General features: G+C 36.0%; 49 protein-coding genes and 1 riboswitch (1 of these 50 cut by a window edge). Of the genes, 15 read left to right on the top strand and 34 right to left on the bottom strand.

The features are described 5' to 3' along the window. Positions 1–215 precede the first annotated feature (215 nt). The 12 genes from TY11_RS07160 to TY11_RS07110 all read right to left on the bottom strand — a co-directional run bounded on the left by TY11_RS07160 (position 216) and on the right by TY11_RS07110 (position 8,867). Positions 216–776, bottom strand: a complete 561-nt coding sequence (locus TY11_RS07160) for a GNAT family N-acetyltransferase (RefSeq protein ID WP_042144498.1) — start codon at positions 774–776, stop codon at positions 216–218. Between the two features lie 485 nt (positions 777–1,261). Continuing rightward, positions 1,262–1,408: a hypothetical protein gene (locus TY11_RS20400; protein ID WP_155982681.1), complete on the bottom strand. Its 147-nt coding sequence runs from the start codon at positions 1,406–1,408 to the stop codon at positions 1,262–1,264. A gap of 57 nt (positions 1,409–1,465) precedes the next feature. Then, on the bottom strand, positions 1,466–2,170 hold the full coding sequence (locus tag TY11_RS07155; protein WP_042144496.1) for a hypothetical protein: 705 nt from the start codon (positions 2,168–2,170) through the stop codon (positions 1,466–1,468). Between the two features lie 2 nt (positions 2,171–2,172). Further along, a complete protein-coding gene (locus tag TY11_RS07150) occupies positions 2,173–2,916 on the bottom strand; it encodes a hypothetical protein (RefSeq protein ID WP_042144493.1) in 744 nt (247 codons plus the stop codon). Next, on the bottom strand, positions 2,888–3,790 hold the full coding sequence (locus TY11_RS07145) for an ATP-binding cassette domain-containing protein (protein ID WP_042144492.1): 903 nt from the start codon (positions 3,788–3,790) through the stop codon (positions 2,888–2,890). Before TY11_RS07145 ends, TY11_RS07150 begins: the two co-directional genes overlap by 29 nt. Before the next feature lie 2 nt (positions 3,791–3,792). Continuing rightward, complete coding sequence (locus TY11_RS07140) at positions 3,793–4,173, bottom strand: GntR family transcriptional regulator (protein WP_042144491.1); 381 nt, start codon at positions 4,171–4,173, stop codon at positions 3,793–3,795. A 132-nt stretch (positions 4,174–4,305) separates the two neighbouring features. Further along, positions 4,306–5,112 carry a GNAT family N-acetyltransferase gene (locus tag TY11_RS07135; RefSeq protein ID WP_042144490.1) on the bottom strand — a complete coding sequence of 269 codons (807 nt, stop codon included), beginning with the start codon at positions 5,110–5,112 and terminating at the stop codon, positions 4,306–4,308. A gap of 17 nt (positions 5,113–5,129) precedes the next feature. Further along, positions 5,130–5,636, bottom strand: coding sequence for a GNAT family N-acetyltransferase (locus TY11_RS07130; protein ID WP_042144489.1), 507 nt, complete (start codon positions 5,634–5,636; stop codon positions 5,130–5,132). A 19-nt stretch (positions 5,637–5,655) separates the two neighbouring features. Then, the gene (locus TY11_RS07125; RefSeq protein WP_042144488.1) at positions 5,656–6,156 is read right to left on the bottom strand and encodes a GNAT family N-acetyltransferase; all 501 of its coding nucleotides are present in this window, start codon (positions 6,154–6,156) and stop codon (positions 5,656–5,658) included. 79 nt (positions 6,157–6,235) lie between these two features. Then, the gene (locus tag TY11_RS07120) at positions 6,236–7,240 is read right to left on the bottom strand and encodes an HAAS signaling domain-containing protein (protein WP_042144487.1); all 1,005 of its coding nucleotides are present in this window, start codon (positions 7,238–7,240) and stop codon (positions 6,236–6,238) included. After that, positions 7,227–7,556 carry a PadR family transcriptional regulator gene (locus TY11_RS07115; RefSeq protein WP_042144517.1) on the bottom strand — a complete coding sequence of 110 codons (330 nt, stop codon included), beginning with the start codon at positions 7,554–7,556 and terminating at the stop codon, positions 7,227–7,229. Before TY11_RS07115 ends, TY11_RS07120 begins: the two co-directional genes overlap by 14 nt. Before the next feature lie 141 nt (positions 7,557–7,697). After that, positions 7,698–8,867 (bottom strand): hypothetical protein, encoded by a 1,170-nt coding sequence (locus tag TY11_RS07110; protein WP_042144486.1) that lies wholly within the window; start codon positions 8,865–8,867, stop codon positions 7,698–7,700. Positions 8,868–9,017: 150 nt separating this feature from the next. Between TY11_RS07110 and TY11_RS07105 the strand changes: the two genes are divergently transcribed. Continuing rightward, the gene (locus TY11_RS07105) at positions 9,018–9,485 is read left to right on the top strand and encodes a YaiI/YqxD family protein (protein WP_042144485.1); all 468 of its coding nucleotides are present in this window, start codon (positions 9,018–9,020) and stop codon (positions 9,483–9,485) included. Positions 9,486–9,897: 412 nt separating this feature from the next. Here the strand turns inward: TY11_RS07105 and cypC are convergent, their stop codons facing one another. After that, positions 9,898–11,157 carry a CYP152 family fatty-acid peroxygenase CypC gene (gene cypC / locus TY11_RS07100; RefSeq protein WP_042144484.1) on the bottom strand — a complete coding sequence of 420 codons (1,260 nt, stop codon included), beginning with the start codon at positions 11,155–11,157 and terminating at the stop codon, positions 9,898–9,900. Between the two features lie 125 nt (positions 11,158–11,282). On the opposite strand from cypC, the gene TY11_RS07095 reads away from it, so the two are divergent. The 4 genes from TY11_RS07095 to TY11_RS07080 all read left to right on the top strand — a co-directional run bounded on the left by TY11_RS07095 (position 11,283) and on the right by TY11_RS07080 (position 15,868). Beyond that, the gene (locus tag TY11_RS07095; RefSeq protein WP_042144481.1) at positions 11,283–11,852 is read left to right on the top strand and encodes a TetR/AcrR family transcriptional regulator; all 570 of its coding nucleotides are present in this window, start codon (positions 11,283–11,285) and stop codon (positions 11,850–11,852) included. Between the two features lie 108 nt (positions 11,853–11,960). After that, positions 11,961–14,066, top strand: a complete 2,106-nt coding sequence (locus TY11_RS07090) for an MMPL family transporter (protein ID WP_042144480.1) — start codon at positions 11,961–11,963, stop codon at positions 14,064–14,066. Between the two features lie 157 nt (positions 14,067–14,223). Beyond that, complete coding sequence (locus TY11_RS07085; RefSeq protein ID WP_042144478.1) at positions 14,224–15,354, top strand: conserved virulence factor C family protein; 1,131 nt, start codon at positions 14,224–14,226, stop codon at positions 15,352–15,354. A 10-nt stretch (positions 15,355–15,364) separates the two neighbouring features. Further along, positions 15,365–15,868 (top strand): GNAT family N-acetyltransferase, encoded by a 504-nt coding sequence (locus TY11_RS07080; protein WP_042144476.1) that lies wholly within the window; start codon positions 15,365–15,367, stop codon positions 15,866–15,868. A gap of 90 nt (positions 15,869–15,958) precedes the next feature. On the opposite strand, the gene TY11_RS07075 is transcribed toward TY11_RS07080, so the two are convergent. Together TY11_RS07075 and TY11_RS07070 are read right to left on the bottom strand one after the other, a co-directional pair. After that, positions 15,959–16,531: a biotin transporter BioY gene (locus tag TY11_RS07075; RefSeq protein ID WP_042144474.1), complete on the bottom strand. Its 573-nt coding sequence runs from the start codon at positions 16,529–16,531 to the stop codon at positions 15,959–15,961. 185 nt (positions 16,532–16,716) lie between these two features. Next, a complete protein-coding gene (locus TY11_RS07070; protein ID WP_042144472.1) occupies positions 16,717–17,106 on the bottom strand; it encodes a VOC family protein in 390 nt (129 codons plus the stop codon). A gap of 44 nt (positions 17,107–17,150) precedes the next feature. Between TY11_RS07070 and TY11_RS07065 the strand changes: the two genes are divergently transcribed. Further along, positions 17,151–17,492, top strand: a complete 342-nt coding sequence (locus tag TY11_RS07065) for a YqzG/YhdC family protein (RefSeq protein ID WP_369797399.1) — start codon at positions 17,151–17,153, stop codon at positions 17,490–17,492. Positions 17,493–17,765: 273 nt separating this feature from the next. Here TY11_RS07065 and uppS read toward each other — a convergent pair whose 3' ends face one another. The 7 genes from uppS to TY11_RS07030 all read right to left on the bottom strand — a co-directional run bounded on the left by uppS (position 17,766) and on the right by TY11_RS07030 (position 24,301). After that, positions 17,766–18,473: a polyprenyl diphosphate synthase gene (uppS, locus tag TY11_RS07060; RefSeq protein WP_052345770.1), complete on the bottom strand. Its 708-nt coding sequence runs from the start codon at positions 18,471–18,473 to the stop codon at positions 17,766–17,768. 13 nt (positions 18,474–18,486) lie between these two features. Continuing rightward, positions 18,487–19,950, bottom strand: a complete 1,464-nt coding sequence (locus TY11_RS07055; RefSeq protein ID WP_042144467.1) for a DUF4153 domain-containing protein — start codon at positions 19,948–19,950, stop codon at positions 18,487–18,489. A 103-nt stretch (positions 19,951–20,053) separates the two neighbouring features. Beyond that, complete coding sequence (locus tag TY11_RS07050; RefSeq protein WP_042144465.1) at positions 20,054–20,686, bottom strand: DUF1700 domain-containing protein; 633 nt, start codon at positions 20,684–20,686, stop codon at positions 20,054–20,056. Further along, complete coding sequence (locus tag TY11_RS07045) at positions 20,683–21,015, bottom strand: PadR family transcriptional regulator (protein ID WP_042144464.1); 333 nt, start codon at positions 21,013–21,015, stop codon at positions 20,683–20,685. The genes TY11_RS07050 and TY11_RS07045 overlap by 4 nt, the downstream gene beginning before the upstream one ends. A gap of 80 nt (positions 21,016–21,095) precedes the next feature. After that, positions 21,096–21,662, bottom strand: coding sequence for a GNAT family N-acetyltransferase (locus tag TY11_RS07040; RefSeq protein ID WP_042144462.1), 567 nt, complete (start codon positions 21,660–21,662; stop codon positions 21,096–21,098). Between the two features lie 11 nt (positions 21,663–21,673). After that, the gene (locus TY11_RS07035) at positions 21,674–22,519 is read right to left on the bottom strand and encodes a DUF2785 domain-containing protein (RefSeq protein WP_042144460.1); all 846 of its coding nucleotides are present in this window, start codon (positions 22,517–22,519) and stop codon (positions 21,674–21,676) included. 303 nt (positions 22,520–22,822) lie between these two features. After that, positions 22,823–24,301, bottom strand: a complete 1,479-nt coding sequence (locus TY11_RS07030) for a SulP family inorganic anion transporter (protein WP_042144458.1) — start codon at positions 24,299–24,301, stop codon at positions 22,823–22,825. A 328-nt stretch (positions 24,302–24,629) separates the two neighbouring features. On the opposite strand from TY11_RS07030, the gene TY11_RS07025 reads away from it, so the two are divergent. After that, the gene (locus tag TY11_RS07025) at positions 24,630–25,046 is read left to right on the top strand and encodes a universal stress protein (RefSeq protein ID WP_042144455.1); all 417 of its coding nucleotides are present in this window, start codon (positions 24,630–24,632) and stop codon (positions 25,044–25,046) included. A gap of 466 nt (positions 25,047–25,512) precedes the next feature. Here the strand turns inward: TY11_RS07025 and TY11_RS07020 are convergent, their stop codons facing one another. The 4 genes from TY11_RS07020 to TY11_RS07005 are packed head-to-tail and all read right to left on the bottom strand — an operon-like array spanning position 25,513 to position 29,362. Beyond that, positions 25,513–26,631 carry an ABC transporter permease gene (locus TY11_RS07020; RefSeq protein WP_042144454.1) on the bottom strand — a complete coding sequence of 373 codons (1,119 nt, stop codon included), beginning with the start codon at positions 26,629–26,631 and terminating at the stop codon, positions 25,513–25,515. Next, the gene (locus TY11_RS07015) at positions 26,628–27,512 is read right to left on the bottom strand and encodes an ABC transporter ATP-binding protein (protein ID WP_052345769.1); all 885 of its coding nucleotides are present in this window, start codon (positions 27,510–27,512) and stop codon (positions 26,628–26,630) included. Before TY11_RS07015 ends, TY11_RS07020 begins: the two co-directional genes overlap by 4 nt. Positions 27,513–27,529: 17 nt before the next feature. Next, the gene (locus TY11_RS07010) at positions 27,530–28,810 is read right to left on the bottom strand and encodes an ABC transporter permease (RefSeq protein WP_042144452.1); all 1,281 of its coding nucleotides are present in this window, start codon (positions 28,808–28,810) and stop codon (positions 27,530–27,532) included. A gap of 24 nt (positions 28,811–28,834) precedes the next feature. Continuing rightward, positions 28,835–29,362, bottom strand: coding sequence for a hypothetical protein (locus tag TY11_RS07005; RefSeq protein WP_042144450.1), 528 nt, complete (start codon positions 29,360–29,362; stop codon positions 28,835–28,837). Positions 29,363–29,550: 188 nt separating this feature from the next. Between TY11_RS07005 and TY11_RS07000 the strand changes: the two genes are divergently transcribed. From TY11_RS07000 to TY11_RS06980, 5 genes are all read left to right on the top strand, one after another. Continuing rightward, positions 29,551–30,273 carry an ABC transporter ATP-binding protein gene (locus TY11_RS07000; RefSeq protein ID WP_042144447.1) on the top strand — a complete coding sequence of 241 codons (723 nt, stop codon included), beginning with the start codon at positions 29,551–29,553 and terminating at the stop codon, positions 30,271–30,273. Continuing rightward, positions 30,270–31,025, top strand: coding sequence for an ABC transporter permease (locus TY11_RS06995; protein ID WP_042144445.1), 756 nt, complete (start codon positions 30,270–30,272; stop codon positions 31,023–31,025). Before TY11_RS07000 ends, TY11_RS06995 begins: the two co-directional genes overlap by 4 nt. 101 nt (positions 31,026–31,126) lie before the next feature. Continuing rightward, on the top strand, positions 31,127–32,059 hold the full coding sequence (locus TY11_RS06990) for an aldo/keto reductase (RefSeq protein WP_155982680.1): 933 nt from the start codon (positions 31,127–31,129) through the stop codon (positions 32,057–32,059). A gap of 158 nt (positions 32,060–32,217) precedes the next feature. Then, on the top strand, positions 32,218–32,661 hold the full coding sequence (locus TY11_RS06985) for a MarR family winged helix-turn-helix transcriptional regulator (protein WP_042144441.1): 444 nt from the start codon (positions 32,218–32,220) through the stop codon (positions 32,659–32,661). A 99-nt stretch (positions 32,662–32,760) separates the two neighbouring features. Beyond that, positions 32,761–33,363, top strand: a complete 603-nt coding sequence (locus TY11_RS06980; protein WP_042144439.1) for an alpha/beta hydrolase — start codon at positions 32,761–32,763, stop codon at positions 33,361–33,363. Positions 33,364–33,739: 376 nt separating this feature from the next. On the opposite strand, the gene TY11_RS06975 is transcribed toward TY11_RS06980, so the two are convergent. Next, the gene (locus TY11_RS06975) at positions 33,740–34,603 is read right to left on the bottom strand and encodes a VOC family protein (protein WP_042144438.1); all 864 of its coding nucleotides are present in this window, start codon (positions 34,601–34,603) and stop codon (positions 33,740–33,742) included. Between the two features lie 220 nt (positions 34,604–34,823). Continuing rightward, positions 34,824–34,868, top strand: a riboswitch (PreQ1 riboswitch). Between the two features lie 7 nt (positions 34,869–34,875). Here TY11_RS06975 and TY11_RS06970 point away from each other — a divergent pair. Further along, entirely contained in the window at positions 34,876–35,361 is a 486-nt protein-coding gene (locus TY11_RS06970) for a QueT transporter family protein (protein ID WP_042144434.1), read from the top strand. Positions 35,362–35,402: 41 nt separating this feature from the next. On the opposite strand, the gene TY11_RS06965 is transcribed toward TY11_RS06970, so the two are convergent. Further along, positions 35,403–35,990 carry a lysophospholipid acyltransferase family protein gene (locus TY11_RS06965; RefSeq protein ID WP_042144433.1) on the bottom strand — a complete coding sequence of 196 codons (588 nt, stop codon included), beginning with the start codon at positions 35,988–35,990 and terminating at the stop codon, positions 35,403–35,405. A gap of 109 nt (positions 35,991–36,099) precedes the next feature. Beyond that, on the bottom strand, positions 36,100–36,540 hold the full coding sequence (gene aac(6'), locus TY11_RS06960; protein ID WP_052345768.1) for an aminoglycoside 6'-N-acetyltransferase: 441 nt from the start codon (positions 36,538–36,540) through the stop codon (positions 36,100–36,102). A gap of 171 nt (positions 36,541–36,711) precedes the next feature. On the opposite strand from aac(6'), the gene TY11_RS06955 reads away from it, so the two are divergent. Beyond that, a complete protein-coding gene (locus tag TY11_RS06955) occupies positions 36,712–38,334 on the top strand; it encodes a catalase (protein ID WP_042144431.1) in 1,623 nt (540 codons plus the stop codon). A 183-nt stretch (positions 38,335–38,517) separates the two neighbouring features. On the opposite strand, the gene TY11_RS06950 is transcribed toward TY11_RS06955, so the two are convergent. Next, complete coding sequence (locus tag TY11_RS06950; RefSeq protein ID WP_042144428.1) at positions 38,518–38,814, bottom strand: heme biosynthesis protein HemY; 297 nt, start codon at positions 38,812–38,814, stop codon at positions 38,518–38,520. A gap of 151 nt (positions 38,815–38,965) precedes the next feature. On the opposite strand from TY11_RS06950, the gene TY11_RS06945 reads away from it, so the two are divergent. Continuing rightward, on the top strand, positions 38,966–39,634 hold the full coding sequence (locus TY11_RS06945) for a GntR family transcriptional regulator (RefSeq protein WP_042144425.1): 669 nt from the start codon (positions 38,966–38,968) through the stop codon (positions 39,632–39,634). 40 nt (positions 39,635–39,674) lie between these two features. Here the strand turns inward: TY11_RS06945 and brnQ are convergent, their stop codons facing one another. From brnQ to TY11_RS06925, 4 genes are all read right to left on the bottom strand, one after another. Continuing rightward, complete coding sequence (brnQ, locus tag TY11_RS06940) at positions 39,675–41,033, bottom strand: branched-chain amino acid transport system II carrier protein (protein ID WP_042144421.1); 1,359 nt, start codon at positions 41,031–41,033, stop codon at positions 39,675–39,677. Positions 41,034–41,396: 363 nt separating this feature from the next. Beyond that, complete coding sequence (locus tag TY11_RS06935; RefSeq protein WP_042144419.1) at positions 41,397–42,122, bottom strand: EcsC family protein; 726 nt, start codon at positions 42,120–42,122, stop codon at positions 41,397–41,399. Between the two features lie 451 nt (positions 42,123–42,573). Further along, positions 42,574–43,698: a radical SAM/CxCxxxxC motif protein YfkAB gene (yfkAB, locus tag TY11_RS06930; protein ID WP_042144418.1), complete on the bottom strand. Its 1,125-nt coding sequence runs from the start codon at positions 43,696–43,698 to the stop codon at positions 42,574–42,576. Positions 43,699–43,924: 226 nt separating this feature from the next. Next, a protein-coding gene (locus tag TY11_RS06925) for an ABC transporter ATP-binding protein (RefSeq protein WP_042144416.1) crosses the window boundary here: on the bottom strand, positions 43,925–45,420 show its 3' portion. Its footprint extends 238 nt past the window's final position; the window shows 1,496 of its 1,734 coding nt (coding positions 239–1,734); its start codon lies beyond the right edge, outside the window — the gene reads right to left on this strand; it ends in the stop codon at positions 43,925–43,927.

Here is a 45,420-nt window from a genome sequence, read left to right as displayed (position 1 = left end):
GGCAAAATTAAAAGGCAAAAGTCCGGTCCACTACCGAACTTTTGCCCAACAAGCAGCTTAAAAATATATGTCCAACTTTTTGGGGTCACTTCAAAATAAGAATTCTATCCAAGCGTTTTGCATTATCTGATATTTGACTGTTTAACTATGCCCCCGTTACTTTAAGCGAAAACCCTTACAAACCAACATTAAATATACTTTTGCGTCTAACTATTTTAAAATTTATCAAAGTCTTGCTTCAACAACGAATACATATATAAATCATCAAATTTACCACATGTAAACTCATAATTCCTCAATAATCCTTCCCTGATAAAACCCAACTTTTCTACTAATTTTTGTGATGATTGATTAGGTGGTTCTATTAATGCCTCTATCCGTTGAAAATTCATGTGTTCATATCCGTAACTTATTATAGCTTCAACTGCCTCAAAGGCAATACCTTTTCCCCACTGTTCTTTACTCAATTCAAAACCAATTTCAGTACGGAAATGCTGAGAAATATTGTTATGAAAACCGCAACTGCCAATAACAATTCCTTGCTCTTTTAAAGTAATTCCCCATCTAATACCCGTTTTGTTATTTTGTATTGATTGATACCATGAAATCTCATCCAAGGCATCGTCTATTGATTTAAAAGGTTCTAATCCATAATACTTCATTACTTCTTCATCAGACAGATAATTCAACATGCTGTTCGCATCCGCTTTTGTAACTTTTCTTAGTATTAATCTTTTAGTCTCAAGTACGGGAAATATATCAGTGTCTAGGGTCACAGTAATCTCTCCTCATTTTATATTACTATTTAAGTATCCTACCATTTAATTTAAGTAAAAGGTCTCACAAAGTCTTATATTCATTATATCATGTTTTTATTTTGCCCTAAAATATGCCAAATTTAGGCTTAATCCCATTTACTAATTTACATCCTATTTAGCAATAGAAATAACATACCAATTAGGAACCTACTATGACCTAATAGTAATATGTTAATTTGTATGTTATTTTAAATGCTAAAAAAAAGACAATTTATAAGAAAACATTGATACATCAAAGAAAAATAGCATACCAATTAATCTACGATTTACTATGTTATTTTTCTTGCTAATTTAGATTTTCTCCATCAAAAGTGAACTACTTAGCTTTAGAAGGAATATCTCCTTCTAAAGCCAGCCTTTATTGAAGTATGTTATAAGAAGGGGTTCGTTGTCGATTCACGATTAGACTAACAATGCTTTTATGATGACTCCTTACCGTATACTTACTCTTTACGTAAAACCAATATAGATAACATTCCTAATCCAAAGCCAATTGCGCCCCCCGCCTCCACATTATGAAACAACAGTCCTATCCCAAATCCTGTAATTAAAAAACCAAAAAAAGCTAGACCACTCCGTACATAGTTCATGTCTAGAACCCCCAAATTCATGATATCTTTATAGTATATTCGAGGGGGGTTTTTTGGTTAATTATTTACGTAGTCCACATATAGATATTCCGAGAACTCTATTTGAAGGTCTTGTGGCACCCTTATATAGAAAAAGCGGGATCCCGAAGAACTATAGCCATGTCCAAATTGGCTTTCACCAATCATTTGCTTCATCGGAAATGCAAGTTCACTAAAAGCTAACTCAATGATTAGCTCTTCTTCAGGACTAACAACCATGAGTGTATCAGATGTCATTTCAACATCCATATCGGGTGTATATTCACTGACATCCATGGATACAGAATTCACACCAAGAGCCTGCCAATCTTTAATAAAGTATACCTCTATTTTCCCTTTTAGCTCATTTGTTCTTTCTATTAATATTCCCTCATCATAATAATCAGACGACAACGTTAAGGAATCCCCAGTATAAGGGAACTCCCAGCTCTGAGAAATCCGTTGTTGATCAATTGAAGAAAATCCTCCTTGTTGCGCCTTCATGAATAAATTGTCTGTCATGTCTTCCCTAAGCGTTAAGTTTTTTATCAATTTTGCTTCAGAGCTTGGGAGAAATAGAGAAAATACTGTTGCAATAAGCAAAAAAGAAATATACCCAACAAAAATTAGCTTGGATTGTCGTAATGTTAGTGACTTTCGTGTTAAACGCTTATTCACGGCCACTAACCATAAAATAATGATCATGATGAAAATTAAAGGAAGTATCGATAAGAATGCTGCCATAATCATCTAACCTCCAATCGATTAGATAGTAATATAGCCAATCCACTACCAATTAAGATGGTGACAATGGCCTTTAGTAAAAATACCGTAAACGAGTACTCCATAAAGTAAAACTTTAGTATATTAACAAAACCAGGATTTGCATTACTTTGTACAACATAGTTCAAACCAACCAAAATGACTGGCAATAAAATAATTAGCCTTTTATTAAATTGTGTCATCATGCCAACCAAGTATCCGGCTGTAGCAGCTAATAAAATATATAATAAAGTAGCTAATGCCCCTGCGAAATAATCCCCTATTGCGACTTGATAAGTTAAGGTAAGGAATATATCGACATCATGTATGAGATAAAATAATATTCTAATTACCCCTGTTGATAATAAGGCTGTAGCTGCACCAATTATACATGCAGTTAGAAGGAATACCATGTTAGACAAATTATACGATAATCGATTGGAAACAAACGTGAAATCATCTTCACGATACGACTTTGTTGTCATTAATATCGCATTCATGAAAGCCCATATCATGGTTAGTACTATAACTAGACTTGATGAGGATACCGTAACATCAAGCGTATACACATTATTGGAAAATGAGCCGCTTCCACCACCTGCAATTGAAAGGAGAATTCCAATTACCTGAACAACCATTAACGCCATAAAAACTCCAGTATAGGCCTTTAGTTTATACCGATATTGTTTAAGTACGACATTAGACAGACTTACTTTGGTTAAAGACATCATCAATTCCCCCTTTCGCTTGATTGGTTAGGTATACACAAAGATCACTAGGAGTTACAGGTGAAACATTTATTCCTAGACGTTTTACACTCTCGTGTGAAAAGTTATTACGAACAACCACGGAACAACTATCAAGATCAATATTTCTTTTATATATTACATCTTTATCTTCTAGAATTTGCATAACAATAGCTGTTTTTCCGCTTAATGTCACGGCATATTCTTTAAATTCATCCACTGGTAGCTGAAGGACTTTCTTCCCTTCATCGACCAATAAAATGTCCTCTAATATATCCTCCATTTCATCTAAATGATGGCTAGATATAATAATAGTCCGTGGGCTAAATAGATAATCTTTTAGTAACGCACGATAGAAATCCTTTCTTACAGCAGCATCCATACCAGTTGTCGGCTCATCAAATATGGTTAGGGGACATTTAGCTGCGAGACCAACAATCATGTTAAACGTACTTCTTTTTCCTTTAGAAAGACTTTGATGTACTAATCTTGGATTAAAGTTAAAGTACTCTAGCAATCCTTCTGCTAATTTCGCATCCCAGTTTGGATAGAAAGCTTGAGCTTCAGTTAAAACCTCTTTTAAATTTAACGTATACGTAAAACTCATCATGTCATCTACAAAAATAGAGTTCATGGAAACTTCCAAATTATTAAAGGGACTTCTTTCGAAAACCTTTACTCTCCCTTCAGTTTCTCTCCAGAACCCTGCAATCACTTTAAGAAGTGTTGTCTTTCCTGCACCATTTCGACCAATTAATCCCGTTATGGTATTTTCCTCAATCGAAAATGTAATGCGATCTAGAGCATTGATGCTACCATACGTTTTCACTAGTCCCTCGCATTCTATTACCTTCACAGCTACTCCCCCTTGCTTTCTTTCATAATTTCTTTAAGCATTTCTAATAGATCTTCATTTGTTACACTAAGACGTACAGCTTCTTGTACAGCCTCCTCCAAAAGACCTTTCAACTTCTGATTTTTCCGTTTCTCTAAAATGATGTCCAATGCCTCGGATGAAACAAACTTTCCCAGTCCACGCTTGTTATAAAGAATCTTCTCTTCATAAAGAAGATTAAGCCCTTTCGCAGCAGTCGCCGGATTTATCGTAAATAAATCTGCAAGCTTGTATTGAGAATAAACCTTTTCATCAACCTTCAAATTGCCGTTCAGTATTTCGTTCTCAAGCCATTCCGCAATTTGAACATAAATTGGAATCGTACTATCCATATTTAGAACCATATTAGGTCCCCCTTAACCAACATAGTGCATTAGTGTTGTAATGTAGTATATACAAAAATGTATTCGATTGCAAGGCAAATTTGGAAGGTTCCTAAAATAATAAAAAAAAATAGAAGATACCCATTGTATCTCCTAATTTCTAACCCAAATTGATTTTGTATAGGCAACTCTTAATCCCAGTTTTTCCATGTTATTCGAACTGACACTGGCATATTTGGCTTGTCCGACAACTAATTCAGCACCTTTGATGTGAGCATCCTTTATTCTTTCTTTTAATAAAGCTCGATGTACGCCTTGTTTTCTGTGTTCCGGGACAGTTGCAGATGCAGCAAGCGTCGCAACCCCATTTTGATAAAACATAACTCCTATGCCTGCTGGCTCACCATTATTTGTTGCAAGGTAAAACTCCCACTCCTTGAGAGGGTATAGAACTTGATTATTTTGAGCGATTCCCGGTTTTATAAATTCTGGTAAGCCAAATCCCCTTAGATAAATCTCAGCAAAAAGGTCAAACTCATCCTCTTTTAATTTCTGTATAGAAATCGATGAATTCACATTTTCATATATCCCCATTTGACCGCCATATAGCACACTATGGAAGTTACTTTGATAGACACCTTTACTAGCTAGTAACTTTAATAGCTCTGAATTAATACAGGCAGGTGTAATTTCTATTTGAATTGGAATATCCTTTTCATTATAAAAATCAAGTATTTTATCAACTTCACTTGTATCATCCGAGGTCAGGCCTCTTACCGTGTTAAATGCTGGTCCAGGTATCCCTTTAACTGAGAAAGCTGTTGCCTGTCCAAACTTTGCTACCTCAACTCCCACTGGGTTTCCGGGAATGTTCTGAATTGCAGTAAGTCTAGAATTCAGCATCTCTATTTCGGAAACCTCAATCCTTCTTGCAATTTCACCTGTCAATACTGGAACCATCCTTATACTCTCCTCTCTTAATCAGTACCCACTATAGAACTTCTCCGTTCTAAGAACACAACATCTCTCCAAACACCATGAAGTTTTCCAACCCGTTTTCTAGTTCCTACAATATCAAACCCTAGACGTGTATGTAGTTTAATACTCGCAGTATTTTCAGGAAAAATTAATGACTGTAAAGTCCAAAAACCCTGTACCTCACTAGCTCGAATAAGTTCTTCTAATAATAATGTACCAACTCCTAAACCGGAGCAAGCACTTGAAACATAAATACTATCCTCGGCAACACCACGATATGCTTGCTTTTGTATAGATTGACTTAAAGCAGCCCATCCTACTACTTCCCCATCTATGCAGGCAACTATTCGACATGCTTTTACGTGCCCTTTATCCCATTCTTCCCATGATGGAGGCTCCGTATCGAATGTTGCATTACCAGTTTGAATCCCTTCTATATATATGTTGCGTACCGATTCCCAATCGGCTTCTGTCATTTGTTTAATTTTCACGTGTTGTTTTTCCATCTAATCACACCTAGTTGTCCTATAAATTTATCCAAAATCGTCTTTTTACAATTCCATTTGAATCCTGCTCAGAATGATCTTCTATACCACCATTATGGATAATAACTTTGGCTGAACCAATATTATCGTCATCACAAGTAATTAACACTTTGTCCATCCCCAATTCCCTACATTTATGGAGTGCTTCCGACAAGATGAACGTAGCAAAACCCTTCTTCCTTTCAGAAGGACGTACACTATAACCAATATGTCCTCCAATTCGATAAAGGAAGTCATTTAGTTCATGACGTATATCTAGCAAGCCTAGTATTCTATTTTCCGCACTAACTAAAAAATAGTTAGAACAAGGTAACCATTCTCCATACCCTTTTTCTCTTTTCAATAATTCTTGTAGATATTCTTCATAGCTACTAGTTCCCTCTAGATTGAAACTACTTGGTATAATTCTAGTCGGTCCCCATTCCACTAAATATGATCGATGCTCGTTTTCCCACTTCATAGATGGCCTTACTAAACGCATGCTTATCCCCCTTTACGCAACTAACAACGAATTAATTATTCTTATCATAATCAATTCGTTGTTAGTTGAAAAGAACTATTTACTTTTTTCTGGCTTTAATAAAGCCTTCGATTGTATCCCACACTAAACCAACTAATAGAAGGATAACAATAATTCTAGTGCTATTTTTCCAAATGGTTTCCCCAATCTGGTACCCTTCTGAACCTTCCGTGACTATCCCCGATTTAACCAGGTCACTCATAAACTCTGGATTCCAGAAGGCATCTCCAGTAATGAGGAAGGAAACAACCATCATTCCTAATAGATTAATAATAACGGTATAACCTACTAATTTCATGGTCCACTTTCCTGAAATCAGTTTTAAACATTCCTTTACAATGAAAATTGCTAGTAACAATAATACTAATGGCATATATTGTGAAAAAGCTGCCTCATTTAAGAAAGGAACTACCTCTCTGAATCCACCATCATTAAACACATAAACTCCAAAGAAATTACTCGAGAAAGCAAAAAATACCATAACAATAACGTAAAAAATTATCCCAACAATTGGCTCTGATCGTTTTATTCGTCTTCTTGGATCTGGAATTGCCGACAGCATGGATGGATGCCAAGTTTTATCTAATCCTAGATCCTTTGTCTGAACTCCTCCGTAATAATCTACCAGAGCAAAAACAAGCGTTACCCACCCTACGACTTGTGGTATTGCCGTAACTAATGTAACAATAAGTCCAACAAAGTGATCTAATATCTCAACAGGGTCGATTATTATTTGAATTACGAAAACAATCCCAAGACCGGCAAACATAGATATTAATACAATTTTTAAAACGATGAGAAACGAATCATATAGCTCTGGACCAATTAAATACCTTTTCGTACCCCGATATTTGATTGCCATCTCTCTCGGACTGCCTAATTCTATTAATACTTCTTCGACATCTTTCTTTTTTACTTCACCATCACCAACACGTTCCTCAATCATATCCTCAATTAATCCGCGAAGTTCAATTCCGATATCCTCACGCTGAGATTGCGGAAGTTTTTGTGTGACCGCATAAATATACCTTTCAATCATTTCCATCTTCTTCATCCTTCCTTGTATGAATTAAATGATCCAAACTTGCTACCATACCTTCCCATTCCTTACATAATTGTTCATATACCTCGTTGCCCATTTTACTTAATTTATAATACTTCCTTGGCCTTGCCTCATTTGTATCCCAAAGGCTCTCAAGTAAACCTTGCTTCTCCAGCCTTCTAAGTAGTGGATACAGCGTCCCAGGTTCCACTTGGACACCTTTTTCATTCAGTAATGTCACAAGTGAATATCCATACTGTGGGACTGATAGCTGACTAAGTACACCAATGGTGATGGTACCCCGTCGTAATTCAAGCATTAATTTATCGATATGTTCTTGTTCGTTCAAGGTTATCAACTCCTAACTTCATTATAGTGTATGACGCACACTATTGTAAAGTGCATATTATTAAAAAATAAAAAACATGATTGGATGCACTCCAAATCATGTTTTTTCAATTTACGCCTGGTGGTTCATGGCGAGTTTCGTTTCCTCATGGTATATAGCGGGCCATTCAGACCTTACCATTAACACGGTAATGAAGTGAGGTATAAAAGATGCAAGATGGAAGCCAATGTTTATAGAAGAAATTTCCTGTAATACTACTTCAGCATCCAGGTTATCAAAAATATTATCGACTAGAAGGAATGCCAACACCATAGTGACTTGAGAATACAACCAATGCAACATACTCTTCCAATATTTCGCCCTCTCCAGACGATAAACATAAAGAATATAGGAAATTAGAATAAAGATATAGGGAATGACATTAGTAAGAATTAGGGATTTTTCGTTCATTTTCTCATTCGCCGCAAAGCTGAAAATAACCAGATATACGACAAATTGCACCGCGAATAGCAGCCAAACTGGATAACAAAAGTAATGGATTCCCTGTCTTTCTAAATTCTCTTTATACAATGGTCCCATTTCTGGTTTCGGTTTCTCAGAAGTGAATCCACTAAACTCCTCATACTCAAATATACTTCCATTAATAGGAAATGATCTAGTTTTCACGTTAGAATCTAGAATCTCCAACAACTTCTCTTCCGGAACAAGGTATAGTTGTCTTTCTGTATACTCAATTAAAATATGTATATTAGATAAGGAGCTTAGTAAATAATTCATAGCATCCTTCGTATAATGTTCATGTTGTAACATGAAGTGATTAATTTTCTGATGATCCTCATAGATTAAGTGAATAACAGGATACACTAAAAACCTTTCCTTATAGTGGGGTTTTCGTACTTCAACAATTTTTCTTGAAATGACACATCTTTTTATTTTGGAAAAGTCTATATAGCCTTCCATGTATTGATCATCAGAAATGTGGTGCTTATAAAAGAAACCCTCCTTCGATATTTTATAGTTATTCAATTTATTATTCGTTTTCAGCATGGAAACATAATAATTCACCATCATAAATACAAGGAATATGACAAGCGGCGCTAATGTAATATAGAACGCCATAAAAAAGGTTTCATGGGTATTATCAAAAAAATAAAATGGAGCGACAAAGTAAAAAATACCGCCCGCAACCATTGCAATTACAATTATTGTTGTTATTGTCCATATATAAATATTATTTTTATTTCGGTATTCATAAACTGTGTTATTACTACTATTATTCACCTATGATTTCCCTCCTCTAACTAATAATATAACGCAATAGGAAGTGAAGGGGTTTCAAAGAAAATGAATAAAGCAAACTTTTATTGTCATTGACAAATCATGTATAATTAGCTTTCATGGAAGTAGACAGAACATAACAGGAGAATATTAATGAAAATTTATGTAGATGCAGATGCTAGCCCTGCTAAAGATATCGTTATTTCAGTAGCAAAGGCATTTTCTATTCCAGTTGTTCTTGTAAAAAGTATTAGCCACTTTTCACATGATGAAGAAATAGAAGGTGTCGAGACGGTTTATGTCGATACCGGTGCAGATGCAGCTGATTACCGAATTATGCAGCTTGCTGAAAAAAGGGATTTAATTATTACACAGGATTACGGTCTTGCTTCTCTCGGATTAGGGAAGGGTTGTCTAGTTCTACATCACAAAGGTTTTGCCTATACCAATAAAAATATCGATCAACTTCTCCAAACTCGTCATCTTAGTGCGAAGGCAAGAAGAAGTGGTCAAAAGACAAAAGGACCTAAGCCATATACCGAAGAGGATCGGAAGAATTTTAGGGATTTACTAGAAAGAACCGTTCAAGAAAACGTGCAAAAGGGGAGCAACGATAGTTAATTGCTCCCCTTTTGCATTTATAGCTTTCGAATTGTAAAGTTAGCTTGAAGCACTGGCCAATTTTATGGGAATGGATTACCTAATACCCAATATCTAACTCATCTTAAGCCATATTCCTTAACCGTTTCATATTTAACTCGCACACTCCTCGCATCCTCAAACCAGCCCTCATGTTCCTGACCACTTGTATCCGTATACCAGTAAAATGGAGATTGATACCAATATATCTCTCACCTTATTATTTGGAGCAATCGCCCAAATGGAAATTTTTTTATTTATTTGAAACCAATTAGTATACATATTCGACTAATCAATGTGGGGAGAAATTTCAATGAAAAATGGCGATATCAAACGGACTCCTGTTTTACCACTTAAATTAGAGGAATAAAAAAACGCTCAAAACGAGCGTTTTTTAAATCACTTTTACATCACTAATTACAAATCTACTCCGTGGCAAACTAGGAAATCTTATCATGCTATATTGTAAATCTTGCTGAGGTACCACATATTCCACTTTGTTTACCAGAAAATGTAGGACCACTTTCATTACTTCAATTGTTAACCATTCCCCGGGACAGCGGTGCCCTCGGTAATAATCGCCACCCCCTTGTGGGATAAAGTCATAAAAGTTTTCTTCTCGATCGATAAATCGTTCTGGATTAAACGTGTATGGCTTTTCCCATATATCAGGATGATGGTTTGTACCGTATATATCGAGGAGAACTAAGTTTCCTTTTTTGAAATCATGTCCATTCCACAGAAAGTCTTCTCTAACTCTTGCTGTTAATAACGGGAAAAATGGATAATACCTTCTAACCTCTTGTATAAAATGTTCTGTATACTCCTCATCATGATTTCGTAGCTTTTCCATTTCTCCTGGATGCTCATGTAAGGCCAAAGCTTCAAATGTAATGTACACCGAAACCGCAACAATTGGCCTTAAAATATTAAGCAGTTCAACAGCAACAATCTGCTCATTTAATAATTCTCCATTTATATCTTGGTACCAAGACATTTTATATAAAGCTGAATCTTTAGGTATGCAAAGTTCCCCATTACGAACCTGTCCAACAAGCCCTCGTAGCCAAGTTTCAGCAAGATTTCTTGAGGATCGCCCCTTCCAATATCTTGGACCCATAGCTCCAGCACCATCAATTAATGCTTCTAATTGATTAGCCCTTTTATTAACTTCTCTCTCGTTTAATGGTATACCAGACCATTCACATGCTACCCTAGTAAGAATTTGAACCACTTCATTGTAAACTACCACTTTTTGTTGCATTGTCCATTTGGTCACTGCATTCTCCATGTGGTTTTCAAGTAACTTACTTAAATCCTGTAATCTTTCTTTGGACATTAGAGACATAAATAGTTCTTTACGATGTCGATGATTGGCTCCGTCAATGGTTTGAATCGCATGTTCTCCAAAAAGAGTCTGTCTCAATCGCTTCGGTGCAGCACCATCTCGAATAAGTTTATCTTCATCATAAAAAGTCTTAACCGCTTCTTCCCCAGCGATACAAATAGCCTTTTGCCCGCCAAGAACTCGAGTTTCAAAAATATCTCTGCCAAATTTATTTCTTCGATTTGTTATGTAGTTGTATCCTTCTAATAATAACTTTGGGGTATTATCAATTCCTTTATCGATTGGAATCTGTTCACGATATGGCAATTTAGTCACTCACTTCTGTATTTTACTATCTATAGTCTGTTATAGAGTTGTAACCTTTATGCATAGGGCCTAAACTTTTACTCTTTATGCAAAGTTCATTTATAATGTAGGCGAGGTGAATGAACATGGCACGTGAACGGAAATTTTCAAGGGAAGAACTTTATCGATCAACTAAAGAATTACTTTTGCAGTATGGTTATGAAGGCTACACCTTCACACTACTCGCTAATCAATTGAATGTTTCCAGGGCAGCAATTTATAAATACTACGAAAATAAAGAAGAACTACTGAGTGAATATATGCTGTATGAATTAACATCATTTTTATATCTATTGAAAAAGGTAACTAGAGAAAAAACATTCACCGATCAGTTCCATGCTTTATTTGACGTCATCTTTGCTGATATGAGTCTTTATCAATTACGAGAAATAGGTATACAAATACCTAAGGTAAATAAGAAAGTAGCGGCGAACAAACAAAATATAAGTGAAATTGTTACTGAATTGTATACATCACTCCAACATTTCATAGACTTAGGTAGAAGTGAAAAAAAATTGAGGGATGATATTCCCAGTAATTTAATCATAGGAATGATATTTCAAACTGTTAATATTCCAAACACTGAAGGAGTTCCACATCAAGATTGGGTGAAAAAAATAAAAGAAGTAATCTGTCACGGAGTTTTCACCGAATAATAATTGACACTTGTGTAACTTTCAAGTGATAATGAGATAGCGGTATTATGCCGTTATTTTTCCACCAAAAGTTACACACGTGTAACCTTAAGAGAGGATTTTTCTAAAATGAAAAATTTACTAAAGAAAATTACCGATTGTGTTTCCACCAAAAAAGGAATGTGGATTACGTTAGCTTCATGGTTACTTATTATGGTCATCCTTACCATTACTGTTCCAAGTGTAAGAGACTATCAGGTAACATCAATTGATACATTACCAGAAGAAATGCATTCAGTAGTTGCAAACGAAAAAATTGAAACCTATTTTGGTGGTAGTGAAGTATTACCAGCTATATTAGTACTTCAATCGGAGAATCAAATCGAGTTGCAGGATTTGATTACCATAACCGATACGATATTGGCAGAAGATATTGATGGATTGAAGGAAATTATCCCAATGGGGAAACTGCCTGAACCAGCTACAAATTCCTTTTTCTCAGAGGACCGGTCTACTGCTATTATCCCTACCAATTTAGATGCTAATTTAGATACCCCAGAGGTAAAAGAAGTACTGGAACAAATTACATCAATCATTTCGGAACATACAGATTTGACGGTATCAGTAACTGGTCCTGCAGGAATTGCAGTTGATACTACCGACTTATTTTCAAGAGCTGACCTTGTCTTAATTATGTCCACAGTTGGAATTATCCTTGTACTATTAATTTTGATTTATCGTTCGCCATTAATTGCTTTAATTCCATTATTAGCCGCCGTTTTTGTCTATCAAATCGTCACGCAGCTACTTGGACTATTTGGAAAAGCTGGATTACTTATGAGTTCCCAGTCCGTATCGATTATGTCAGTATTGCTATTTGCAGCAGTAATTGATTATTCCTTATTCGTATTCTCTCGATTTAGGGAAGAATTAAAGCAACATGAAAATAGACACACTGCTATGAAAGTAGCGATGAGAGGAACTGGTTTACCTGTCTTCTACTCAGGCGGTACAGTATTCCTTGCGATGATTATCCTAATATTTGCAGATTTAGGTGATTATCGTAACTTTGCACTTATCTTCGGTACGGCTTTAGCAGTTATTATGGTAGCATCCGTTACACTCGTACCAGCGTTATTTACCATCTTTGGCAGAAAATCATTTTGGCCAATCATTCCGAAAGTTGGTGATACTACTGTAAAGCCAAGTTCTATCTGGAGTAAAGTTGGAAAATTTGTAACGAAAAAACCGATAGTTGCGATAAGCGTTGTTGGGGTATTTATTGTTTTAAGTTCAACTTATAACCTAAATCTTAAATATGAATTTGATCTAATAAAATCCTTCCCAGATGATATGCCATCTAGAGTTGGCTACGAAATATTAGAGGAAAAATTTGCACCAGGGGATCTTGCCCCTACTACTGTTCTAGTGGAATCAGATAAAGAAATTTCAGAAGAGAATCGCCAAGCTTTATTAGAGGTACTTTCAGAAGAGGATCATGTAAATACAATAAGGATTGATAATCAAACCGACGATCAAAAAGTAGTGTCTTACAGCCTCACATTTGATGAAAGTCCATATGCAATTGAGTCCATTAATGCATTGGAAGATATTCAGGAAAGGTCAGATAATATTCTTGATGCTAGCAATATAAATGGTGAATTGTACTTTGCTGGTGAAACATCAGCATCTCTTGATGATAAAAATACAAATAACCGAGACCTTGTAGTCATTGTATTATTAGAAACACTACTCATCTTTATCATGTTAATCTTCCTAACCAAGTCATTCAAAATGCCATTGTATATGATGGGTACAATTATTGTATCCTTCTTTGCAGCATTAGGATTAGGGATGTTCCTAACGAATTTATTCTTTGATATCGATACAATTAGTAACCGTGTACCAGTTTACGCGTTCATATTCTTAGTAGCTCTGGGAATAGATTATAATATCATTTTAGTTTCCAGGTTCATGGAAGAACGAGAGAAGCATTCCATTAAAGAAGCTACTCGAATTGCAGTAGCAAATACGGGTGGAGTAATTTCCTCAGCAGGTATTATATTGGCTGCTACATTTGCAGTATTGATGACACAACCAATCCAACTATTATTTGTATTCGGATTTATTGTTGCGGTTGGTATTTTGATTGATACTTTCTTGATAAGAGGAGTATTGTTGCCGAGTTTAATTGTGATGCTCGAAAAAGATAAGCATAGAAAAGAAGGGAAGTAAAAAACAATCTGAAGGATGATTCCTTCAGGTTATTTCATTTGTATCCTATCACGTCTCGGGTTCATCCTCCAAACTTAAAAATAGCTTAATAGATGGATTGACCTCTTCCCCTTTGATAGAATTAACCTAATAAGCAAAACACGAAAGGGAGATTCATATGAATGTAATATCAATCGAACCTACACCAAGCCCATATTCCATGAAAATTAATGTAGACGAGACTATGCCAGATGGAAAAACAGAAAACTATAAACTTGGCGATGACCTGGGAGACGCCCCTTCTTATATACAAGATCTTTTTTCAATTAAAGGGGTAAAAGGAATCTATCGTGTAATTGATTTTATTGCATTGGAACGTGATGCACGGACTCCTTGGGAAGATATTTTACCAGAAGTTCAACGTAAACTGGGTTCTGCTGAAGAAAAGCAAACCAACGAAACTTCAGTTGAACCATCAACGGATGACCATTTTGGAGAGATAAAAGTGTTCGTTCAAATGTTCCGCTTCATTCCAACTCAAGTTAAGCTTGAGGAAGGAGATACGGAGCATCGAATTGGCCTCCCGGATCGTTTCATGAACGCGGCCATTGAGGCATCATCTACATCAGACAATATGCTATCGGAACGTAAATGGGTAGAACAAGGTCCACGCTATGGTGGAGTAGAGGAAATTGGCAAAGAGGTAGCGGAAGAAATATCAGCTACATATGATAATGAGCGTTTGAGAGAATTAGTCCAGTATGCATTGGATAATAAAACTGCTCCATCACGCTGGATTAAAGTCACATTAGAAATGCTCGATCATCCTGACTGGAGAGAACGCTATGCAGCACTTGATAAGATGGATCCAACCCTAGATGACTTACCTGTTTTGGATAAAGCACTAGATGATGAAAAAGCATCGATTCGCAGACTAGCTACTGCATACCTAGGAATGTTAGACGATAAGAAGGTACTACCATACTTATTTAAAGCATTGAAAGATAAAGCAGTAAATGTAAGAAGAACCGCTGGAGATTGTTTATCAGACTTAAGTTTTACAGAAGCAATTCCGGAAATGATAGAAACATTAAAAGACAAAAGCAGGCTTGTGCGTTGGCGTGCGGCAATGTTTTTATATGAAATAGGCGATGAATCTGCCATTCCAGCACTGCAAGAATCACTTGAAGATCCCGAATTTGAAGTACGGATGCAGGCGAAAATGGCACTAGCACGTATCCAAGGTGGAGAAGAAGGAAAAGGTTCCATCTGGCATCAGATGTCACAATTGATTAATAAAGATAAATAGGGGGATCCAAATGAGAGTTAGAGAAGCTAAACCAACCGATGCAGTTAACTTGGCTGGACTTATTCAACATGTAGAAAACACCTCAAACTATATGCTATGGGAGCCAGGGGAAAGAAAAGTCCAGCCTGAAAACCAGCAAAAGATGATTGAAAGAATCCAAGGTGAAGATAATTCAACTATTCTTGTGGCTGAACAAGATGAACGTTTAATTGGTTATCTGTTTGCTATTGGCGGAAATCCAAATAGAGCTAAACACACCACATACCTTGTAGTAGGAATTCATCAGGATTATAGGGGGAAAGGTGTCGGATCCTTGCTATTTAATAAGCTAGATCAGTGGGCAGCTAATCACAATATTCATCGATTAGAATTAACAGTGGTCTCCAGAAACGAATCAGGGTTAGCCCTTTATAAAAAAATGGGATTTGAGATTGAAGGAACCAAAAGAGATTCATTATTCATCAAAGGCGAATATGTGGATGAATACTATATGTCAAAAATAATAATCCAATAGGTTAACTTTTAAATTTTTAAAGAATATTATTATAGATCTTATTAACAAGTAAGAGTAAGGCAATACTCTTTGCCTTACTCTCTAGCATTACTATGCAATACCTTTATGAGGACCTACCTTAAGTAGATTTGCTTGTATTAATCTACTCCTTACCGTTATTCCAATCCAACTTGCCAAGAAGGCTTTAATAAAACCAACAACAAGGAATGGATAGACACCTGCTACAAGAGCTGCACTCCATTCTAAATCTAACACATACTTTAATTGAATCGTACCAAATGTTAACGTAATAAACATCCCGATACTATTTGCAATAAATGCCATCGGGATAGTGAACTTGGTCTTTTCTAAAATAAGACCAGTTATAAAAGCAGCGGCAATAAATCCAAATACATATCCTCCGGAAGGACCGACTAACACTTGTATTCCCGCGCCAAACCCAGCAAATACAGGCACACCAACAGCACCAATAGCCATATAACATATCATCGCTAGTGTACCTTGTCGACTACCAAGTACAACTGCAGCAATACCAACTGCAAGTGTTTGTCCGCTAATTGGAATTAGTGGTAGTGGAATTTCTATTTGTGCTAAAATCCCCGTAATGGCCGCAAATATCGCAACATTCATCATAACTCTTAACTTTCTACTTTGTTGATTCATATGTACAACCCCTTTAAATGAAAAATCCCTCCGACTTAACTAACTTCCAAAATTATATTATGGCGAACGTTATATTGTCAACCAAAAAATAAACGGGTTAACATTTAGGTTTTTTTATGAGGTTTTTATCCAAATATGTTTACCAATAAAAAAAGCGCATCACTGCGCAAATATCAATTAATCAATTATTTCTGTAGTAATGCACTTATCCTATTAGCCTCTTCTTCTTTATCCAAATACTCAAATAAACCAATTCTATTTCCCCAAGGGTCCGAAAACGTACACCATTTTACAGGTACTTCCGCTCTTGAAAAAATTTCAAAACCTTCTAGACCCAGTTCATTCATAAGCCTACCTCTAATCTCTTCTATGTTTTGCACACCTAATCTTATAGGCCCACTTCCTTCAGTAGGAATACCCTCAGCCAACTGAAGCCAGCTCCCTGGGATAAGCTCCCATTCCGCAAAGCCCGCGTGTGGTATAAAGTCAGGCTCTTTATCTAATAATAATTGATACCACTGAAGTCCTTTTTCAAAATCAGTTACACGAATTTGGATTGTCATTTCAAATATCATTTAACTCACTCCATTCTAAAAATGTATTAAGCGAGGTTCCTATCATGATGAAACAAACATTTATCAAATTTATCTGTTGCTCTTTTCTATTCTTTGGAGTGTTCACCATCAGTCAACCAATAGAAAGTGTGTCAGCCCAAGAAGAAGAGCCACCATATGCAAAATGGGGCCGTTTAGCCATGCAAAAGGTAAAAGAAAAATATCCTAACGCTAACATTGTTGATTATTTACATGTCGGTCGAAAAAAAGGGATTGAAACTTCTACGGAAACCTTTAAGTTGTGGCTCGAAGCACCCGATAAAGAATTTGGTGTATTTATTGATATCACGTTTGACAATAACACAGATGAAATAGTGGATATTAAGTATCGAGAAGTGTCTAGTTAATTGAATGATACCACAACCAGTTGAATTAAGGCATCTAAAAATAATCAAACTAATTGCAATATGGATAGAAAACCAATTAACATCCAAAATTGAAACGGCCCACCCTCAATAGGTAATGGGCCATTTATTATTCTCATATATCTTTCGTAGTTATCATGAATGTACCAAGATAACCATTGTGAGCTAACTCAACAAATTGTTTCTATTGTAAGAAAAAAGCATGGTGGATACTTTGAAAATTCGCTTAGCACTATGCCACTCTAAGTTAAAACTTTAACCTGCACACTCTTCCCAAGATATTGCATCGTCTGCCTCATCTTTAATTGCTTTTATAAATAAATCCTTCGAAAAGTCCGGGAATAACTCATCCACAAAACATAGCCTTGACTCCGAAGATTGCCACATTAAAAAGTTACTCACCCGTTTCTCTCCACCAGTTCTAATAACGATATCTGGATCTGGTAGACCACTTGTATACAGATACTTTTCAAAGGTTGACTCATCTAAGTCATCAATGGAAATCTCATTTTCCTTAGCGTCTTTAAGGACACGGTAAATTGCTTGAAGAATTTCACTCCTACTACTATAATTCAAGGCGAAATTTACGATTAATCCAGTGTTATTCTTCGTCTTCCCCATTGCCTTCTCAACAGCATTCCTTGTTCGCTTAGGAAGTCCTTCGATATCACCGGAAATAAGGATTTTTATATTTCGCCTCATAAATTCAGGAAGCTTTTGATTAAAGAATTTAATTGGCAAGCTCATCAGATAATTTACTTCATCTTTTGGTCGCTTCCAGTTCTCTGTTGAAAAAGCATATAATGTTAGAATTTTTATGCCCTGTTCCATACTTGCATCGATAATCTCTTCCATCGCCTTCGTACCGGCGTAATGTCCTTCACTCCGGGTGAGCCCTCTCTTTTTTCCCCAACGACCATTTCCATCCATAATAAGAGCTACATGTGTCGGGACCGTATTCATCGAACTCCTCCTTTTAATTTAATTCCAATTCTTGAAGTCTTTCCACAACCTGCTGTTTTTTAAAATTAAATGACTGCCAATTATCTAGCTCCAGATCCCCTATCATTTCTTTTCTGCTTTGAAGTATCTCTTTCAACTCTGGATAATTGGGATTATCCTCATATAAGGTTATCAGTCCATCAATACCGGAATAAGACAAGTAATTTAAATAATAAATATCAATCTTCCCCGTTTCTTCATAACGTTCTAAGTTATTTTCAACGATTATTTCTTCCAAATTAATAGCATTCAACCCTGTGTAAAAAATTAACCCAGCAATAAAATAGAAATGAAGTAAGGATATTCTTTCTAGCCAAACACGAATAAAGGTATAGGCAAAAATTACAATCAAAAATAGCATGAATGTATGTGCTAAAATTCTTTCTAGGGTAAAGCCATATGCTGTCTCATACATACTTAAGCGCAAGTATGCAGATGTAAGCATAATGCTACTTACTACAATAAGTAGGGAATATAGAATCTTTAAAAAATAACCCATTGTTTCTTTTTTGGCTGTAACAAATTTTAAGCAACCTAATAATATTGACCAGTTAATCAATGTTACTAATAACAGTTCAAAGAAACCTTTTCTTGCGTATTCTGCATATGTTAAATTGTCCTGAAGTGTATCTCCAAAAAAGTATTTAAATTGAACCGCGACAAACAATAAATATATACTATTTAATAAAACTAGGATTGTCGCAAGTGTTATGCCGTCCCATTGTGTTTCCTTTTTATCGAATGTTGGTCTAACAATTGGTGGCACATATCTTTTATATAGTATTTGGAATGCACCAAAGAACAGTAAGGTTAATAGAAGCACTGCAATAAATCGGAAGACACCTTCAAAGAAATTCAATTTTAGAATAAACTCCGGTACCTTCATCACCATATTTCCAAAATTCACATCTGCTAACATTAGGAGAAATGTAATGAAAAACAATAACGGTCCACCGATTAAAAGTCCCATTACAATCCGCTTAATCGTTTGTGCAGTCTCATTTTTCATTTGTTTAAACAATACTCGTTTAAAGAAGACTTTTACCAACCGTTTTCCATAGCCGAATGTTTGCGAAAACTTCTGTATAACGCGATGAAAGAATGGAACCGAGATCCAGTCCACATGATTTGGAGCTGTGATTAATACAATATGAATGAACACTAGCACAGGTATTACTAAGATATTCAACATATAAAAATATTCATTATCAAAGAACAGGTATGATGCTGATAGTATCCAAATCACCACCATTAACAGTAAGCCAATTCTACGGTGATTGAACTTAAATCCAAAACGGTAATAAAGCACAGCATAAAATGCTGCAATGAAAATAGGATAGGATACCCCTATGATTCCATGGAAGAAACTTATCTCCGCTAATACTCCGAGACCTAGACAAATAAATAAAAACAATAAACTTTTTTGTCGATCTTTCATCTTATTTCACCACCTATGTAGTTAATCTATATACATAGCAATTCTATGTATATAAGCCAAAAAACTGCTGATTTTACGTGATACCGTGGGCAAGGTGACCTTTCTAAACAGATGCTTTCCTTCCCCAACGATATCCAATCCAACTTATCGGATATAATATAATTGTTAATAAGATACAGGCCAGAATAAACGGACCATTTAAAAATGGCTGAAACCATTCGTGTGGAATGAGTTTAAATACAATTAGATACATCAATACGAGATTCGGTATAACGGCGTATGTAAATGTTCTACGAAGTATTTTTAAACCACCACTACCAAATTCTTTTCCTATTTCATAGCCAAGTAGTCCCCAAAACACCATATAAACCATAATGATAATCGAAGGTACTGCCGTCAACCTTTTCCACAAAGCTTCAATCCATTCAAAGTGGTAGACATTATAGGCAATCGTAAGTGCAATACCACCAAGAAAAATCAAAATGTTTAGTAGTACAAATAGGATTTGCATCTTTTTTGGTGTAACCTTGGCATCTTCTATCCAAATTTCTGCGATTTCATCTGGAGTTCCTAGTTGCATCGTTATTGCTTCATAGATATCTGAATCTGGGATCTTAACTTCTTGGAGAAATTCATATACATGAGACCGGTACTCTGCAATAATTTGCTCCTTTTCAGGGTGTTTTCCAAGAACTTGATTAAGCTCCTGGAAAAACTTTTCTTCCCCTGCACTCACGTTTCACTTCTCCCAATTAGGTTGTTCATCACCTGAACATAACGATGCCATTCACTTGTTTTAGCCTCAAGCATTTCCTTACCTTCAGCAGTAATTCGGTAATACTTCCTAGCAGGACCTTTTTCTTGATTTTGCCAATAACATTCAATATACTCTTGCTTTTCAAGCTTATGAAGTGCTGGATACAATGTTCCTTCTTTCAGTTGAAAGTTATGGTCACTGCGCTGATCCATTTCCTTTACTAGCTCATAGCCGTACATATCACGTTCGTTTAATAGCTGTAGGACAAGTAGTGATGTACTTCCCTTCACTAACTCTCGATCAAACATATTCTCACCTACCTAGAATTATTAGGTAACTTTACTATATAGAATTTCGAGGTATATGTAAAGCCCCTTTTTAGAATACTTTAGGATTCTCTTACCTTTGCATAAAGACAAGTATCCCGAAGTCCTTTCCCATAGGCATCCAAGCTGTCCTTACGTAAAATACCCTCTAACTCAAACTCTAATCGCTCAGCAATAGCACGACTCTTTACATTCTTTGTATCACATCGTATCTCTAATCGATTTGCTTTTAATTCGTTATAGGCAAAATCCTCAATCCCTTTAACCGCCTCCGTCATATAGCCTTTTCCACTATAGCGCGTATCAATCCAGTAGCCGATTTCAAATTTACGTAATTCCCAATCAATACGGTGTAGACCTGAGTTTGCGACTAGCATGCCTGTATCTTTATGGAAAACTAGCAGCCTTAAATCTTCTCTAGTTAGGAATTTTACATGAGCCTCGCGTATATTAACTTCTGCATCTTCTTCACTTTCATCCCGGTGCGCCCATGGCATCCAAGGTTTAAGTTCATTAATGGACGCTTTCTTCGATTCGTATACTACCTTTCCATCACCTGGTTTAGGCATACGAATAAGTAGTCTCTCTGTTTCAAATTCACTTGGGAAATCGATTAGTATTGGGTTCATAGTTGTTCCTCCTAGGTATTGTAGTATGATTGATTGATAGATATAAGTGCTTGTTTAAGATGAGTACGCAACTCTTCCTGTTTGTTGATTACTTCAAGGTGTAAAAGTAGACTCCTTAAAAATTGCTTAAAATTTAATCTCTGCATGAAATGCCCTATGTTGCCATTTACAAAATTTTGCTTGAGCTCGCCTGTTAAAGCATCTATCTTTTCATAAATCAACTGTTGATCAATTCCCCGTTGTAGTATTGAGATCAATGTCGTTACCATTCTCTCATCCTCTTCGAATAAGAAATATCCTTTATCAAAATACATCTTATCAAGTATAGTGAGTGTAATTTCTTTCAATCTAGCATTCGAAAGTTGTGGTTGTTTTACGAGTTCATCAAGTGCATCCGCAATATGTGCAATGCTATGTGCCCATCCTTTTTCTTCCACAAACCCACGCACATCTTCTTCTTGCTTAACATAGTCCACCAATCTAACCGCAATTTCATCTATCTCATCATTAGCTAGAAATGTATTCTGCCTATTAATGTGGAGCAATGCAGCGATAATTAATGAAGAGAATGCCCTAGTAAAAACAGAATCCTTATCCGATTCATTTATCTTATAAAATAAATGCTCATCATCTAAACAAACATTCATTATTCGGTTGAGTTCTGGTCGAGAATAGTAGTTGTTAATCATTAAATTAAGAAAGCTCGGATAAATAAGATGGTCTCTTAGTTCTGGGTCGGTACTTCCAATATGATATAGCATAGCTTTCGTTACTGTGTCTTTATCCACTAAACCAATAGACTCAAAATTACTTTCCCTATAATTGGTAAGTATTGATTGAAGTTCCTTTTTTTCCACTTTTATCACCCTAATTTCGTAGTTAACTTTATACTATTCTATTCTAATACATAAAATCCCTTCTTTTTCCATGCAATTAAATGACCTTTAACCCCTATTGTTTTTATAGAGAAAGACTTTAATATGATGATTCACTTCAACTCCGGACCTCCATTAAAATGATGTATAGAGGTCTCTCATTATTCATTCCAACCACAAATCAGTCTTAAGATGATGTATCAAGTCATCCCATATCTTTCAGAAACCGAAAGCCTCTATAACACAAAAAAGAGAGCCAACCGAAGTCAACTCTCTCCCCAAACCCTAATGACCAGAAACATTCTCCAGTCCACCAGGCTTATTATAATTAGCAAGCTTGTCTATTAATTTATTACTCTCATCATTTAATCCAACAACTTCTACTTGAACCCCATTCTGATGATACTTCTGCACAACCTTATCAATTGCCCCTACACCAGAATCATCCCAAATATGGGCATTAGCTAAATCTAATTTTACTTCTTCTACATTTTCTTTGTAGTTAAAGCTATCCACAAACTCCGTAACAGAAGCAAAGAATAGTTGACCAGAAACTCTGTATACTTTAACCTTTGCATTATTACTTGCCAGAGTTGTAATTTTCACTTTAGATATTTTTGCAGCAAAGAAGATTGCACTTAGGATAATACCAACTAAAACACCTTTTGATAAATCATGGGTAAATAACACCGTTACAACAGTGGCTAACATGACAATGGTATCCGTAACTGGTGTTTTACGCATATTCTTAATAGAAGACCAATCAAACGTACTAATGGAAACCATGAACATAATACCAACTAGAACTGCCATTGGAATTTGAACTAGCAGTCCATTAAATAATATGATCAATGTCATTAAAAATGCTCCAGCAACAAAAGCCGAAAGTCTACCTCGGCCACCCGATTTTACGTTTATAACAGACTGACCAATCATCGCACAACCTGCCATTCCACCAAATAAACCAGATACAATATTGGCAATCCCTTGTCCTCTTGCTTCTTTGTTCTTATCACTTTTCGTATCGGTCATATCATCTACAATAGAAGCTGTTAGAAGAGATTCTACTAAACCAACGATTGCTATAGACAATGCATAAGGGAATATAATTTGTAATGTTTCAAAGTTTAGTGGAATATCTGGGAATAAGAAAATTGGTAAGGATTGTGTTAACTCACCCATATCACCTACTGTTTTCACTCCACTTCCCGTAAAAATTGCAATTGCTGTGATCACAACAATCGCCACTAATGGGGCTGGAATTACCTTTACAAACCTTGGTAGGATATAAATAATTACTAAAGCTCCTGCTAGCATTACATACATTTCCCAATTTGCACCGGAGAAATGCTCTAATTGAGCCATAAAGATCATGATGGCAAGTGCATTTACAAAGCCAATCATTACCGACCGGGGAACAAATTTCATTAATCGACCTAGTTTTAATACACCCATTATAATTTGGATAACACCAGTAAGGATGGTTGCTGCTAATAGATACTGCAATCCATGCTCCGCAACCAATGTAACCATTAATAACGCCGTAGCACCTGTCGCGGCAGAAATCATCCCTGGACGTCCACCTACAAAGGCAATGGTTACAGCAATAGCGAAGGATGCATAAAGTCCTATCATCGGATCCACACCTGCAATAACAGAGAACGCAATCGCTTCAGGAATTAAAGCTATTGCTACAACAATACCTGCTAAAATATCACCTCTGATATTTCCAAACCATTCATTTTTCATTTTTTCAATATACATTCATCCACCTCTTTTTATGTTTTGATGACTTTCGACTCTCACGAAAGTCGGGACCGTAGCAAACAAACTGTATTATAACGGGATTAAACATTTTTGTGAAATGTGCAAGAAAGCGGAAACACTTGTCCTTTTCTTGTTATTTCTTAAAAATTATCGATTTTAGACACCATTATGCTATATGAAAAATAATTTTTAGAAAAGCTCGCATTCGCTCTTCCTTTTACGAATGTGTTAGTTTTTCTTATGCAAGCGGGAAAGATTTTTATACGTTCCTATTTGCATAGTAATTTATGGTTTGGTGTTATTAGATTGGTAGAGGAGGAATCCCATGTTTAAAAAGATTCTTTATGCAGCAGATGGATCGGAACATTCCTTACGTGCGGGAGATAAAGTATTTGAGCTAGCGAGACTTAGCTCCCAGTCAAAAGTAGACATTATTTATGTTGTTGATCCGAAGCATTCCAAAGATGAAGTATTGAATAATTGGGGAAAAGATGCGGAAGATGCAGGAAAAGAAAAACTTGCTTTTATCGTTCAAAAAGCAAAGAAATCTGGTATTGATTTCGAAGTTATTTTCCTGAATGGTGATCCTGGACCTACCATTGTTGATCATGCGAACAAAAATGATTACGATCTGATTGTTCTCGGAAGTCGTGGTTTAAATAAATTTCAAGAAATGGTTTTAGGTAGTGTTAGTCATAAGGTGGCTAAACGAGCGGCAAGTCCCGTTCTAATTGTTAAATAAATAACTTTCAACTCCCTTTATTGGGAGTTTTTTTGTTAGATCGCATATACATGTCCCAAATCCGAGTTGTTTGGCATGATTTAAAGACACTGAGCAAATGAGGTGTAGTTTCAAATCTGAAAAATATATATCTTCCATGAAAATAACGAGAGGACGGATTTTCTTTCAAAACGATTAGATGAACAGAACTTACCATATGTGGAATGGTTCTTGGATAAAGGAACGGTGGACTTGTCCAGCCCCCCTCCAGAAGGAGTATTTTATAACCAAATAATTGCTTCTCCCCATACTAGAGATTAACGTTTCTCCCCGAATTAATAATCTGGGCAGAAGCAAAGGTTGGAAAATACGGAAAAGTTTCTTGGTAGCCAATTGAATGGAATACATAATTTTACTACGAAAGTGAAAAGCCTGATCGAGATATACAAACTCAATCAGGCACCATCACTTTTATTCTCAAAGAAAATTAATCCACCCTACTAGTTTTAACCATCTGTCTAGCTACTATATAGAATACAGCAGTTAACAAAAGTGTGACCGGAATTCCTTGCCACCATTCTCTACCATTCTGGAAAAGTATCATTTCTTTAGGCAATACATACTGAAAAGGATTAAACCAAGCTAATGGAGCCCATGAAACAAATTCAGTCAATACATAACCAATTAGTAATGCTCCTAAGACACTAAATAGCGTTACTAGTGTATACTTAAAAAATATACTAAACAACAGGCATAGTGAAATAATCAAGAATATGCTGACTGAAACCAAAGTAATCGCCAATCGAAGATACTCTATTATTGTTACAGTTTCTACTTGCTGGTTTACTTCTATTACAATTGGATAGTCAAAGAATCCTTTATATCCAAAAACATATCCAATGATTAACGTTACTACTAATAGAAAAACAGTTGTCACTACGTAAAGAATAATCGATGCTAATAATTTACTTGTAATAATATGTGTTCGTTTCAACGGCTGTGTAAACAATAAATTAATAGAACGATTCTCAAATTCCGATGACATGATCTCCCCTATCAGTAAGAGGATAATAATAATCGCACCCAAATTAATGAACAGATCCACTACTTGTTTAATAAAATTCGGTAACGCTCTACTATAGTTCTCATGTTCAGGTGGAATACTGGACTCTAGTAGTTTTTCATTTAAAGCTAAGGAATGGGAAATTTCCTGATAGGATAATAAGTGATCTCCACCTTTTTGTTTATACTCTTCCGCAATGGAATAGTACTCCGTCTCCAGTTTCAACCTTTCTTCAAACCGATTTGGTGCTTGTAATTCCCTTACTTCATACAGTATATTAATCATCGCACTATTTAAGCGTTGAAGCTCCTCTTCTTCTTCATCCTCTGGGTCAGCCTCAAGAACGGCTTGGTGGATATTCGAATTAGCAAAGTTAAACTCCAACAATTCATCAATTCGCTCTCTTGCCTCTTTCTGAATAGACGATTCAAATACTATATTTCGGGCCATCAATAAAGCAATGACAACAACAATTCCGAGTAAAATATACAAAAACTTTTTACTAAAGATTATTTTTTTCAACTCAAATGACAACAACCTCATGAGGAAAGCTCCTCTTCAAAAAGTTCACGATAACGTTTCTCCGCTCCTACTTTTTGGGCTTCTATGTCTCTAATCATAAGATCATTATCATTCAAACAATCAATAAAGCTCTGTAAGTTTATATCCGTTTCTTCAAATCCCACCTGGTACTTATCTGTTACAGTGAACGGAATGTTCTTTTCGTTCAATACCTTCCTAGCTTTATCGATATCATTTATTGTGATAAGGTACTTTTTTGAGGATATATCTTGTAGAGATTCCTTTAACAAAGCACCATTTTTCATAAAGTAAATCGTATTTGTTAATCGGTCAATCTCATCTAGATTATGGGAAGATACAATAATGGTCGTTCCTTCCTTATATAATTCTAGTAAAATCTTACGCATATTAATTGCACTAGTTGGATCTAGTCCATTTAATGGTTCATCCATCAATAAAAGTTTCGGTTCATTGATAATAACCATAGAAAGTAGCAGGTGTTGTTTCATTCCAAGTGAATAATTACGAACACGTTTTTTTAAATACTTTTCCATGCCCACGCGCATTGCTACCTCTTTAATTTTAGAAATGGCTATATTTTGCACCCTACAAATAAATTCCAAATGATCATACCCTGTCAGGTTTCCATACAGAAGACGGTTATCCTGCAAGTAAGATACTTGTTGAAAAATGGAAGCATCGTTATGTTTTTTTCCTAACAATCTTACTTTTCCTTCTTGAAAAGAAAGTAGATTTGTCATGCAATTTAGTAGAGTTGTCTTGCCTGAACCATTCGGACCTACTAACGCAATAATTTGTGGTGTCTCTACTTGTATATCAATTCCTTTCAGAACCATTTGTTTCTTATATCGTTTCTTTAAATTGCTTACCTCTACAATCACGTCACCACTCCCCAACACTAATTACTGATTTTTGTTTGAATGAAAGAGACTAGATAAATCACAACTAAAAGAACTAAACTAGCAATACTTAACGAAATCATTCCATTCGTATAAGTGAGATTAAAATTTTCCAATGTTAATGCTAGTTCATTCGTTAATACTTCAAAGACAGAAAAATATTGAAATGGGATATATTGTGCAATGCCAAGCGTTATTAATTCTTCACCAACTAATATTCCGAATAATATAGTAGCAATGGTTAATCCTAAAGCCACTAATGCACGTTTTGTTATGATTGAAAATAGGAACAGTATCGTGTAACAGAAAAACAAAATTAACATAAACATCCCCACTGCTTTGATTAGGAATACCCCCATACTCATCAGTGTAAATGTTCTATCTTCTCCATAGATTAATACTGGATAGTGCCAATCACCAATACGATCAAAAACACTTCCAACAATGATGGAAAATAAAATGGCGGATACCAGAATTAATAAACTTATTAACATAGCTGTGAAAAATTTGCTGGCTAGAATGTTATGACGCTTAATTGGTTGGGTATGTAGTAAATTAATTGACCCATTTCGACCTAGTCCTTCCTTTGTAACGATATCTCCTAATAGGAAAAGAAAGAAAACTGCCCCAGTTAAACTGAACAATATACCAAAGAGTCGAAATAAATAATGTATACTTGTTGATGAATATTTATTACTCTGTTCTTTTAAAAACTCCATGATAAGTTCAGCTTCTGCTCGACTAGTACTATTAACCTCTTGATCATAAAATGTCAGATAAGAAAAATGTCTATCCGCTGGCAATAATGGTGTAATATCCTTTTCTTGCATCCATTTGCTAATCGCTACATAAGTTTCTAAATTAAACAAGGTTGGATGAGTATAGGTATGTGTATCGTTAGAATTTCGCATACTCTCAGCATACGGCTCAGCATCCTCTATCCAAATTTGTAGGATAGCGTCCCAATTCTCTTCTTCTAGTATTTCTATTTCTGTTTTTCTCTCTTTTATATAGTTCTCTTCAAACTCAATCGTTTCTTCTAGTTCTTTTATCTCTAATTCTTCTTTCGCTGATTCCAAAGCCTGTTTATTTTCTTCAAGACCGAGTTCTAATGTTTGTAAAACATCCTCTAATGGTTTTGTAACATCCTCAAGACGAGTTGTGTTGATATAAACAAACACATAATATCCAACGAAAAATAGAACCATCGCCACCAAGAATAATCGAAAAAAGGTAGTATTCCATATTTTTTTTATTTCAAATCGAACTAACTTAAACAAAAAACCACCCCCCGCTATATAGAATTACTGTGCCACATTAACACTAAAGACATAGTAAGCTTGCCCTTTTAACTCGCCGTCCCATTGTAATTTCAAAGAATAATAATACCTCCCACTTTCCTTAGGTGCGATTATTTCACCATTATTTATTTCTACCTCTTTCCTTTCATCTAATTTTATTTGTATTAATTCCATATGATCTGGATAATATATGTGGTCTGATTCAGGAATTTCGTCAGTAGATAGTAATAAGGTAATTCCTTGTCCTGGTCTCACTTGTAAAGGTGGAAAATTATAAAGTTGTTCTTCAGGAGGATTGGGTTCTAATGAACAAAGGCTCTCCTCTTTCCAACAATAAACATCTAAAGGTACATACGTCGAACCATCTATAGTGTATACATCAACACCCGGAGGTTTACCCACTATCTGTGTTTCTTCACTTTCAGGAGACTCCGGTATTTTTTCTTTAATCCCTATTAACGCTGGATTTTCTGCACATCCAACAAGAATGACTCCTATCATTATAAATAAAAGAACAAAACTTTTTTTCATATTCAACTCTCCCGTGATTGATGATTAATCAATTTGATTCCGAACATTTTAAACGTTTAAAATATTGTAACACAGATGTAATACTTATGAAATAATTTTCTCTATTATTTTTTATTTTGGAATATAGAATGTTATCTTTATTAATAAGGAACATTAAATACAGGAACACACATAAGGAAGTGATAAACATGATTCAAGCTGCCGTCGAATTTCAAAACGTTCATTATTCAGCAGATGGTCTACATATATTAAAAAACATCACTGGGGCGTTCCCATTTGGCAAAATCACAACCCTTGTCGGTCCATCAGGTGCTGGTAAGTCTACTCTATTCAAGCTATGTAATGGGTTACGTTCTCCAGATTCCGGGGAAATTCTAATTAAAGGAACATCCATAGATTCGTATGATCCGGTAGAACTACGTAGAAAGGTCGGCATCGCCCTTCAAAGTGCAACGATGGTAAAAGGAAGTGTATTAGAAAATCTGGAACTCCCACTTACATTACAAGGAAAGAAGATTGATATAGAATTTGCGTTAGAATTACTGCATGACGTTGGATTAGAAGGGGAATTTTTGGAGAGAAATGCCAAGGAACTGTCAGGTGGACAGAGGCAAAAGCTGTCTATAGCTCGTACTTTAGTGAATAAACCGGAAGTATTATTATTAGATGAAATTACGTCTTCCCTCGACCGCGTATCTCAACGTGATATCGAGGAACTCATTGAGAAAATTAATGAAAAATATGGAACAACCATGATTTGGATTACCCACAATTTAGAACAGGCATTGAGAATCGGGCACTTCACATGGGTGATGATGAATGGGGAACTGATTGAATCAGGAGAAAGTTCCTTATTAAAAAACCCGCGTGATAAACGTGTTCAAGATTTTGTAAAGGGGGAAGTAGAATGAGCTATCTGACACTCTCATTAACTCTAATTTTCGTTCTAATCCCACTTATCCTATCTCGGACATTAAAACTTGGGTTAGAAAAAGATACCATAATCGCAACAGTTCGTTCCATTATTCAGTTACTAGCAGTTGGTTATGTTTTACAATATGTATTTGAAACAGATAACATCATATTTATTCTCCTTATGATCTTATTAATGATTGGAGCAGCAACACAAAATGCTCGGAGAAAAGGTACATCTATTCGAGGGATTACTTGGAAGCTCGTTATTACATTTATTTTTATTGAAGTATTAACTCAAAGTATCTTATTAGGCTTAAACATTGTGCCACCAACACCACAATATATTATTCCAATTAGTGGAATGGTAATTGGGAACTCGATGGTGCTTGGGATTCTATTTTTAAATCGATTTACAGCAGAAGTGGAAAATCTCCAAGACGAAACAGAACTTATCCTAACCTTAGGTGGCACACCTAAACAAGCGATTCATACACAATTAATTACCTCTATTAAAGCGAGTACTATTCCAACGATTGAAAGCCAAAAGACAATCGGACTTGTTCAGTTACCGGGGATGATGAGTGGACAGATTATTGCTGGTGCTGATCCGGTACAAGCCGTTCAATTTCAACTTTTAATCTTGTTTATATTATTAACTACAGCAGTTGTAACTAGCATTATGTTAGGATATTTATCTTACCCTACTTTATTTAATCAACGAATGCAGTTTTTAAAACTAAGAAGTTAACTAAAGGGGAATCTCAAAGTAGATGGGGGTTCCCTTTTTCTTGTATATACACGCCTGTTTCCAATAGAATGAAAGTAACTTATTTATAGGAGGTTATGATATTGCTAAATAAAGTTCGAATAGGTAAAACAGATTTAGTTGTGAATCCAATCGGTCTAGGAGCAAATGCTATTGGTGGCCATAATCTTTACCCGGATATTGACGAACAAACGAATAGGGATTTATTGCAGACAGCAATAAATGAAGGATTAAACTTTATTGATACGGCATTTACATACGGCATGGGGCGTTCCGAGGAAATTATCGGTGAAGTAGTAAAGGAAATGGGGAAACGCCACGACCTTATTATCGCTACGAAAGGAACGCAAAAGTTTGTTGATGGTGAAAAAATGATCGATAACTCCCCAGAATATCTACGCGAAACCGTTGAAGCAAGCCTAAAAAGACTTCAAACAGACTATATTGATTTATTCTATATACACTACCCTGATGAAAACACACCGAAATATGAAGCAGTTGGTGCTTTAAAAGAATTAAAGGATGCTGGGAAAATCCGAGCAATTGGTGTATCTAACTTTTCACCAGAACAACTGAAAGAAGCCAACCAAGATGGGTATGTTGATGTATTACAAGGACATTATAATCTATTAAATCGCCAAGCAGAACAAGACTATTTCCCTTACACCCTAGAACATAGTATTTCCTTTGTACCATACTTCCCATTTGCATCCGGTCTACTCGCTGGAAAGTATACCAAAGAAACTACTTTCAATGATTTCCGTTCCAAGATGCCCCACTTTCAAGGGGAAGCTTTTGAGCACAACCTTGCAAAAGTTGAGAAGCTGAGAGAAATTGCAGCTGCAAAGGATACAGAGATTTCTAATCTCGTGTTAGCTTGTTACCTAGCGCAAGACGCGATCGACTGCGTAATTCCCGGAGCCAAGAAACCCGAACAGGTTATCCGAAACTTATCTACACTAGAAGTTCAACTAAGTAAAGATGAATTCGAATTGATTAACAGGATATTTTCGTAAGAGGGAATATTTCCCTCTTTTTTTATTTACTTATTATTGTTGTAACTGTCAATGCTAGTAGTAGTACATTTGACAAGTAGTCCGTAATTCATTAAAATATACTTAATTAAAGATATTTAAATTCATAATAATGAAATTCATGATAAGAAGGTGTTAAAATGAGCGAGAATCTTTCACTAAAAGCATTCGTCGTTCTGATGAAGGCCTCTAAGTCCCTTCAAGAGGTAATCAAAGATGACATAAGTAACCACGGAATGCGCACATCTGATTTTGAAATCTTAGAAGCGCTTTATCATAAAGGAAGACTTACAGTTAGAGAAGTTTCTGAAGCTGTATTAATAAACACAGGTTCTATCACCTATGTTATTGATAAGTTGGAGAAAAAAGGATTATTAGAAAGAAGTAATTGTAAGGATGACAGACGTGTTGTTTATATCCAAATTACAGACGAAGGGAAACAGCTTATTGATACTATTTTCCCTGCACACCAACGTGTTATCGAAGAATTGTTCGAAGGTATTTCCGAGGAGGACAAGGAAACAGTTGTAAATGTATTAAAACAGGTAGGAAGAAAAGCGGCTTTGGACAAGGATGGTAATTAAGAAGCTAATTGGAATTATCCATCTTGCTACACTGTTCCAAACAAAAATTAACTCAGATAAACAGAATCAAATAACATCAAAAAAGGGAGGACTAATAATATGAGACATATTTTCCAAAAAGGAACTAATCCCGATAAACCAACTTTATTATTACTTCATGGCACAGGAGGAACAGAACAGGACCTACTACCACTTGCAGAAATCATTGATAAAGAGGCAAATATTCTTAGTGTACGAGGAAATGTTTTAGAAAATGGAATGCCACGGTTCTTTAAACGCCTGGCAGAAGGTGTATTCGATGAAGAGGATTTAATCTTCCGTACAAAGGAGTTACATGAATTCTTGGATGAAGCAGCAGAGAAATATGCGTTTGATCGCGATAATATTGTTGCTGTCGGCTATTCAAATGGTGCAAACATTGCTGCAAGCCTATTGTTCCACTATCAAAATGCATTAAAAGGAGCAAGCCTTCACCATCCAATGGTACCTAGAAGAGGAATTGAATTACCAGATTTATCAGGTAAACACGCATTTATTTCAGCTGGAACAAACGATCCAATTTGTCCTTCATACGAATCAGAGGATTTGAAGGAATTACTGGAGGCTGCTGGTGCTAGCGTTGTGATTCATTGGGAAGACAAAGGTCATCAGTTAACCATTAGCGAGGTAAGAGCTTCGGCTGCGTGGTATCAAAGTTTATAAAAACATGAGGTCTACACTTTAATCTGTAGACCTCATGTTTATGTTATATCCCAACTATATATTTACTTGTCTCTCTTGGTAGAACTGGTGCAACCTCTGTTGCGAGTATTCAATTGTATTAGCAATATTCTTAAATTGCACCCCACCGATATCTGTTTGCAACATAAAACGGGTATGGCAATGAAGTTCATATTTATATTAATGTAGAACCTTCAATTTCTTGTTGAATACCGATAAACATAACAATTTCAGGACCTGTCATTAGTTCAAAAGCTTCACGATAGGCATCAATTTATGGTAGAAAACGTTAGTGAGCACCACCTATTATAGTGGTTGATTATCTGTTGTGTATCCATTGATGTCCCCCAACAATCCATTATTCGCTTACTCTAAGTTGAATGGTATTCCCAGCAGGATCATTCACAACGAAGAAATCACTTTCTGCCACAACCTCTGCTCCAACTTTGCGAAGACTTTCAATTTTATTCTGTCTAGCCTCTTCATCAGCCATCACTAATGTAAACCAGTTTAAGCCGACACTATTTTCAGCAGGTGCAGGTGCACCAACACCATTCCATACATTTAATCCTAAATGGTGATGATAGCCACCAGTGGAAGCAAATAATGCTCCAGGATATCTTGTTACAATATCAAATCCAAGCCCATTGACATAGAAGTTTTCCGTCGCTTCTAAATCAGCAACATGCAAGTGAATATGACCCATTACCGTGTCTTTTGGTAATCCATCCCATACTTTATCACTTTCAGCTAATAGACCATTAGCATCTAGTGCAACGGTTGCCATATCGACAGTACCCTTATTCCAGTTCCAACTAGTTGATGGTTTATCAGCTGCTACCTCAATTCCATTGCCATCTGGATCATCGAAGTATAGTGCTTCACTTACATAGTGATCTGATGCTCCTAAACGCAAAGTTTGCCCTTCTGTTTGAACTAAATGCTGTAGGAAATTTGCTAAGTCTGCACGTCTAGGTAGTAAAATTGCAAAATGATAAAGTCCTGTGGTCCTACCTCTTTTAGGTTCAACATTCTCAGGTTGTTCCAAGATAAGTAACGGTTGAACACCATCAGCAGATAGAGCTACCCTTCGCTCTGATTGTTCTAAAATTTGAAACCCAAATACTCTTTGATAAAAATCTAATGAGTTCTTTAAATTATTTACATTTATATTTACTTGCCCAATATATGTTGTAGGTTTTTGAAAGAATTTCTTTTCCATTTAATTAACTCCTCTATAATAATTTGTTACTATTTTTCACTCAGTTACTTAACGTAAGTATAATTTCACCTGTGCTATTTGTCAAGAAAGAATGAGCTACTTGTTACAAATATTGTCTACGTATTTGGTTATAATATTTGTCAAAAGCTATAGTATCTAAAGGAGAGAAAATACCTCTTTCTATTTTCAAAAATCTGTACTATACTAGATTAGTTGCTTGCAAGACGTGGTTCGAAACCATCCCACGTAAAAAAACTAAGGGAGAGATTAATATGAAAGCAAGAACATTAGTGGTGAATGCGTTGATTGCAGCGTTGTACATTGCTGTATCAGCACTCATCGTTCCATTTGGATTTACGAACGTACAGTTCCGTATTTCCGAAGTATTTAACCATCTTATTGTTTTCAATAAGAAATTTTTCTTTGGTATTGTAATAGGTGTTTTTCTATACAACCTATTGTTCTCACCACTAGGCTGGTATGACCTAGTATTCGGTGTTGCACATTCTGCAATATCACTTAGTATTATTGTTCTTTTAAGTAAATACATTAAGAACATAATGGTTTTACTAGTAGCAAATACACTAGTGTTTACGTTCAATATGTTTATTATCGCATTTGAACTTAACTTAGCATTAGAGCTACCATTCTTATTTACATGGTTAACTACAGCAGCTGGGGAACTGGCAGTATTAGCGATTGGTATACCGATTATTTATGCTCTTAATAAACGTTTAGACTTTAATAAAATGATATAATAAAAAACCTTCACAGCTTGTAAAGACTGTGAAGGTTTTTTTTATTTAATACTATTTTGCAATGCATTCATTTTCTTATCCAACTGCTCCATTAAAACATCCATACCTTCCTTTTTAGAAAGACCTTCCGGAAGATAAATCGGTTCTCCATAAATTAATCTTGGTTTAATTCGTTTAAATAAATCTTTAAAATTATTCGGACCTACATAGGCAGCTGGTACAATTGGAACTTCTGCATGTGCTGCAATTGTTACAGCACCACGTTTAAGAGGAGCACCCTCACTAGAACGTGTTCCACTCGGGAAGATTCCAACAACCTTCCCTTGCTTTAAAAGCTTTCTTGGTGTTTTAATTGCACTAGGTCCCGGATTGTCCCGATCTACAGGGAAAGCATGTAAGCTTTCCATTAGCCATTTCAATAACTTCGTCTCAAACAGTTCTTTTTTCGCCATATAATGAATTTCTGTTGGTAAAGTGGCTATACCTAACCATAGAATATCAACAAAGCCTGTATGGGTACACGCAATAACATAACTGCCTGACGTTGGTAAATTATCTTTTTGATAAACTTTTATTCTTCCAAAAAGGCTTAGAAAGCCCTTTACTACTGTTGCTGCAAATTTATACATGTATACTCCTCACTTCTTCATAAACACTACCTTAATTTTACCACAAAGTAATAGCACCTGATACTAATATATATAGAATAGTTATGTGGTATTTTTAACACATTACTTACTATAGGTCTTGAATAAACGTGACAAGACGTCCCGCTTCTTTAAATCCGACACTCATATGGAAGGAATAGCTGGTATGATTACCTTCTTCCATATCCGACCCTATCTGTTTACAGCCCTTTTCTAATAACCACTTTTTCCCTTCATTAAACAATGCTGTTGATATTCCCTTTTTTCGATAATCTGGATCTACATATACCCCCTCTAAATATCCTGTAGGGCTAGATTCACAGCCTTGCACATAATCTACTCGAATAGACAGGTGCATGAATGCTATTGGTTTTTCTTTTACTAAATATAACAGAAACCTATGTTTATCAGTTTGAAACATATCATGAAATTCTTGTTGTAATCCATCGTACGTACTACCTGTGTAAACTTTCATCGCTAGTTTGATAAGATCATCAACCTGTTCTTTACCTGCAACAATTACTTTCCCCACCCAAAACACCCTCTCAAAAATCTAATCTCTAAGCATAGAATATCCTTTTATGTTTCTACCTTCAACTACTTTTGTTATTTGTAAAATCCTTCCTAAAAATCAGGTTAATTTTATGTTGATATGGTAAGTATAGATACTGTGATTCAAGTACATAAGAAAGAAGTGAGAAATATGGTTAATAATCCAAATGATATTCCAGAAACGAATATTGAGAATGAAGACACACTTACAACGAGACAAGGTCATCCCGTAACAAACAACCAAAACATAAGAACGGTTGGTAACCGCGGGCCAGCTACATTAGAAAACTACGATTTCATTGAGAAGATCAGTCACTTTGATCGGGAAAAAGTTCCAGAGCGAATTGTACATGCAAGGGGGGCTGGTGCACACGGGTACTTTGAAACATATGGGACAGTAGGTGATGAGCCTGCTTCCAAATATACAAGGGCAAAGGTTTTCAACGGAAAAGGAAAACAAACTCCTGTATTTGTTCGTTTTTCAACCGTTGTGGGAGGACTTGATTCCCCCGAAACAGCCCGTGACCCTCGTGGCTTCGCAATTAAATTTTATACAGAGGATGGTAACTGGGATCTAGTAGGAAACAATTTAAAAATCTTCTTTATTCGCGATGCCATGAAGTTCCCAGACATGATTCACGCTTTCCGAGCAGACCCTGTAACGAACATGCAAGATCCCGAACGTTTTTTTGACTTTTGTTCGAATTCACCGGAATCCTTCCATATGGTAACCTTTGTTTACTCCCCATGGGGTATTCCAGCGAATTATCGCATGATGCAAGGATCAGGAGTGAACACCTATAAATGGGTAAATAGTGAGGGGAAAGCCGTTCTAGTTAAATATCATTGGGAACCAAAACAAGGAATTAAGAACTTAACAGTCAAAGAAGCATCAGAAATTCAAGCGAAAAGTGTTAATCACGCCACACAGGATTTATATGAAGCAATCGAAAAAGGTGATTACCCGGAATGGGAGTTGTTTGTACAAATTATGGAGGATGGACCACATCCAGAACTCGACTTCGATCCATTAGATGACACAAAATTATGGCCTGAAGACCAATTCCCATGGCTTCCAGTCGGAAAAATGGTACTGAATAAAAATCCAGAAAACTATTTTATGGAAGTCGAACAATCCGCATTCGGTACTGGTGTATTAGTAGATGGTCTTGATTTCTCTGATGACAAGATGTTACAAGGAAGAACTTTCTCATATTCTGATACACAGCGCTATCGCGTTGGAGCAAACTATTTACAAGTACCTATTAACGCTGCCAAAAAGCGTGTTGCTACGAATCAAGAAGGTGGCCAACTACGTCACTATAATGATAAAGCACCTGGACAAAATCCACATATTAACTATGAACCATCCATACTTGGCGGATTAAAAGAGGCCGAGCAAGTTGGGAAAGAATACACACCAAAAATAGAAGGAAATCTTGTTAGGGAGTCCATTGACCGAAATGATAATACAAAGCAAGCAGGTGAAACATACCGCCGCTTCGAACAATGGGAAAAGGACGAGTTGATTAACAACCTAGTTAATGATTTATCCATTTGCGACAAACGAATCCAAGATAAAATGATCGCCTTAGCCGAAGAAGCAGATGAAGAGTATGGTCGCCGCTTACGTGAAGGTATTGCAGCAAAGACCAAAGAAATGGGTGATATGCAGATGGAAGCAGGGGAGGAATTCCGACCGTTAGGCAAAGAAGATGCCGCAGAAGCAGTGGATGATGCTGTGAAAAAAGGCCGGGATGCTGAGCCTTATTAATAATGGATTGGGGGCACCATGATGGTGTCTCTTTTTTATGCTTTTGATTTTAAATGATGTATATATAGCACTACCTCATTCTTCTTTTCAATCGCAAACACAATATAATGTTTCTACTATTAACACCGCTGGAACAATGCAAAAAGGCAGAGGCCTATGCCCCTGCCAAAAAAAACAATATTATTAATGATGATGACCAAACTTAGGATTTGTAATAAACATTTCTTCCTGTGGAACATAGAAATACTGAATCCACACACCATCTAGATACTCATTCCCTTTTTCCAAAATAATATCAATATCTTTATCGGTTTTTACAACTTCATCATTCTCAGTTGGTGTATCAAGTTCAACATCGTAATGTGCATGGTCGCCATGAACATGTGTGACAACTACACGGATCATTTTACCTTGTGCTTCTTCTGTCTCTAACATCTTTTTTAATACTTTTGCTGCATTACGATTTATTTTACAATTCATATTATATGTAGCTCCTTTTACTTTTTTCTTCTATATTGTTTCAGTTTTTACAGAAAAAAACAATTTAAACAACTTAGATACAAAATCACATATTCACGAGCAGTGTTTTCATGTATACTAGAAATAGGTATTTTTGAGAGGGGGAAAAGTTTTGCCGGTACCTGTCAATCATTCTAAACCTATACGCACGACCGCGAAAGAAAGCGCATACAAGCAAATTCTGCATTGGATTATTGATGGAACCTTATATCCTGGTGAGAAACTAAACGACACTGAGCTAGCTGAAGCCCTAGGAGTAAGTAGGACACCGGTTCGGGAGTCACTACAACTATTAGAATCACAAGGTCTTGTAAAAATGTATCCGGGAAAAGCGACTCAAGTTACAGAAATAGAAAAAGAGTCTATCAAAGATCTACTTCCACCATTGGCTGTTTTACAAGCATTATCTGCAGAGCTTGCAATCGATCATATAACACGGGATGAAATTTCCTCATTAAAAAGTATTAATCAAGAATTTGCTGAAGCCCTTTATAAGAAAGACTTTCACGCAGCTTTGAACATCGACGAACAATTTCATCAACTGATTGTTGATACTGCTAATAATTCTTATATTATTGACATCGTAGAGAGGTTACAAGCACATGTTAGACGCTTATTTTTTCACAACTCTATTATACTTTCAGAAAGCTCAATAGATGTTCATGATCAAATTATTCGTTATATCGAAAAGAAAGACAAAGAAAAAGCCTCTGCAATAATGAAAGAAAACTGGTTAGAAATCCTAAAAGATTTTTACCTACCAGATGAAGTAACCAAATAAAAAAGTCGGTTTCCTTATAAATAGGAACCGACTTTTTTATTTATGCCTCAACCGGGGGTGAAGCTTTCTGAAGCCGCGCCACAATACCTGTTAAAACTATTACAATTAATGCAGGTGCAAGCCATCCCAGACCCTCGTTATAAAGTGGTAAAGTGTTTTCATAGAAAGAAACGATTGGTTGGAAGAAACCATATCCTTCAATACCTAGTGATTTATACAAAGTTTTCAGTCCATCAAAAATACTTATTAAAAACGTAATGGCAATTGTTGCTACATATACAACTCGAGAATGATTAAATAATGGTGACAAGAAAGTTAGTAACATCAGTACAATTGCCAGTGGATAAAGAAACATTAAAACAGGAACAGAATAAGTAATAATGTTAGATAGTCCGAAGTTAGCAATAATAAATGTTAATGTTGTAAAAAATACAACCAACGTTTTATAACTTAGTTTAGGCATTAGACGGTGGAAATACTCTGCACATGCTACCATAAGACCAATATTTGTTGTTAAACAAGCCAAAATAATAACTAATCCTAGTAATACAGCACCTAATGTACCAAAGTAATAATCTGCTGCACTACTAAGTACGGCGCCACCTGTATCAAAGACGCCAAACTCCTCAACACTTACCGAACCTAAATAAGCAATACCAACATAAATCAACCCTAAGAGAGCAATTGCTATAATACCAATTCTAGCAGTAGTAGCTAGAATTTCCTTTTTAGATGTAACTCCTAGTGCTCGAATTGCCTTTATAACAATAATACCGAACACTAGTGATGCTAGAGCATCCATTGTATTATACCCTTCTAAAAATCCTGTTACGAATGCGTTACCTTGATAGGAGTTTAACGGCGCTTCAGCACTGCCCATAGGTTTTAATACTACTAATACGAGTAGTACTGCAAGTAACACGACAATACCCGGAGCTAATATCTTACCAACGTTATCTACTATTTTTGCTGGTTTTAGTGAAAACCAAAGTGATATCGCAAAGAATACAATTGTAAATATTAAGAGTGCAAGTTGTGTGGAACCTTCCCCTAAATGGGGTTCAATAGCGACATTGAATGCTACTGCACCTGTTCTTGGAGCAGCAAAAAACGGTCCAATTGTTAAATAAAGTAAAGATGTAAAGAACAATGCATAAGCTGGATGAATTCTGCTTGAAAGATCGTGTAGATCTTTGCTTCCTGAGAATCCCATCGCAAAGACACCCAAAAACGGTAACCCAACACCAGTAATCAGAAAGCCTAGAGCTGCTGGCCATAAGTTTGTTCCAGAAGCTTGTCCAAGTTGTGCTGGGAAGATTAAATTACCCGCTCCAAAAAATAATGCAAACAACATAACTCCAACCGCTAATTGCGATGAAAATGATAGTTTTCCGTTCATTTATCTCTCTCCTTGATGTATTAGTTTCAAAATTATCTGACATCGTGATATGCAATATATTGCGTTAGTCATGAGAATCATCATACTACGATTTTGATTTAAATGCAATACATCTTTATTAAATTTTTTGACTTTTTCTAACAGTATTACTACACTATATTATTCTGTATACGGCAAAAATTTAACTTAGATATAATTAGAATGACAGATTTTATAACTGCTAAAGAAGCAAATTTTTCAGAAAGGGGGGCATCATTTCATGAAATTAAGTTACTAATCCTCTAGTTTACTAATATAGGGTACAGACCAAGAACGTCACGCCAATCGCATAACTAGCCCCCATTAACTAAACCTTCTCAAATATTAATAATCCTTCGGAGGCTCAGATAAAATCCTTAATCGATATACATTCATCGCTGTTTCTCCCAAGTGATCAAGCAGATTGTAATTAGCATAAGCACCAACAACCGCACCAATCCCTGGTACCAGTTGAAGCATTTTTACAAAATCAATATAGTCGCGATATTCCTGTTGAAAAACGCGCCAGTCCATATCAATAAGTTTTGCTTTTTGTTCTTCCCAATTTTCTATGATAAATAAAGTTTCCCGCTGCTTGTCATCACTCGAAAAGGCAAGCTGAAAAATATGAAGAATAAATAAACGTTCCTCATATTCTTTCGTATCAAACCCATAAATCGAAGCAGCTTCAAATAGAAACTTCATCTTAATTGATAGTAATAATGGGAAGTCTGCTAGACCAAGAAATATCCCTCCAGCTCCAGTTCCTGCGCCCTCCACCGTAGCAGTCTTACGATACGTGGACAGTTTTTCCTTTGTAAGCTCATCTCGATCATAAAGACTTGTTCCTGTAGAAATTACTTTTTTCATCGTTATGTTGGAGCCAACTAATGTTGCTTTTACCATTTGTTTAATACTTTGTGTAATTATTTGATGTGCCTTTTCAGGTATTATTCCGTTGATTTTATTCTGAGCCTTTTTAGCTAATCGATTTACCATACCAGATCGCTTCATGATTTTTGTTCGCCAAGCTTGGACTTCGTCATAGGCTTTTAGTTCATACTCATTCATAGCAAACTTCCTTTAAATATAGTCTAATTAGTTTTCATACGCTTTACATTATATGATAGTTTCATTTAAACATTATAATTTATCGCAGATTAAAACATCCAAAACATACCTATTGTATATTTTGGATATTTCGATTTTATATACTGATTTTATTCCTATTACTTTTCCTTTTTTAATAAAAGGGAAAGTAACCTTGTTGGTGTATTATATTTCGAAACTAGCCCATGTTTCGGTGAACTTAAAAAGCTGCATCAATTGCCTGTTGCCAAAGATCAAGGTCAAACCAGCTACTGTTTGCATAAGTTATGTATTTTTGGATTAAACGTTATTTTTTTGCCCGAGGTAAACATTCTGGGCATTATTAATAGCATGTAGGGAAGAAAATTTTGTTCATTCATTTCTAAAATAAAAAAGCTGTTAAGGTAGAATCATTACCTTAACAGCTTTACAATTATAGATTAATATTAGCTTTTCTTTCTTGAAAATCCACATTCTTATAATATGCATTTTTCACTAATAGGTTTGGACCTAAGCATTTCACTGCAGGACAATGGCAGTTTAAGCTTTTCGCTGTCTTCGATTCCATCCAGCTTCTATATGCATCTTCAAGCTTAGTACTCTTGATATTTCCTAATGTTGGTTCTTCATCACCAAAGTCGGTAACAATGATGTCACCAGTAAATATATTGACATTTAGACGGGATCTTCCATCAGGATCATTTCGTACGGTGACATTTTCCTCTCTATACAAACGCTTTAGTAACTCTAACTCCCCCGCAGAAGAACTACAAGCATAAAAAGGTAAGGTGCCAAATAACATCCAAACATCCTTGTTCCGGTGATCAAGTAGCCTTGTAATTCCTTCTCGAATTTCATCAAGGGATAAAGTTTCTAGTTTACTAGCAAAATCTACAGGATACATAGGGTGAATTTCGTGACGGGCACATCCCATCTCTATTACATGATCATGTATTTTCTCTAAGTACGGGAATGTCCTCTTATTTAACATCGTTTCTGCCGATACCATCACCCCTTGCTCGGAAAGCTTTTGTGCATTTTCTACCATCCTAGCAAAATACTTTTTCCGATTTTCCACGGTCGGTTTTCGTTCCATATGGGCAAAACCAGTTTCAGCAAATTCTTCCTCTGTACCCCAATTATGCGAAATATGTAATACGTCTAAATATGGAATGATTTCCTCATAACGTTCATATGGTAACGTTAAATTGGAATTAATCTGTGTCCGAACACCACGTTCATGAGCATATTTTAATAGTGGGACAACATAGTTACGAACAGACTTCTTATTCATCATCGGTTCCCCACCAGTAATACTCATCGTTCTTAAATGAGGAATTTCCTCTAATCGATTAATTAATAGTTCAATAGATAATGCATCTGGATCGATAGCTTCCAACATGTTTCCTACTGCACAATGGGCGCAGCGCATATTGCACATGTAAGTTGTGGTGAATTCCACATTCGATAATGTCATTTCCCCATATTCTTGTACATCTAAATATGCTTCCCACGGATCATGATCAGGAGACATCTGCTTTCGTTCTATTATTTTCATTTGGAGCCCCTTTCTGAAAAATCTTGTTGTTTATTTATTATATCATTCTAGTCAGGCTCTTATTCTATCATGTTTGTTACTCCTGAAAAACTGATATCTGCAGCTATATATTAGTCCCTACTTTAATAATACTAAACTCTCACGCATACATGTATACGAACAAAAAGGCATTCGCCTTACAAGCTAGCGAATGCCAATGTCTCTGAGATGTTTCTACTTTATTATTCTACGTCAATTGTTGTTCTGCAAACTCTCGATACAAATCATGAGTTTCAACTAATTCCTGATGGGTTCCAGTACCTGTTACCTTTCCTTTTTCTATGAAGATGATCTTATCTGCATCAACAATTGTGGATAATCTGTGGGCAATTACAAATGTTGTACGGCCTTCCATCAATCTAGAAAGAGCTTTTTGTACAATCCCTTCTGATTGGCTATCGAGGCTTGCTGTAGCCTCATCCATCATGAGAATCTTTGGATCTCGTAGAAAAGCACGTGCAATACTGATTCGTTGTCTTTGCCCTCCAGACAATTTCACACCTCGCTCACCGACTTCTGTATCCAATCCTTTCTCAAATCCTTGAATAAACTCATCCGCATAGGCCATTCTAGCTACTTCCCAAAGTTGTTCATCTGGAATAGTTTCGGAGTCTGGGAGCCCATATATTAAGTTTTCCCGAATCGTTCCAGCCATCATAGCACTCTCCTGGGAAACATAGCCTATTTGACTACGCCAAGACTTCATGGATAACTGATTGATAGCCGTGTCGCCGACTCGTATTTCTCCTTTTGTTGGTTCATAATATCGTTCCATCAAGCCGAACATTGTAGTTTTACCTCCACCACTTGGTCCGGCGAAAGCAACCATTTCCCCAGGACGAGCATCAAAGGAAATATCTTCAAGTACAGATTCACCTTCTTCATAGGCGAATGAGACATTCGAGACAAGGATTGACTCATTAGAAATATCTATTTCCATTCCTTCCTGCCCCGCTTCTTCCTGCACTTCTAAGATTTCAATAATTCGCTCGGTTGCACCCTTCGCTTTTTGTAATTCTGTGAAGAACATTGCAAAGGATGTTACAGGATATATGATTTGAAACAAATAAAGTAAAAATGCGACTAACGATCCTGTTGACATGGTACCCTCTGCAACACGAATTCCACCGTATCCGATGATCACTACAATAACAAACATCATAACGGTATACATAAAGGGACCGATTAGTGCAAAAATGCGTGCTTCTTTTAAACCAAAATCATATAAGTTTAGTATACCTCTCATCCCTTTATTCTTTTCCACTTCCTCAGCCGTTGACGATTTCATAAGCCGAGCCTCGCTCAATGTCTGTTGAATTTCACCCGTAAATGTAGCGGTCTCGTCCTGTAGCCCCTTAGAAATCTTCGCCATTCTACTCCCTAATGGCATCATAACGATAAAGGTAACTGGTACTGCAATTAGCATTAATAGGGTCATTTTCCAATCCATAATTAGCAATATGACTATTGCACCAACAATTGTGATTAAACCCGTAATAAATTGGGGAAATTGTTGTGAAATTAAATTTTTCACAATCCCTGTGTCATTAACAACGCGACTGACCGATTCACCACTAGGCTGTTTATCAAAATAACTTACCGGTAATCGAATTAGTTTAAACCACATCATTTCTCGTAATCTTGCGACAATCTTTTGTCCTACAACTGATAGTAAATACGTTG

The organism is Paucisalibacillus algeriensis, from assembly GCF_000577245.1.
Lineage (GTDB): Bacteria > Bacillota > Bacilli > Bacillales > Amphibacillaceae > Ornithinibacillus.
The sequence above is the reverse complement of the archived record's forward strand: the minus strand, read 5'-3'. Positions and strand labels throughout refer to the sequence as shown.

Excerpts from the sequence above, each read along its gene's own strand:
- TY11_RS20400 (WP_155982681.1), bottom strand. The coding sequence starts at position 1,408 with ATGAACTATGTACGGAGTGGTCTAGCTTTTTTTGGTTTTTTAATTACA.
- TY11_RS07155 (WP_042144496.1), bottom strand. The coding sequence starts at position 2,170 with ATGGCAGCATTCTTATCGATACTTCCTTTAATTTTCATCATGATCATT.
- TY11_RS07150 (WP_042144493.1), bottom strand. The coding sequence starts at position 2,916 with ATGTCTTTAACCAAAGTAAGTCTGTCTAATGTCGTACTTAAACAATAT.
- TY11_RS07140 (WP_042144491.1), bottom strand. The coding sequence starts at position 4,173 with ATGGTTCTAAATATGGATAGTACGATTCCAATTTATGTTCAAATTGCG.
- TY11_RS07135 (WP_042144490.1), bottom strand. The coding sequence starts at position 5,112 with ATGGTTCCAGTATTGACAGGTGAAATTGCAAGAAGGATTGAGGTTTCC.
- TY11_RS07130 (WP_042144489.1), bottom strand. The coding sequence starts at position 5,636 with ATGGAAAAACAACACGTGAAAATTAAACAAATGACAGAAGCCGATTGG.
- TY11_RS07125 (WP_042144488.1), bottom strand. The coding sequence starts at position 6,156 with ATGCGTTTAGTAAGGCCATCTATGAAGTGGGAAAACGAGCATCGATCA.
- TY11_RS07120 (WP_042144487.1), bottom strand. The coding sequence starts at position 7,240 with ATGGAAATGATTGAAAGGTATATTTATGCGGTCACACAAAAACTTCCG.
- TY11_RS07115 (WP_042144517.1), bottom strand. The coding sequence starts at position 7,556 with ATGCTTGAATTACGACGGGGTACCATCACCATTGGTGTACTTAGTCAG.
- TY11_RS07105 (WP_042144485.1), top strand. The coding sequence starts at position 9,018 with ATGAAAATTTATGTAGATGCAGATGCTAGCCCTGCTAAAGATATCGTT.
- TY11_RS07095 (WP_042144481.1), top strand. The coding sequence starts at position 11,283 with ATGGCACGTGAACGGAAATTTTCAAGGGAAGAACTTTATCGATCAACT.
- TY11_RS07090 (WP_042144480.1), top strand. The coding sequence starts at position 11,961 with ATGAAAAATTTACTAAAGAAAATTACCGATTGTGTTTCCACCAAAAAA.
- TY11_RS07085 (WP_042144478.1), top strand. The coding sequence starts at position 14,224 with ATGAATGTAATATCAATCGAACCTACACCAAGCCCATATTCCATGAAA.
- TY11_RS07080 (WP_042144476.1), top strand. The coding sequence starts at position 15,365 with ATGAGAGTTAGAGAAGCTAAACCAACCGATGCAGTTAACTTGGCTGGA.
- TY11_RS07075 (WP_042144474.1), bottom strand. The coding sequence starts at position 16,531 with ATGAATCAACAAAGTAGAAAGTTAAGAGTTATGATGAATGTTGCGATA.
- TY11_RS07070 (WP_042144472.1), bottom strand. The coding sequence starts at position 17,106 with ATGATATTTGAAATGACAATCCAAATTCGTGTAACTGATTTTGAAAAA.
- TY11_RS07065 (WP_369797399.1), top strand. The coding sequence starts at position 17,151 with ATGATGAAACAAACATTTATCAAATTTATCTGTTGCTCTTTTCTATTC.
- uppS (WP_052345770.1), bottom strand. The coding sequence starts at position 18,473 with ATGAATACGGTCCCGACACATGTAGCTCTTATTATGGATGGAAATGGT.
- TY11_RS07055 (WP_042144467.1), bottom strand. The coding sequence starts at position 19,950 with ATGAAAGATCGACAAAAAAGTTTATTGTTTTTATTTATTTGTCTAGGT.
- TY11_RS07045 (WP_042144464.1), bottom strand. The coding sequence starts at position 21,015 with ATGTTTGATCGAGAGTTAGTGAAGGGAAGTACATCACTACTTGTCCTA.
- TY11_RS07040 (WP_042144462.1), bottom strand. The coding sequence starts at position 21,662 with ATGAACCCAATACTAATCGATTTCCCAAGTGAATTTGAAACAGAGAGA.
- TY11_RS07030 (WP_042144458.1), bottom strand. The coding sequence starts at position 24,301 with ATGTATATTGAAAAAATGAAAAATGAATGGTTTGGAAATATCAGAGGT.
- TY11_RS07025 (WP_042144455.1), top strand. The coding sequence starts at position 24,630 with ATGTTTAAAAAGATTCTTTATGCAGCAGATGGATCGGAACATTCCTTA.
- TY11_RS07020 (WP_042144454.1), bottom strand. The coding sequence starts at position 26,631 with ATGAGGTTGTTGTCATTTGAGTTGAAAAAAATAATCTTTAGTAAAAAG.
- TY11_RS07005 (WP_042144450.1), bottom strand. The coding sequence starts at position 29,362 with ATGAAAAAAAGTTTTGTTCTTTTATTTATAATGATAGGAGTCATTCTT.
- TY11_RS07000 (WP_042144447.1), top strand. The coding sequence starts at position 29,551 with ATGATTCAAGCTGCCGTCGAATTTCAAAACGTTCATTATTCAGCAGAT.
- TY11_RS06995 (WP_042144445.1), top strand. The coding sequence starts at position 30,270 with ATGAGCTATCTGACACTCTCATTAACTCTAATTTTCGTTCTAATCCCA.
- TY11_RS06985 (WP_042144441.1), top strand. The coding sequence starts at position 32,218 with ATGAGCGAGAATCTTTCACTAAAAGCATTCGTCGTTCTGATGAAGGCC.
- TY11_RS06980 (WP_042144439.1), top strand. The coding sequence starts at position 32,761 with ATGAGACATATTTTCCAAAAAGGAACTAATCCCGATAAACCAACTTTA.
- TY11_RS06975 (WP_042144438.1), bottom strand. The coding sequence starts at position 34,603 with ATGGAAAAGAAATTCTTTCAAAAACCTACAACATATATTGGGCAAGTA.
- TY11_RS06970 (WP_042144434.1), top strand. The coding sequence starts at position 34,876 with ATGAAAGCAAGAACATTAGTGGTGAATGCGTTGATTGCAGCGTTGTAC.
- TY11_RS06965 (WP_042144433.1), bottom strand. The coding sequence starts at position 35,990 with ATGTATAAATTTGCAGCAACAGTAGTAAAGGGCTTTCTAAGCCTTTTT.
- TY11_RS06955 (WP_042144431.1), top strand. The coding sequence starts at position 36,712 with ATGGTTAATAATCCAAATGATATTCCAGAAACGAATATTGAGAATGAA.
- TY11_RS06950 (WP_042144428.1), bottom strand. The coding sequence starts at position 38,814 with ATGAATTGTAAAATAAATCGTAATGCAGCAAAAGTATTAAAAAAGATG.
- brnQ (WP_042144421.1), bottom strand. The coding sequence starts at position 41,033 with ATGAACGGAAAACTATCATTTTCATCGCAATTAGCGGTTGGAGTTATG.
- TY11_RS06935 (WP_042144419.1), bottom strand. The coding sequence starts at position 42,122 with ATGAATGAGTATGAACTAAAAGCCTATGACGAAGTCCAAGCTTGGCGA.
- yfkAB (WP_042144418.1), bottom strand. The coding sequence starts at position 43,698 with ATGAAAATAATAGAACGAAAGCAGATGTCTCCTGATCATGATCCGTGG.